The organism is Sphingorhabdus sp. (genome assembly GCF_044239045.1).
Taxonomy (GTDB): domain Bacteria; phylum Pseudomonadota; class Alphaproteobacteria; order Sphingomonadales; family Sphingomonadaceae; genus Sphingorhabdus_B.
In genome coordinates this window covers 57,672-115,342 of sequence record NZ_JBIICD010000003.1, presented here as the reverse complement: position 1 = coordinate 115,342, position 57,671 = coordinate 57,672, and the positions used below count along the sequence as shown (strand labels likewise).

At 55.3% G+C, this 57,671-nt stretch carries 51 protein-coding genes and 1 riboswitch (2 of these 52 cut by a window edge); of the genes, 16 read left to right on the top strand and 35 right to left on the bottom strand.

The genetic code is table 11. The features are described 5' to 3' along the window. The 3 genes from ACILP4_RS02235 to ACILP4_RS02225 all read right to left on the bottom strand — a co-directional run. Positions 1–1,262, bottom strand: the 5' end (the start) of a protein-coding gene (locus ACILP4_RS02235; protein ID WP_395619124.1) for an efflux RND transporter permease subunit. It extends 1,801 nt beyond the left edge of the window; the window shows 1,262 of its 3,063 coding nt (coding positions 1–1,262); its start codon is at positions 1,260–1,262; its stop codon lies off the left edge, out of view. A 3-nt stretch (positions 1,263–1,265) separates the two neighbouring features. After that, positions 1,266–2,321: an efflux RND transporter periplasmic adaptor subunit gene (locus ACILP4_RS02230; RefSeq protein ID WP_395619123.1), complete on the bottom strand. Its 1,056-nt coding sequence runs from the start codon at positions 2,319–2,321 to the stop codon at positions 1,266–1,268. Positions 2,322–2,454: 133 nt separating this feature from the next. Then, a complete protein-coding gene (locus ACILP4_RS02225) occupies positions 2,455–3,411 on the bottom strand; it encodes an L-threonylcarbamoyladenylate synthase (protein WP_395619122.1) in 957 nt (318 codons plus the stop codon). A 51-nt stretch (positions 3,412–3,462) separates the two neighbouring features. On the opposite strand from ACILP4_RS02225, the gene ACILP4_RS02220 reads away from it, so the two are divergent. Further along, complete coding sequence (locus tag ACILP4_RS02220; protein ID WP_395619121.1) at positions 3,463–5,199, top strand: acyl-CoA dehydrogenase; 1,737 nt, start codon at positions 3,463–3,465, stop codon at positions 5,197–5,199. Then, positions 5,196–6,011, top strand: a complete 816-nt coding sequence (locus tag ACILP4_RS02215; protein ID WP_395619120.1) for an ATP-binding protein — start codon at positions 5,196–5,198, stop codon at positions 6,009–6,011. Before ACILP4_RS02220 ends, ACILP4_RS02215 begins: the two co-directional genes overlap by 4 nt. 10 nt (positions 6,012–6,021) lie before the next feature. Here ACILP4_RS02215 and ACILP4_RS02210 read toward each other — a convergent pair whose 3' ends face one another. The 4 genes from ACILP4_RS02210 to rpmB all read right to left on the bottom strand — a co-directional run bounded on the left by ACILP4_RS02210 (position 6,022) and on the right by rpmB (position 10,979). Further along, on the bottom strand, positions 6,022–7,344 hold the full coding sequence (locus tag ACILP4_RS02210; protein ID WP_395619119.1) for a PQQ-dependent sugar dehydrogenase: 1,323 nt from the start codon (positions 7,342–7,344) through the stop codon (positions 6,022–6,024). 13 nt (positions 7,345–7,357) lie between these two features. Continuing rightward, positions 7,358–7,540 carry a hypothetical protein gene (locus ACILP4_RS02205; protein WP_395619118.1) on the bottom strand — a complete coding sequence of 61 codons (183 nt, stop codon included), beginning with the start codon at positions 7,538–7,540 and terminating at the stop codon, positions 7,358–7,360. A gap of 58 nt (positions 7,541–7,598) precedes the next feature. Next, a complete protein-coding gene (locus ACILP4_RS02200) occupies positions 7,599–10,565 on the bottom strand; it encodes an L-glutamate gamma-semialdehyde dehydrogenase (RefSeq protein WP_395619117.1) in 2,967 nt (988 codons plus the stop codon). A gap of 123 nt (positions 10,566–10,688) precedes the next feature. Further along, positions 10,689–10,979 carry a 50S ribosomal protein L28 gene (gene rpmB, locus ACILP4_RS02195; RefSeq protein ID WP_125230549.1) on the bottom strand — a complete coding sequence of 97 codons (291 nt, stop codon included), beginning with the start codon at positions 10,977–10,979 and terminating at the stop codon, positions 10,689–10,691. Positions 10,980–11,110: 131 nt separating this feature from the next. Here rpmB and tadA point away from each other — a divergent pair, with 131 nt between their 5' ends. Beyond that, on the top strand, positions 11,111–11,566 hold the full coding sequence (gene tadA, locus ACILP4_RS02190) for a tRNA adenosine(34) deaminase TadA (protein WP_395619116.1): 456 nt from the start codon (positions 11,111–11,113) through the stop codon (positions 11,564–11,566). 91 nt (positions 11,567–11,657) lie between these two features. Here the strand turns inward: tadA and ACILP4_RS02185 are convergent, their stop codons facing one another. Then, on the bottom strand, positions 11,658–12,458 hold the full coding sequence (locus ACILP4_RS02185; protein ID WP_395619115.1) for a LytR/AlgR family response regulator transcription factor: 801 nt from the start codon (positions 12,456–12,458) through the stop codon (positions 11,658–11,660). Next, entirely contained in the window at positions 12,455–13,591 is a 1,137-nt protein-coding gene (locus tag ACILP4_RS02180; protein ID WP_395619114.1) for a sensor histidine kinase, read from the bottom strand. The genes ACILP4_RS02185 and ACILP4_RS02180 overlap by 4 nt, the downstream gene beginning before the upstream one ends. Before the next feature lie 89 nt (positions 13,592–13,680). Here ACILP4_RS02180 and ACILP4_RS02175 point away from each other — a divergent pair, with 89 nt between their 5' ends. Further along, complete coding sequence (locus ACILP4_RS02175) at positions 13,681–14,274, top strand: HD domain-containing protein (RefSeq protein ID WP_395619113.1); 594 nt, start codon at positions 13,681–13,683, stop codon at positions 14,272–14,274. Between the two features lie 138 nt (positions 14,275–14,412). Here ACILP4_RS02175 and ACILP4_RS02170 read toward each other — a convergent pair whose 3' ends face one another. Next, positions 14,413–19,062, bottom strand: coding sequence for an NAD-glutamate dehydrogenase (locus ACILP4_RS02170; protein WP_395619112.1), 4,650 nt, complete (start codon positions 19,060–19,062; stop codon positions 14,413–14,415). Positions 19,063–19,247: 185 nt separating this feature from the next. On the opposite strand from ACILP4_RS02170, the gene ACILP4_RS02165 reads away from it, so the two are divergent. Beyond that, on the top strand, positions 19,248–20,591 hold the full coding sequence (locus ACILP4_RS02165) for a dicarboxylate/amino acid:cation symporter (RefSeq protein ID WP_395619111.1): 1,344 nt from the start codon (positions 19,248–19,250) through the stop codon (positions 20,589–20,591). Here the strand turns inward: ACILP4_RS02165 and ACILP4_RS02160 are convergent. After that, positions 20,588–21,325 (bottom strand): class I SAM-dependent methyltransferase, encoded by a 738-nt coding sequence (locus tag ACILP4_RS02160; protein WP_395619110.1) that lies wholly within the window; start codon positions 21,323–21,325, stop codon positions 20,588–20,590. The genes ACILP4_RS02165 and ACILP4_RS02160 overlap by 4 nt on opposite strands. A 173-nt stretch (positions 21,326–21,498) precedes the next feature. On the opposite strand from ACILP4_RS02160, the gene ACILP4_RS02155 reads away from it, so the two are divergent. After that, positions 21,499–22,800 carry a spinster family MFS transporter gene (locus tag ACILP4_RS02155; protein ID WP_395619109.1) on the top strand — a complete coding sequence of 434 codons (1,302 nt, stop codon included), beginning with the start codon at positions 21,499–21,501 and terminating at the stop codon, positions 22,798–22,800. Here ACILP4_RS02155 and ACILP4_RS02150 read toward each other — a convergent pair. The 6 genes from ACILP4_RS02150 to ACILP4_RS02125 form a co-directional block, all read right to left on the bottom strand. Beyond that, positions 22,797–24,086 (bottom strand): adenylosuccinate synthase, encoded by a 1,290-nt coding sequence (locus ACILP4_RS02150; RefSeq protein WP_395619108.1) that lies wholly within the window; start codon positions 24,084–24,086, stop codon positions 22,797–22,799. The genes ACILP4_RS02155 and ACILP4_RS02150 overlap by 4 nt on opposite strands. Positions 24,087–24,224: 138 nt before the next feature. Next, on the bottom strand, positions 24,225–25,337 hold the full coding sequence (locus ACILP4_RS02145; protein WP_395619107.1) for an ATP phosphoribosyltransferase regulatory subunit: 1,113 nt from the start codon (positions 25,335–25,337) through the stop codon (positions 24,225–24,227). Between the two features lie 41 nt (positions 25,338–25,378). After that, positions 25,379–26,962 carry a phosphoglycerate dehydrogenase gene (gene serA / locus ACILP4_RS02140; protein WP_395619106.1) on the bottom strand — a complete coding sequence of 528 codons (1,584 nt, stop codon included), beginning with the start codon at positions 26,960–26,962 and terminating at the stop codon, positions 25,379–25,381. A 107-nt stretch (positions 26,963–27,069) separates the two neighbouring features. Beyond that, positions 27,070–28,194, bottom strand: coding sequence for a phosphoserine transaminase (locus ACILP4_RS02135; protein WP_395619105.1), 1,125 nt, complete (start codon positions 28,192–28,194; stop codon positions 27,070–27,072). Between the two features lie 103 nt (positions 28,195–28,297). Beyond that, positions 28,298–28,612 (bottom strand): PepSY domain-containing protein, encoded by a 315-nt coding sequence (locus tag ACILP4_RS02130; RefSeq protein ID WP_395619104.1) that lies wholly within the window; start codon positions 28,610–28,612, stop codon positions 28,298–28,300. A gap of 2 nt (positions 28,613–28,614) precedes the next feature. Then, the gene (locus ACILP4_RS02125) at positions 28,615–29,202 is read right to left on the bottom strand and encodes a sulfite oxidase heme-binding subunit YedZ (RefSeq protein ID WP_395619103.1); all 588 of its coding nucleotides are present in this window, start codon (positions 29,200–29,202) and stop codon (positions 28,615–28,617) included. 134 nt (positions 29,203–29,336) lie between these two features. Between ACILP4_RS02125 and ACILP4_RS02120 the strand changes: the two genes are divergently transcribed. Together ACILP4_RS02120 and ACILP4_RS02115 are read left to right on the top strand one after the other, a co-directional pair. Continuing rightward, positions 29,337–29,996 (top strand): extensin family protein, encoded by a 660-nt coding sequence (locus ACILP4_RS02120; protein WP_395619102.1) that lies wholly within the window; start codon positions 29,337–29,339, stop codon positions 29,994–29,996. Between the two features lie 39 nt (positions 29,997–30,035). Beyond that, positions 30,036–30,902 (top strand): LOG family protein, encoded by an 867-nt coding sequence (locus ACILP4_RS02115; protein ID WP_395619101.1) that lies wholly within the window; start codon positions 30,036–30,038, stop codon positions 30,900–30,902. 23 nt (positions 30,903–30,925) lie between these two features. Here ACILP4_RS02115 and ACILP4_RS02110 read toward each other — a convergent pair whose 3' ends face one another. Then, positions 30,926–31,552, bottom strand: a complete 627-nt coding sequence (locus tag ACILP4_RS02110) for a c-type cytochrome (protein WP_395619100.1) — start codon at positions 31,550–31,552, stop codon at positions 30,926–30,928. A 146-nt stretch (positions 31,553–31,698) separates the two neighbouring features. Between ACILP4_RS02110 and ACILP4_RS02105 the strand changes: the two genes are divergently transcribed. Further along, a complete protein-coding gene (locus ACILP4_RS02105) occupies positions 31,699–32,592 on the top strand; it encodes a prephenate dehydratase (protein ID WP_395619099.1) in 894 nt (297 codons plus the stop codon). Between the two features lie 11 nt (positions 32,593–32,603). Here ACILP4_RS02105 and polA read toward each other — a convergent pair whose 3' ends face one another. From polA to ACILP4_RS02085, 4 genes are all read right to left on the bottom strand, one after another. After that, on the bottom strand, positions 32,604–35,420 hold the full coding sequence (polA, locus tag ACILP4_RS02100; protein ID WP_395619098.1) for a DNA polymerase I: 2,817 nt from the start codon (positions 35,418–35,420) through the stop codon (positions 32,604–32,606). A 69-nt stretch (positions 35,421–35,489) separates the two neighbouring features. Then, on the bottom strand, positions 35,490–36,368 hold the full coding sequence (locus tag ACILP4_RS02095) for a DMT family transporter (RefSeq protein WP_395619097.1): 879 nt from the start codon (positions 36,366–36,368) through the stop codon (positions 35,490–35,492). A gap of 149 nt (positions 36,369–36,517) precedes the next feature. After that, complete coding sequence (locus tag ACILP4_RS02090; RefSeq protein ID WP_395619096.1) at positions 36,518–36,679, bottom strand: hypothetical protein; 162 nt, start codon at positions 36,677–36,679, stop codon at positions 36,518–36,520. Positions 36,680–36,757: 78 nt separating this feature from the next. Further along, positions 36,758–37,582 carry a carbon-nitrogen hydrolase family protein gene (locus ACILP4_RS02085; RefSeq protein WP_395619095.1) on the bottom strand — a complete coding sequence of 275 codons (825 nt, stop codon included), beginning with the start codon at positions 37,580–37,582 and terminating at the stop codon, positions 36,758–36,760. Positions 37,583–37,799: 217 nt separating this feature from the next. Between ACILP4_RS02085 and hslV the strand changes: the two genes are divergently transcribed. The 3 genes from hslV to ACILP4_RS02070 all read left to right on the top strand — a co-directional run bounded on the left by hslV (position 37,800) and on the right by ACILP4_RS02070 (position 40,204). After that, the gene (gene hslV / locus ACILP4_RS02080; protein ID WP_125230572.1) at positions 37,800–38,366 is read left to right on the top strand and encodes an ATP-dependent protease subunit HslV; all 567 of its coding nucleotides are present in this window, start codon (positions 37,800–37,802) and stop codon (positions 38,364–38,366) included. A gap of 59 nt (positions 38,367–38,425) precedes the next feature. Beyond that, a complete protein-coding gene (gene hslU / locus ACILP4_RS02075; RefSeq protein WP_395619094.1) occupies positions 38,426–39,730 on the top strand; it encodes an ATP-dependent protease ATPase subunit HslU in 1,305 nt (434 codons plus the stop codon). Between the two features lie 75 nt (positions 39,731–39,805). Further along, complete coding sequence (locus ACILP4_RS02070) at positions 39,806–40,204, top strand: GFA family protein (protein WP_395619093.1); 399 nt, start codon at positions 39,806–39,808, stop codon at positions 40,202–40,204. Between the two features lie 3 nt (positions 40,205–40,207). Here the strand turns inward: ACILP4_RS02070 and ACILP4_RS02065 are convergent, their stop codons facing one another. Then, positions 40,208–43,081 (bottom strand): M16 family metallopeptidase, encoded by a 2,874-nt coding sequence (locus tag ACILP4_RS02065; protein ID WP_395619092.1) that lies wholly within the window; start codon positions 43,079–43,081, stop codon positions 40,208–40,210. 175 nt (positions 43,082–43,256) lie between these two features. Beyond that, the gene (locus tag ACILP4_RS02060; RefSeq protein WP_395619091.1) at positions 43,257–44,015 is read right to left on the bottom strand and encodes a competence/damage-inducible protein A; all 759 of its coding nucleotides are present in this window, start codon (positions 44,013–44,015) and stop codon (positions 43,257–43,259) included. A 62-nt stretch (positions 44,016–44,077) separates the two neighbouring features. On the opposite strand from ACILP4_RS02060, the gene map reads away from it, so the two are divergent. Then, positions 44,078–44,905, top strand: a complete 828-nt coding sequence (gene map / locus ACILP4_RS02055; RefSeq protein WP_395619090.1) for a type I methionyl aminopeptidase — start codon at positions 44,078–44,080, stop codon at positions 44,903–44,905. Positions 44,906–44,954: 49 nt separating this feature from the next. On the opposite strand, the gene argC is transcribed toward map, so the two are convergent. The 4 genes from argC to ACILP4_RS02035 form a co-directional block, all read right to left on the bottom strand. Further along, entirely contained in the window at positions 44,955–45,890 is a 936-nt protein-coding gene (gene argC / locus ACILP4_RS02050; protein WP_395619089.1) for an N-acetyl-gamma-glutamyl-phosphate reductase, read from the bottom strand. Beyond that, on the bottom strand, positions 45,887–46,783 hold the full coding sequence (locus tag ACILP4_RS02045; protein WP_395619088.1) for an NlpC/P60 family protein: 897 nt from the start codon (positions 46,781–46,783) through the stop codon (positions 45,887–45,889). Before ACILP4_RS02045 ends, argC begins: the two co-directional genes overlap by 4 nt. Positions 46,784–46,909: 126 nt before the next feature. After that, the gene (locus ACILP4_RS02040) at positions 46,910–48,298 is read right to left on the bottom strand and encodes a leucyl aminopeptidase family protein (protein ID WP_395619087.1); all 1,389 of its coding nucleotides are present in this window, start codon (positions 48,296–48,298) and stop codon (positions 46,910–46,912) included. Positions 48,299–48,462: 164 nt separating this feature from the next. Continuing rightward, the gene (locus tag ACILP4_RS02035; protein ID WP_395619086.1) at positions 48,463–49,980 is read right to left on the bottom strand and encodes a flavin-containing monooxygenase; all 1,518 of its coding nucleotides are present in this window, start codon (positions 49,978–49,980) and stop codon (positions 48,463–48,465) included. Between the two features lie 114 nt (positions 49,981–50,094). Here ACILP4_RS02035 and ACILP4_RS02030 point away from each other — a divergent pair, with 114 nt between their 5' ends. Further along, a complete protein-coding gene (locus ACILP4_RS02030; protein ID WP_395619085.1) occupies positions 50,095–50,406 on the top strand; it encodes an alkylphosphonate utilization protein in 312 nt (103 codons plus the stop codon). Positions 50,407–50,537: 131 nt separating this feature from the next. Further along, a complete protein-coding gene (locus tag ACILP4_RS02025) occupies positions 50,538–50,849 on the top strand; it encodes a zf-TFIIB domain-containing protein (RefSeq protein ID WP_395619084.1) in 312 nt (103 codons plus the stop codon). A 65-nt stretch (positions 50,850–50,914) separates the two neighbouring features. On the opposite strand, the gene ACILP4_RS02020 is transcribed toward ACILP4_RS02025, so the two are convergent. Beyond that, the gene (locus ACILP4_RS02020; protein WP_185739799.1) at positions 50,915–51,124 is read right to left on the bottom strand and encodes a cold-shock protein; all 210 of its coding nucleotides are present in this window, start codon (positions 51,122–51,124) and stop codon (positions 50,915–50,917) included. Positions 51,125–51,321: 197 nt separating this feature from the next. Then, complete coding sequence (locus ACILP4_RS02015) at positions 51,322–51,657, bottom strand: hypothetical protein (RefSeq protein ID WP_395619083.1); 336 nt, start codon at positions 51,655–51,657, stop codon at positions 51,322–51,324. 310 nt (positions 51,658–51,967) lie between these two features. Here ACILP4_RS02015 and ACILP4_RS02010 point away from each other — a divergent pair, with 310 nt between their 5' ends. Further along, the gene (locus tag ACILP4_RS02010) at positions 51,968–52,936 is read left to right on the top strand and encodes a Stealth CR1 domain-containing protein (protein ID WP_395619082.1); all 969 of its coding nucleotides are present in this window, start codon (positions 51,968–51,970) and stop codon (positions 52,934–52,936) included. Between the two features lie 15 nt (positions 52,937–52,951). On the opposite strand, the gene thiC is transcribed toward ACILP4_RS02010, so the two are convergent. The 5 genes from thiC to ACILP4_RS01985 all read right to left on the bottom strand — a co-directional run. Further along, positions 52,952–54,811 (bottom strand): phosphomethylpyrimidine synthase ThiC, encoded by a 1,860-nt coding sequence (gene thiC / locus ACILP4_RS02005; RefSeq protein ID WP_395619081.1) that lies wholly within the window; start codon positions 54,809–54,811, stop codon positions 52,952–52,954. 73 nt (positions 54,812–54,884) lie between these two features. After that, positions 54,885–54,991, bottom strand: a riboswitch (TPP riboswitch). A gap of 81 nt (positions 54,992–55,072) precedes the next feature. Then, on the bottom strand, positions 55,073–55,942 hold the full coding sequence (locus tag ACILP4_RS02000) for a MipA/OmpV family protein (RefSeq protein WP_395619080.1): 870 nt from the start codon (positions 55,940–55,942) through the stop codon (positions 55,073–55,075). A 76-nt stretch (positions 55,943–56,018) separates the two neighbouring features. Further along, positions 56,019–56,447 carry a DUF2141 domain-containing protein gene (locus ACILP4_RS01995; RefSeq protein WP_395619079.1) on the bottom strand — a complete coding sequence of 143 codons (429 nt, stop codon included), beginning with the start codon at positions 56,445–56,447 and terminating at the stop codon, positions 56,019–56,021. Continuing rightward, positions 56,413–57,147, bottom strand: coding sequence for a sterol desaturase family protein (locus ACILP4_RS01990; RefSeq protein ID WP_395619078.1), 735 nt, complete (start codon positions 57,145–57,147; stop codon positions 56,413–56,415). Before ACILP4_RS01990 ends, ACILP4_RS01995 begins: the two co-directional genes overlap by 35 nt. Positions 57,148–57,171: 24 nt before the next feature. Beyond that, positions 57,172–57,671, bottom strand: the 3' portion of a protein-coding gene (locus ACILP4_RS01985) for an MBL fold metallo-hydrolase (RefSeq protein WP_395619077.1). The gene runs 559 nt beyond the window's last position; only the last 500 of its 1,059 coding nucleotides appear in the window; its start codon lies beyond the right edge, outside the window — the gene reads right to left on this strand; it ends in the stop codon at positions 57,172–57,174.

The window sequence follows — 57,671 nt, the reverse complement described above, 5'->3', positions numbered from 1 at the left end:
ATCGCCGCTTCGCTTCGGCTTTTCCCCATACGTAAATGCCGGGCGATATTTTCGACCACAACAATCGAGTCATCAACTAATAATCCCAATGTCAGGATGAAGCCCGCAACCACCAGCTGGCTTAGATTGAAACCATAAGCCGATATGGCGAGCAAACCCGATGCAATTGAGAGCGGGATAGAAATCATTACGATAATCGATGCCCGCCACCCCAAAGGCAGCAAAGTGATCAGCACGAGAAACAGTGCAATTGCAAAGTCGCGCGCAAGCTCGTTCAAGCGTTTCCGAATATCCTTGCTTTGGTCAAACTGGACGACAGCCTCTATGTCGGGCGGCAACAACTCCTGTTGTCTTGTAAGCTCTTCGACCAACTGGTTCCGCAATTTGGTCGCATCGGTACCCTGTTTCTGATTGGCGCTAATGAAGACAGCACGCTTGCCGTTGTGGCTGACCTTCGTGCGCTGTTCCGCCGCACTAATTTTCACATCGGCGACATCTCCGACACGGATTATCGACCCATCGTTGGTCCGGATTGGAAGATTGCGAATTTTATCAATATCGCGAAACGCACCGCCTGTTTCCACATTGAATCTGCGTGCGCCGCTGATGACGGCACCAGCAGGCACATCCGCGCCGCCAACACGGATCGCATCGACCACAACACTGGCGGGCAAACGCAATTCGGCTAACCTGCCCGAATTGATTGCAACGCTGATTTCCGTTTGTGGCAGTCCGTAAATTTCTGCCTGACGGACTTCCTTATACCGCCCCAAAGCCTCGCTGACATCGCGGGCATATTTCTCCATCCGGTACCAGCTCGCACTATCGCTTAGCAGTGCTATTTGGAGAATGGACGCATTTGTCGTTCGGATTTTTTCGAACTGCAGCGCCTGAATATCTGACGGAAGCTGGTTACGGATGGCCGTAACTTCGCGCACAGTGTCGTTGAAATATTGATCCGGATCGCCAGACCAATCAAACTCTGCCCGAATGACCGCATTACCGTCACTGCTAGAAGATACGACACTTTGGACGTCCTCAAGACCCTGAACCAATTCTTCAATCGGCTTGGTAATGGTTTGCTCAATCTCCGCCGCATCGGCGCCAGGTTGCGATGCCACAATTGACACGACAGGCATCGAAAAATGCGGGTCAACCGCCCGCGGAACTTGTTGAAATGCAGAAAAGCCCAACGCGCAGAGCAGCGTAAATAGCACAAGCGTAAGCTGCCATCTTCGAATTGCCAACTCCGCGATATGCATGGACTAACGCAATCCCTTAACGATACGAACAGCTGACCCGGTGCGCAGTTTTTCCAAACCGGACGTCACGATCTTGTCACCCGGTCGTATGCCGCCCGATACAAGCACAAATTTGTCGGTGACCCGCTGTATAATGACATTGCGGATTTCTACGCGGTTCTTGGTGTCTACGACATAGACAAGGCCTTCACCGGTGCGCACGCCGAACAAAGCACTTGCCGGAATTTGCAATTGATCGCCCATCTCCGACGCTGGCAAGGTGATGGTCGCTGTTCCGATTTGCCCCGACCGCAATGTCGATAGGTTGGGAAGCCGGAACTGCACGGAAAACGCGCCCGTTCCCGCATTAGCACGACCGTCAATTTCCGATATCGTCGCTGTCAGTGGTGCTTCACCTGCGGATTCAATCGAAATATCTGCGGTCATGCCCACGCGTAATTTCGAAGCGTCGCGGTCAACTATGGGAACGCGGAAGACAAAGCCGTCATCAGCCTCACCCAATATAAGCGCGGGCGTTCCGGCAGCGATGACTTGCCCCGCCTGCACATTACGCATCAGCACCACGCCGCTGGATGGGGCATAAAGCTGCGCGGTGTTGCTAGCAAAACCGGCCTGCCGCACGCGTGCCTCTGCACCCTTTAATGTCGCTTCAGCCGACTCAAACCGCGCTTTGGTTATCCAACCATCGGCGTAAAGCGCGCGGACACGGTCAAACTCCGCCCGAACGCGATCACGCTCGGCAGTCGCGACACTCATATCCGCGCCTACATTTGTCGTATCGAGCGCAGCCAACAACGCGCCGCGTTTTACAACGTCACCTTCTTCAAAACGTACCACAGCGACCTTGCCTGCGGTTGTAAAACCTAAAGGCGTTTCGCGGCGATAGCGTACCGTGCCAACGGCATTGATTTCCCGTTGCAGGCTCTGTGCGCTTACGGTGAATATCTCGACGGGTAAGGCAGACTTAGGCGCGACCTTGCTCTCACTTGCACTGTCGCTGCAGCCAGCAAGCGCAATGAGCAACGATAGGCCGGTCAGAAATTTTGAAGATACTGGCAAACGGCCCTCCCCTGCGCGGTTCCACTGCACCTGATAGTTGAATAATCCACAGGATGAAATAGCGTTTTAATATGCAACTTATTTTACAGTTTGATTGGTTCAAAAATCGGTGGTGCCGACACAGCAATCCCCATCAAGCAGCTGCTCTCGATAGCCGGTCATTAATAGCAATGCCTATGCCCTCATCCGGAATGGGCGCGACGGCAATTGCACGGGCCAAACTGGCATCCGCGTTATGAAGCGCCTCAAACAAATGTGCGGCGGCCTGCGCCAAATCGCCCGTTGCCGACAGATTGTCGTCGCCCGAAATTGCACCAAAACCAATAAGATATTCGCCCTTTTCTGGGACCGTGACGTTCAGGCGGACGGGCTTGGATGGCGCATAATGGCTAGCCATTTGCCCCGGTGCCTCAATTGACGCAGTGGGTAAGGACAATGGCGGGCATCCGAGCGTCTGCTCAATTTCCCGGGAAGTGACTGGCCCCGGACGTAACACCTGCCAACCGTCATCGCGCACAGCAACAATCGTCGATTCCAAACCTGCCGAGCAAGGCCCCCCGTCTAAAATCATCGGTACAGCCCCGCCAAGCCCTTTTAAGACATGATCCGCCCGCGTCGGGCTGATTGCCCCACTCCGGTTTGCAGAGGGCGCAGCGAGGCTTAAATCGCTTTTTAGGAGCAATGCCTGCATCACCGGATGGTTCGGGCAGCGAATGGCTATGGTGGGCAGACCCGCCGTTACCGCGCGGGCGACAGGAGCGCCCTGTTTTAGCGGCAAAACCAGCGTCAACGGCCCCGGCCAGAACGCCTCCGCCAGTGCCTGCGCAGTAGCGTTGAACAGGCCAAGCTTTTCTGCGGCTTTCCGATCACGAACATGTACGATAAGGGGATTAAAATCCGGTCGCCCCTTTGCCGCATAAATATGCGCAACCGCTTCTGCATTTTGCGCGTCTGCCGCAAGGCCGTATACCGTCTCTGTGGGAATCGCTACAATCTGTCCGGCGTGAAGCAGCTGCGCCGCCGCCGCAATCGAAGCATCATCAGCGGGTACAACCCAGCCATTCCCCAAGGTATTTGAGCCAAACATCATTAACGGCTATAGGCGGATGCAGACCCGCTTTAACAGGAATATTTATTCAACATGGCGTTTTCAGCACCCGTCGCAGAACAGAACTTTGTCCTCAAGCATATCGTCGGCATTGATGCATTGGCGCAGCATGCGCGTTTCGCCGATGCGACGCCCGATATGGCACAGGCCATAATCGAGGGCATTGGCGCCTTTGCCGAAGGGGAATTTGCCCCGCTTAATCGGATTGGCGACACCGTTGGTGCGCGGCTTGTGAATGGCAAAGTGGTGATGCCCGAGGGTTTTGTCGCGGCGTATAAATCTTATGTGGCCAATGGCTGGGGTTCGATCAACGCGCCTGCGGAATTTGGCGGTCAAGGTTTGCCTTTCTCACTGGCGACAGTCGCGCTGGATTCGCTTGGCGGGGCGAATATGGCCTTTGCGCTTTGCCCCATTTTGTCGGTGGGCGCGATTGAAGCGATCAACCATCATGGCACCGACCGGCAGAAAGAATTGTTTCTGCCGAAGCTTTCAACGGGCGCCTATTCAGGCACAATGAACCTGACCGAACCGCAGGCCGGTTCCGACGTCGGCGCACTAAAGTCCACCGCCACCCCCCGCGGCGATGGCACATACCAGATCAAAGGTACGAAAATTTACATCAGCTTTGGCGACCATGACATGGCAGAAAACATTGTCCATTTGGTCCTCGCCCGCACCCCCGATGGCCCTGCCGGGACAAAGGGCATTTCGCTGTTTCTGGTGCCCAAATATCAAGTTCATGCAGATGGCAGCATCGGCAACGCTAATGATATCAAGGTCGTATCGATCGAACATAAGATGGGTATTAACGCCTCGCCCACCTGCGTCTTGGCCTTTGGCGAAGAAGGCGAATGTATTGGCGAACTCATTGGCCCTGAATTTGGCGGCATGCGGGCGATGTTCACGATGATGAATAACGCGCGGCTTAATGTCGGCCTGCAAGGTGTACAAATTGCCGAGGCCGCCACGCAAAAGGCAATCTGGTTCGCACGCGAGCGGGTGCAATCGGCCAAAGCAAGCGGACCATCGCGCGCGCCTGTCGCGATTGTCGAACATCCTGATGTACGCCGCATGTTGATGCGGATGAAAGCAGGCACGCAGGCAATCCGCGCCTTATTGTATCTCGCCTCCGGCTATGTGGATCGCGCCACAATTGGTGAGGCAGGCGCGAAAGAGATGGTCGATTTGTTGACGCCGCTGGCCAAAACCTACGGCACCGACATGGGTAGCGAAATTGCTTCGCTTGGCATTCAAGTGCATGGCGGCATGGGCTTTGTCGAGGAAACAGGGGCCGCCCAATATTATCGCGATATTCGCATTGCAGCGATTTACGAAGGCACCAATGGTATTCAGGCGGCAGACTTGGTTGGCCGCAAGCTGGCGATGCAAGGCGGCGATTTCATTCGCAATCATCTTGCCGCCATTGCTGCGGACGCGGCGGATCATTCCGGCCTGTCTACGCTGTGCGCGGCAACCGCTGAAGTGACCGAATATATGCTGGATGCGCAGGTTGATGATCGTTTGGCAGGCAGCTACGCCTATACCAATATGATGGCGGTAGTCACATCAGGTTGGTTGATGTTGAAGCAACTGCGCGCCGCGCAAGCCGAGATCGCCAATGGTGACACCAGTGCATTTTTGCGCAGTAAGGTCGCGGCCTGCCGTTATTATCTGGACGTCATGGTACCAGAGGCTTTGGCCTATAAAGGGACCGCAATATCGGGATCAGAATTACTCTACACCCTTGATGCGGAGGAGATGGCTGCTTGAACGAGCAGACGCTCAAACGGATCGCCGAAGCGCTGGAGCGGCTGTCACCGCTACCAGCGCCGCCAATCGATCTGTCGTCGTCGCCCGCTTATCATTGGAACAGTGCGACCTTGGCAGCGGTGCAAGGTTTCAAACCACTGCCCATTGACCTGATCGTCGGGGTCGACCGGCAAAAGGCCGATCTGTACGAAAATTGCCGGCGACACGCCTCGGGTGCAGCGGCGCATGATGTCCTGTTATGGGGCGCACGCGGCATGGGGAAATCTGCCTTGGTCAAATCTGTGGTGGCCGCCCTGCAGGAAGATGGTTTCTTCATTGCTTTGGTCGAAGCGGCCTCAAGTCATTTGACCAGCCTGCCAGCCTTGTTTGAGGAGCTTGGGGCGTCAGGTCGGCGTTATCTATTGTTCATCGACGATATCTCGTTCGAGCCGCACGACCAAAATGCGCGCCTGTTGCGGTCATTGCTAGAGGGAGGGGTCGAGGCGCGTCCGAACAATGTCCGGCTTTGCGTTACCTCAAACCGCCGGAACATCGTTGAGCGCGACAATAATGAGCAGGCAGACGCCATGAACGCGCGCGATGCAATCGACGATAGTCTTGCCTTGGCCGACCGATTTGGCCTGAAATTGGGCTTTCAATATCCTGATCAGGATGCGTATTTGCGCATGGTCAGCAGCTATGCCAGCCATTTCGACTTGGACTGGGACGAAGCCGACGCGCTGGGTTTTGCCCAAGGACGCGGCGGTCGTTCAGGTCGGATTGCGTGGCATTATACCGTGGAGCTTGCTGGCCGCGCGGGACGGAAAATTTAGAGCAAGAACACTATTTCTTCGCCCGCACACGCCAAATGATGTTGCCGACGTCATCGCTGACCAACAAGGATCCATCCTTTGCCATCGCAAGCATCGTTGGGCGTCCTTGTGCATTACCGTCCTTGTCCAAAAAGCCTGTTAGGACATTGATGGGCTTGCCAGAGGGTTCGCCCTTGGCAAAGGGTACGAAGATCACATCATAGCCCGACACAGGCTTGCGGTTCCAAGAACCATGACGCGCAACAAACGCCCCTTCGCTTAGGCCTGCCCCCAATTTACCATTATAGCCAAAGGCAAGGCCCAGCGGCGCTGTATGCGCGCCCAAGGCGTAATCGGGACGGCGCTCATATTCACGCTTTGCGGGCTTTGGCGGTGAAACACGGGCGTCGGTAAACCCACCCCAATAATGTTGCGGCCAACCATAATCGGCGCCAAATTCCACAAGCGCCAGATAATCCGGCACCATATCGGAACCCAGCATGTCGCGTTCGTTCACGACAGTCCACAAACGACCCTTTTTGTCCCAATCAAGACCGACGGGATTGCGCATGCCAATGGCGTAAGGAATTTTCTTGTCCTTCGCGATGTCATATTCCAACACCATGGCACGACCATTTTCGGTCTCCATTCCATGCTCGCCAATGTTGCTATTTGAACCCACGGCGATGTAAATTTTCTTGCCATCTGGCGACGCCGCAAGGTTGCGCGTCCAATGATTATTAGGGGCCATGGCGTTGAACTTTGTCAGCTCCTTACCTTTGGCGGTGATTTTCGTATCGCCCTTTTTATATGGGAAAACGACCAAACCATCGGTGTTGGCGACATAGAGCTTCTCGCCAATCAAGACCATGCCGAACGGCGAATTCAGTCCTGTCAGAAATGGCGTTTTGAGTTCCGCCTTTCCATCACCATCGGCATCACGCAACAAGGTGATGCGGTTAGCCGAAGGGACACCGGCACCCGCCTTGCCCATCAGCCATTTCATCACGAAGCCTTCAACGCCGCCAAGGTCGCGCGGCGGCGAGTTTGTTTCGGCGACCAAAATGTCGCCATTGGGCAGCATATATAAATTACGGGGATGGTCGAGCCCTTCGGCAAAGCGTTCGACAATCAGGCCGGGCGCAGCAATGGGCGCCTCACCAGCTTGCCAGCGATCTACGTCCGCCACTTTTATGGTCGGGAAAATCTCCGGGCGGGGCGCGGTAATCTCAGGCGAAGCGCCGGTAACTGCATCAAGCGGAAGCTTAGCAACATCCGGCCGGGTGATGTACCAAATGCCAGCAAGCGCCAGAACAATGACGATCAAAACGATATTGCGCACATGCTTCCACATTTTACTCGCTCCCTTAACGACGCTTGCGATCCACGATCCAGATCACCACCGCAATAACGGTGCCGATGGCCATGCCTATAACTGTTCCCGCAGACGGTTGATCCATAGCAATGCCAATTATGGCACCGATTAAAAGCCCAAAGGCAATGAAGATGCCGCCGGCAAGGCGGGGCGGGCTGTTTTCTGTTTCCGACATATTGCCCCTTTGCCACCAACTGTAACGCCCAAGCAAGCGCGATGTTTAAGGTCAGGACCTAACTGTCATCCAATGACAGTAAGGAGGCATTGCCGCCTGCGCTTGTCGTATCGGTGCTTGTCGTACGTTCTGCGCAGAAACGATACAGATAATGCGGCCCGCCGGCCTTGGGACCTGTGCCGGACAGACCCTCGCCACCAAATGGCTGGCTGCCAACGACTGCGCCAATCATGGATCGGTTGATATACAGGTTGCCGACGCGCACCAATTGTTCGACCAATAGGCTGCTGCCTGCAATACGGCTGTGTAGTCCCATGGTTAAGCCAAAACCCTTATCGTTAACTTGGGCAATGGTTGCTTCCAACCTGCCCGCTTTCCAGGTTGCCACATGAACCAATGGACCGAAAAATTCCCGGTTTAACGCGCTTATATCGTCTAATTGGATGACTGTCGGTGGCACGAACAGGCCATTTTTTGGAACAGCTGTTTCGTGGATGATCCGGTCTTTCACGCTGGCACGATATGCCATCAATTCATCATATGCCGCCTGATCAATCACCGGACCAATATCCGTGGCCGGATCCGCAGGGTCGCCCACTTGGAGCACATCCATCGCCCCGCGCAGCATTTCCAGCGTATGCTCCGCAATATCTTCTTGCAGCAGCAACAATCGCAAGGCCGAACAACGTTGGCCAGCGGATTGAAAGCCCGACACGATAACATCGCGCACAACTTGTTCGGACAAGGCCGTTGAATCGACAATCATCGCGTTCAATCCGCCCGTTTCAGCGATCAAAGGCACCAAGGGCCGGTCATCGTCGGCCAGCAAATTGCGCGCAATCGCCTTTGCGGTCGGCACGGATCCGGTAAACACCACGCCCGCTATGCGGGTATCCGCAGTAAGCGCCGCGCCCACATCGCCTGCGCCCGTGACAATCTGCAACGCGCCCTTTGGCACGCCAGCCTTATGGGCCAATGCCACCGCGAACATGCCGATTGCGGGCGTTTGCGGGGCGGGTTTAGCTACCACCGTATTGCCAGCAACCAACGCGGCCGCGACCTGACCAAGGAAAATGGCGAGTGGGAAATTCCACGGGGCAATCGCAATCCACACGCCCCGGCCCTCATGGCGCAGGACATTGCGTTCACCTGTTGGCCCCGGCAATTCCATCGGGATCAAGTCGGAGCGTGCGCGCGCGGCGTAATAGCGACAAAAATCAATTGCCTCACGGACTTCGGAAAGCGCGTCGGGTATCGTTTTGCGCGCCTCTTGCACCGCAATGGCCATCAACTGGCTGCAGTTTTCCTCCAATAAATCTGCAAGCCGATCCAGGCAATCGGCGCGGGCCTCAACGGAGGTTCCGGACCATTCAGGATAAGCCGCAAGCGCGACTGTCACAGCCTCTGCCGCACCAACGCGCGCATCATCCTGCAAGTTCAATGGCTTTGCGATTTCGGCAGCGGTTTCTTGCAATATAACGGCGTCATCCAGATCAAGGCCGCTGCTGTTCAGCCGCTCTGGCTGATAAAGATCCGCCGGCGCGGCAATTGCGGGATGGCGCGTGCCACCAACCGACATGATTTTTTCCACCGGATCCGCCAGCAATTCGTCTTCGCTGATCGATTGATCCGCCAATTGATGTACAAAGCTGCTGTTCGCGCCATTTTCCAACAAGCGGCGGACAAGATAGGCCAACAAGTCGCGGTGTCCGCCAACCGGCGCATATGTGCGGCAATTATAGCCGTCCTCGCGCACAAGGCGGTCAAACAGCCCCTCCCCCATACCGTGAAGCCGCTGAAATTCAAAATCGCGCTGCTTGTCGGTCCATTGGAGGATAGTCGCGACCGTTAAGGCATTGTGCGTCGCGAATGCCGGACGGATATTGGGTGCGGTGAGCATATCCTTAGCGCAAGCAAGATAGGACACATCGGTTGCAGCCTTGCGCGTGAACAATGGAAAGTCACTCAGGCCGCGCTCCTGCGCATGTTTGATTTCGCTGTCCCAATAAGCGCCCTTTACCAAGCGCACTTGCAGGATGCGCGATGTGTCGCGACCCAGGGCATCGGCCCAGGCGAGAACGGGACGGGCCCGTTTGGAATAAGCTTGCACCGCCATACCAAGCCCATCCCAGCCCGATAAGGCCGGATCACGCGCGACCCTTTCAATGATGTCGAGGCTCATCTCCAGCCGTGCAGCCTCCTCGGCATCGATCGTCAATTGGACACCCAATGACGCCGCAGAACGCGCCAGTTCGCGGACCATAGCGGCCAGTTCCGGCACGCAATTAGCGCTTTGCGCGGTTTCGTAGCGCGGGTGGAGGGCGGATAATTTGACCGAAACGCTATGCCCACGAGCGGGGTTGCGGCCCACAGCATCGACCGCGGCGGCATAGGATTGAAAATAGCGTTCGGCATCCGATTTGGTCCGCGCCGCCTCGCCCAGCATGTCGAAGCTCGCGGTAAAGCCGCGATTGTCTTTCGTCTCCATGCGCTTCATCGCTTCGTCAATGTCTCGGCCCATGACAAAGACTTGACCCATTAATCGCATTGCCGCGCCCACTGCCTGACGGACAAAAGGTTCGCCTGCTTTTGCAATCAGGCGTTTCAATGTGCTCGTGCTGTCGCCCAGAACGGCCTTACCAAGCACTAAGCCCCAAGTGGCGCTGTTGACCAGCATGCTGGAGGATTGCCCCTTGTGATCGCTCCAATCGGCGTCTGTCAGCTTGTCTGCTATCAATAAATCCGCCGTCTGCGGGTCGGGCACCCGCAAAAACGCCTCGGCCAGCGATAGTAACGCCGTGCCCTCTTCGGTGCCAAGCCGGTATTGCTGCAAAAACGAGTTTACCCAGCCATCGGCCTGCGCGTCCCGCAAATCATCGAGCAGGCTGCGCGCGCTGCGTACAATATCGCCCCGCATTGCCCCATCGACCGTGGCAGATACGACCAGTGGTGCCAGCACTTCTGGTTCTGACTTCCGATGATATGGCCGGATGGACGCGCGCGCGGATTCGAGAGATGCATTCATGCGGGTGCCTTGCCGGATAAAGCCAGAACAGACAAGTTTCAGTTGTAACGAAAAAGCCGGAGGCATTACTGCCCCCGGCTTATGATTCGCTTTAGCAAGAGGCTGCGTCAGCAGCCTAAAGCATTACGCCGCAGCTTTTTGCTTCTTGGCGATTTCTTTTTTAACTTTGCGCGCATTGGTCGAAAGTTTCTCGTCCGAAGTCTTCAACAACCAATTGTCGAGACCACCAACATGCTCAACCGAACGCAGACCGTGGGTCGAAACGCGGAACTTGTAGCCTTGCTCAAGTGCGTCCGACAACAACGTGACATTCTGCAGATTTGGCAGGAATGTGCGCTTTGTCTTGTTGTTGGCGTGGCTCACATTGTTGCCGACCAGACGGCCTTTACCGGTGAGTTCGCAGATGCGCGCCATGATATATGTCCTGTATAAAATAAGTGTATGCGGAATCACTGACCCGCGAAAGTCGCTGCCCCTAACCCTCCACGCCGAAAAGGTCAAGCCGATGTGTGGCCAAAAGCGGGAAACTGCGCTAGCAAAATGCTATGTCCCTGACCAAAGCCCGCGAAATGATGCATGAAGCGCTCAATCTGGCGCGGACGGCGGCCGTGCAAGGCGAAGTGCCCGTTGGCGCGATCGTCGTCAAGGACGGGGTCATTATCGGGCGCGGTGCCAACCGCCCGATGGAAAGCCATGACCCCACCGCGCATGCCGAAATCATCGCCATTCGAGAGGCAGCAGCGTTTCTAGGCAATGACCGCCTGACCGGATGCGATCTTTGGGTAACGCTGGAGCCCTGTGCGATGTGTGCAGGCGCAATTGCCCATGCCCGCATCGCGCGCCTTTATTATGGCGCTGACGATGCCAAAGGCGGCGCTGTGGCGCATGGCCCCCGTTTATTTGAACAATCGACCCTGCACCACAGGCCGGAGGTATATGCCGGTATCGCCGCAGAGGAATCTGCCGCCTTGCTCAAAAATTTCTTTGCCGAGCGCCGTTAACGCAGGTTTTCGTCAATAAATGCCAGCGTTCGAGCCCAAGACAGATCTGCCCCCGCTACTTGTCTAATTGGCTGGCTTCATGCCTATTTCCTTAATGGACGAAACGGGCAACGACGTCACGATAGGACCGGCTGACTTTTACCTGAGCGCCCGATTCCAGCACCAAAAAGCATTCGCCATTGGTATGGGGTTTCACTTGGCGTACCTGATCCAAATTGACAATCGTTGAACGATGCACACGTTGGAAGGTGCGGGGATCGAGCCGTTTTTCTAGATCTTTCATAGTCTCGCGCAGGATCAGCGAGTTGTCGGCGGTGTAAATACACATATAATCACCCGCCGCATCAATGCGTTCAATGCTCGCAACCTCGACGCGGAAAATCTGGCCGCGATCCTTGACGTTAATTAGCTTTTCAAAGCGGGTGGATGCCAAATCATCCTCCACGGAACCCAAATTGTCCGCCGCATCTGGCGCAACTTCGTTGATGACGGTACGCAGCCGGTCGAGTTCTTCCGATGCCCGCTTTTCGGACAGCCGGCTCCGCACGCGGTCCATTGTATCGGCAAGCCGCTCCGGCTCCACTGGTTTCATCAAATAATCGATAGCCTGCGCCTCAAATGCCTTAATGGCATGTTCGGAATAAGCGGTCACAAAAACGAACAAAGGCGGGTCAATGTCCATCACGCCTTGCACAACCGAAAAGCCGTCAAATCCCGGCATTTGAATATCGAGGAAGACCAAGTCCGGCTTTAATGTCTTGATCTTGCGAATGGCCTCACGCCCATTGTGGCAAGTGGCCACAATTTCGATATCATCAAAAGGTTGAAGGCGTAGTTCGAGACCTTGAATAGCCAGCTTTTCATCGTCGACCAATATTGTACGAATACTCATGCGGATATTTTTCCTTGCTGTTGCGCCCCCGCTTGATTGTCTTCCCCTGCGATAATCCGGCTTTGATAAGGTATTTCCAACAACACCTCAAATCCTCCGTCAGCTTTGACATAATGTTCAAAGCGTTGGTCCTCGCCATAAGCTTGCGACAAACGCTCCCGCGTGTTCGCCATGCCAACACCTGTAGAGAGGCTTTGGTCTTGCTGCCCCGGCTGCAAGCCCGGGCCGGTATCCGAAACGATGATCCGCACCCTTTGGCCGACAAGTTGCGCGGTCACAGAAATATCGGCGCCCTCTTCTTTGGGCGTCACTGCGTATTTGATCGCATTTTCCACCAAAGGCTGAAGCAACAAAGATGGAACCAAAGCGTTTTCGACCGAGGATTCGATGGTGAAATATGTCCGCAACCGTTCTTCAAACCGCATTTTTTCAATATCGAGATACAATTTTAATGTCTCAATTTCCTGTGTCAGCGGTACTTTTGCAGCCGCTTCGTTGATCAGCGTAAAGCGCAGGAAAGACGATAGCCGTGAAAGCATGGCATTAGCTTGTTCCGTCTGTTTCAACAGAACTAAAGTCGAAATGCTATTCAATGTATTGAAAAGGAAATGGGGGTTTAGCTGATAACGCAGCATCGTAAGTTGCGCGCTGGTCGCTTGTGCCTCCAGCCGCATCATCTGGTCCGCTTGCTCTTCTGCGCGGACAAAATAATTGATTGCGTAATATAATGCGGACCACGCCGCGAGCAGCACCGAGTTAATGTAAATCGCGGCCAGCCATAACTGCGCAAAGGGCGTTTCATCGACGCCATCACGAATGGTTTGCAGCACCCAGACGTCCAAATAGGCATAGCCAAGCGTCGCGAGCGACACAGACACGAAGGTCAGGCTCCATGTGATAACCGGCCGTTGATCAATCAAGAACCGGTATATCACCGACAAAAGCAGCGTGATCGAATAGCCCGTCACCGCAGAAATCAGGATTGGCACCAAGAAGCTGACAGGCTGCCCCTGCGCGATGCCGGATGCGGCGCGCAATATGACCGCGCCTGCCCAACCGGCCGAGTGCAAGTTCCAAAAAGCGCGGTTCTTGTCCGCAAAGAAAGGTTTATCTGTAAGCTCTAATACCGCCATATTTTTGGTCTAGCCGTATTTCGCGCGCGCATGAAGCCCTTGTTTCGTGTGCCAACAATGTTAAGCATCATAGCGGAGAGGATAGGCCAATGGACAACCACGAAGATCGCGCCAATTTTCATGATATGGCACAAAGCACGCAAGAGGATTGGCAGATCATCATGCGGCACAATATCCCGTTTTCGCAAGATGGCGGACGCCGGATTTTGGACCATCTGAAATTGCTTGATGGAGATTTTGGCGGCTTTGCCGTCGACCGGCTGACGCATTCCTTACAAACCGCGACGCGCGCACATCGCGATGGCCGGGATGAGGAATATGTGGTGATGGCGTTGTTGCACGATATTGGTGATACGCTGGGCGCCGCCAACCATCCTGACATTGCTGCGGCCATATTGAAACCGTTCGTGTCGGAAAAAATTCTTTGGATTGTGCAGAATCATGGCATTTTTCAGGGGCATAATTTCTTCCACCATCTGGGCCTTGACCGCGACATGCGCGAGCAGTTTCGTGGGCATGAGTGGTTTGCCGATACCGAAGAGTTTATCGACAAATATGACTGCCCATCCTTTGATCCGAATTATGACACGCTCCCGCTCTCATTTTTCGAACCGATGGTGATGAAGCTTTTCCGCAGCCCGCTGAATAGCATCTACAAGCGCGCGGCAGAGGCAGTCGCTTAAACGCTGCGAAAGCCCCTACGCCAACCCCGTCGCCCCAGCGCAGGCTGGGGCCCATTACGTGCCTCAGTCTTGCACGATAGGCGCGATAGGCTCCAGCCTCCGCTGGAGCGACAAAGTTTTTTGATTAGGTGCTTTGCGTTAACGCCCTAGCAATACGCGTGCCTGCCCCGCGACTTGTGCCAACATGGCGGGGGTCGGCGCACCTGCCATACGGGCACGGTCAACCATCGCCTTGAATGCCCGCACACGCACGGCGTTTGTCGCCAGCCAGTCTTGCGTATCCTCAAGCGGTTTCTTCGCAGCCCGACGCCGCAAAAAGTCAAGACGCATGGTTTGGAAGTCGCGTGCCAATCCGGCGACCAACAACCGCTCCCACGGATCCTGCGGGTCAACCTGCATGGCGGTTCCCTGTGCCCAGCTTAAACCCAGCGCCTCACCTAGCGCGGTGAAGGCCCGCGTTAGCGCGGTTACATCGCCCTTTTGCGTGGATGAAAGCGCCGCCAGACCGATAGCGCCGTCCAACTGCGCCAATTGCACCAGACGGTCCGCAATTTTGCGTGGCGCGCCATTTTCGGTCAACCGCGCGCCAAAGCGTTCGGTCTGAAGCCGGACGTCATGGGGCACAAGCCCGTCCAATGCCGCCGTTAGCTTTTGCACCACTGGCGCGTACACCGCCGTCGCGGCCGCGACATCTCGACCTTCATGGGCATTGCGGATGATATCGGCCATTTGCGCGCGCACTTCTAGGGCTGCTTGATTGAATAGCATCAGCCGCGTCGATTCCGACATCGCTGTTGTATCCATCGCATGCCACAAAGCCGGCAGATCATAAATGCTCTCAGCTATGGCAAAGGCCGCCGCAACATCGCCAAGACTGCAGCCTTCTTCCTCCGCCAATTCAAATGGGTGCAACATGCCCAGCCGGTTGATCATGCGGTTGGCCAATTTTGTGGCAATGATTTCCTTGCGCAGCCGGTGTGCCAAAATCGCCGATTTATGCGATTTGACCATCGCGTTCGGGAATGCCGCCAGAAGCTCACCGTCCATCGACCGGTCCTGCGCCAAAGGTGCTTCCTCAACCCCATCCTGCGCTGCAAGCTTCGCTGTGGAGAGCAATATCGCCAATTCAGGCCGCGTGAGTCCGCGCCCTTCGCTGGCACGCCGGAACAGTTCCTCATTGGGCGCAAGGCCCTCGACCACACGGTCCAATCGACCAGCACCTTCAAAAATCTCGATAAGCCGCACATAGGCTGGCAAATCCCCTGCGCCGCCGGTTTCCGCGATCGACAAGGCCAGCGTCTGCAGACGGTTATCCTCCAACACCAAATGCGCCACAGCGTCGGTCATCTCCGCCAGCAGGACATTACGGGCGGGCTCCTTCAACTTGCCTGCACGCATCTGCGCATTCAGGGCGATTTTGATGTTCACTTCATTGTCGGAACAATCGACACCTGCGCTGTTGTCAATGAAGTCTGTATTGATGCGGCCACCGCGCAAGGCAAAGCCAATGCGCCCCGCCTGCGTCACGCCAAGGTTTGCACCCTCGCCAATGACTTGGGCCTGCACGTCTGCGCCGTTGACACGAATGAAATCATTGCCGGGGTCGCCGACGTCCAAATGGCTTTCGCTCCGGTCCTTGATATAAGTCCCTATGCCGCCGAACCACATCAATTGGACCGGCGCTTTTAATATCGCGGTCATCAGTGCAGATGGTTCAATTTCCTTCGCATCAATGCCAAGCAAGCTTCTGATTTCAGATGTTGTTTTGATGATTTTATCCGTACGGGCAAACACGCCGCCGCCCTTTGAAATCAGCTTCGCATCATAATCGAGCCAGCTGGAACGCGGCAGGTTGAACAAACGTTGACGTTCTTTCCAGCTGGTCGCGGGGTCGGGATTGGGATCGAGGAAGATGTGACGATGGTCGAACGCAGCAACAATCTTCAGCGTCTTTGAAAGCAACATGCCATTGCCGAAAACGTCGCCCGACATGTCGCCAACGCCCGCAACCGTGACCGGTTCCTTTTGGACGTCAATGCCCATTTCGGCAAAATGGCGCTGCACTGATAGCCAGCCGCCCTTTGCGGTGATGCCCATCGCCTTATGGTCATAACCAACCGAACCACCGCTCGCAAACGCATCACCAAGCCAGAAATTGCGCTCCAGCGCGATGGCGTTCGCAGTGTCGGAAAATGTCGCCGTGCCCTTGTCAGCCGCGACAACGAAATAGGGGTCCTCACCGTCGTGAATGACAACATTATCGGGATGCACGATCCGGTCATTCACGATGTTATCAGTGATCGACAGCAACGTCCGGATGAAGATTTTATACGCCTCTGTGCCTTCGGCAAACCATGCATCCCGGTCAATCCGCATATCGGGCAGGCGCTTGGGGTAGAAGCCGCCTTTGGCACCTGTCGGAACGATTACCGCATTTTTAACGCGTTGCGCCTTCATCAGGCCCAAAACCTCGGTCCGGAAGTCATCGCGTCGGTCGGACCAGCGCAGGCCACCACGCGCGACAGGTCCGGCACGTAAGTGAATGCCCTCCACGCGGGGTGAATAGACGAACACCTCCCGCCACGGCAAAGGCGCAGGCAGGCCGGGGACTTTCGCGCAATCCAGTTTGAATGCCAATGCTTCCCCCGCCGCTGCGGAAAACGCGTTTGTACGCAACGTTGCAAGGACCACCGCCAAAAACCTGCGCAATATGCGATCTTCGTCAATCGCCGAAACCGCCGCCAAATCTAAGGTAATCGCCTTTTCAAATTTGACGGCTTCCTTGTCCCGATTTCCGTCATTTGCGGGATTATGCAAGGCATCGAACAAGGCAATGATGGACCGCGTCACATTGGCGTTTTTGGCCAAGGCTGACACCACTGTTGGCATGCCATAAGTCACGCCCGTTTGACGCAAATAGCGGTAATATGCGCGCAACCAGATGACCGATTGCGGCGCGAGCCCGCCAATGGTGACGAGTTGGTTGAACACATCATTTTCAAAACTGCCATCCAATACTTGGCTCAACGCAGCTTCAACGACCTGCCGCTTTTCTAACAAGGCTGCAATATTGCCGCCACGCAGGGCCAGATGAAAATCATGGATATAATGACCATCCGCCAATGCAGTCGGCGATTCCTCCAGAACATCAAAACCGAAATTCTCGAGCGCGGGCACGACATCGCTCAACGGTAAAGCACCGCCATAACTGTAGATTTTCAGCCGAAGTTTGCCATCTTCCTCGAACAATCGCGTAATCTTACTATGGTCACGCTCCATGGCGAGCAAACCAATCATATCCCGCGCAGCTTCATCAGTCGAATAACTACTGCGGTAATTGGCTGGGAAGCCAGCACCGTAGCGCACAAGCATGGCAGCCGCACGCTTTTCATCGGTCAGTTGCGCCAATGCCGCCTCAACTGCGGGCTCCCACCCACGGACCATCAGCTCAAGCTTTGCATCCAGGCTGGCTTCGTCCACTTTCTGTGCGCGGTCTGGCAAATCTAGCGTATATCGCAGCAAGGCTACGCCGCCGTCTTCCAAACCGATGGTCCAGCCCAGTAAGGAACCGCCGGTGGCATCCATCAGCATCGCCTGAATCTGCTTACGGATGCCCGTCGATACGTCATCGCGTGGCAACCATACAAAGATATACAAATGACGCCCCAGTGGCGACCGGAGCGCAATCAGTTTCGGCCGCGGTCGGTCGGTCAGCGACATGGCGGTCAGCGTAACGCGTTCCAGATCATCGAGCGTGAGCGCCACCAAAAGATCATGCGGTAGCGCCGTGAGCGCGTGGGCCATCGCCTTGCCCGCATGCCCCGATGACTCAAAGCCATAACGCGCCATCAGCGTCGCCAGATGCGTTCTAAGCACAGGTATGGCTTCCGGAGCAGTGGCAAGCGCCGCACTGGTCCAAAGCCCTGCAGAGACAGATAAACCCGTTACCCTATCGCCCGTTTTTACCGGAATGACGATCAGGTCCAATTGCACATTGCGGTGCACCGTTGAAACACGGTTGGATTTCAGCACCAAAGGCGCAACGCCCCCTGTTTCAAACCAGTTTATGGCAAGGCTGACGCTATCTTCCGAAAGCACAAGTGCGTCGCTGACCCGCGACAATCCCAAGCGGCTGGCACGTGTGCCATCGCTGCTGATCCGTTCATGCGCCAAAATCGTCATGTTGTTCTGATGGAACCAGCGGATAAGCGCGGTGCCTTCGCTATCCGGCAGACTGTCAGCGTCTGCGGACAAAGCCGAAAGCATGTCTTGCCAATCGGTCACCGCACCGCGAACATCAGCGAGAACAGCCGCCAAATGCGCCTCAAGCAGACGGCGCTCCTTGGCATCGACGCGCGCTGTTTCGAGGTAAATGAAAGATTCGCGCGGCAACCCATCGCGCCGTTTCCGGCTGATGGATGAAAGCATATTAGCGTCATCACGGGCTACACTCATTACTGGGTGAATGATGCGATTCACAGATATGCCGTAGGCGGCGACTGCCGCTGAGACCGAATCCACCAAAAAGGGCATGTCGTCATTGTTCAGCGATATGCGCATCATCAAGCGACCATGTGCATCGGTAAAGCTATCCAGTGCAATGGCCGCACTGCCCGCCTTGCGATGCAGGCCGGTTTCGATGGTGAAGCGCGCGGCATCCTCCGCCGCTTTGCTATCGAAACCTTCATTTTCGCCCGGCAAAGCACTCTCGGCAAAGGCCGAGACCATATCCTTCAAAAGGGTTTTGTCGATTTTTCCGCTATTTTTAACAAGTTTGGCGGCTGCCATGAAATGATCTCCCGAGCGCGCAAGCATCTGGTTATGTGCCATCTTCAACGACAAAGTGCGTTGTAATTTTATTACAAGACTTATGGCGTGCTTCTCACGTTTAAACAAGTCACGTCTGTAACTTGTTGCGACAGCAACTGCTCCTGTGTAGCGTCATGCGAAACAAAGCATATTCGGAGGGTTGCGTGGATAAACGGCTTACATTGTGGATACTGGCAGGAATGATCTTGGGCGTGGCAGTCGGCTACGCAGTCCATGTTAATTTCGCGCAGGACAGCACGCAGTTTGCGTATATAACAAAGACGTTCAAACTCCTTTCTGATATATTTCTGAACCTAATCAAATTGTTGGTTGCACCCCTTATTCTGTCAACCATCGTCGTTGGCATAGCGCATATGGGCGATAGCTCTGCGCTCGGTCGCATCGGTTTCCGCGCCATTACATGGTTTATCATCGCCAGCTTCATCTCGATCGGCCTTGGCTTGTTGATGGTGAACTTTTTTCAACCAGGAATCGGTGCGCCAGTTGACATGGTCGCCAATGCGGCATCAACGATTGGCGAGGTCAAGAAGCTAGACTTTTGGGAATTCATTCTTTCGATTTTCCCCAAAAACGCTTTTGAAGCGATGGCGACCAATAACATCTTGCAGATTTTGGTGTTCTCTTTGTTCGCAGGCATTGCGCTTTCGGCCTTAGGTGAAAAGGGCGCGCCTTTGGTGCGGGGCGCAGAGTCTCTTGCCGAAATGATGCTGCAGATCACGCATTATGTCATGCGTTATGCGCCTGTTGCCGTTTTCGGTGCCTTAGCCGCCGTAGTTTCAAAAAGCGGCCTCGCAATTCTTGCAACCTATTTGGAATTGGTGACGGAGTTTTATTTGTCGCTGGCGTTATTGTGGACCATTCTCTTATCCATCGGCGCGATCTTTCTAGGTCGACGGATTTGGACGCTCATCCGTTACATTCGCGAACCAATGCTCATCGCTTTCTCGACCGCATCCAGCGAAGCGGCCCTGCCAAAATTGTTTGAACAGCTAGATCGTTTTGGTGTCCCACGCCGTATTTCGGGCTTCATGCTGCCATTAGGCTACAGCTTCAACCTAGATGGTTCGATGATGTATATGAGCTTCGCGACCATCTTTATCGCGCAAGCTTATGGCATTGACCTATCCATCGGCACGCAGATCCTTATCCTGCTTACCCTTATGATTTCCTCCAAGGGCGTGGCCGCTGTACCGCGGGCTTCGTTGGTGGTCATCACGGGTACATTGGCGATGTTCGACCTGCCGGTCGAGGGCGTCGCGCTGATCCTGGCGATTGACCAATTCCTCGATATGGGCCGCACCGCAACGAACGTTGTTGGCAATGCAGTTGCAACGTCTGTCATCACCAAATGGGAGGGGATGCTTGAGGTGGAGCAGCCGGAATATACCGAAGCACCCCATGCCCCTGCGCATACAGCAGCAGGTGGAAAGGCCGGCCTCGATCTCGCTGAGAACAAGGTAGCCAAAAAGCCTTCGAGCAAAGTTTAGGTAGTGTTTTTGTATCCAACCAAGGTGCCTTTGGCACCTTGGTTGTCGAGCTTGAATTCCATATTCTTATGCTCTTTGCGCCAGCGCCACGCCACAACACGCTCGCCGGGCCGTGCGGCGTCATCCATCAGCACCTTGCCGCCGGGACGGATAAGCTGGAACAGGCTTGCAGCCGCACCGCGCACATGTGGATGGATAGCCCAAGGCGGGCCATCCACGATAAGCAAGTCGATCTCTTTGGGAACATCAGACAGTTGATACCAGTGCCCCGGCCAGCCAGATGGCGGCGCGCCTAATGGGGCGTGCCGGATGTCTGCGTCCATATCATTGTCATGGACCCAGTCTTGAGTCGTTTCCACGAACGCAGCATGTTGGTCAAAGCTGACAATTTTTCCGCCACCAAAAAGCTGCAATGCGCGGGCAGCGACAAAAGTGGAAGCCCCGCAGCCAAGTTCAACAACCTGTGCCGGACGCATTTCTTCGATTGTTGATACTATATGCCACAAAAAATGAGTGTCGGCTTTCCAACTGCCCAAATTAGGTAAGGAATCCAGCGGTAGGCCGAGATAGGCAAGCAGATCAGCCTTGTCTTTTTTGCGCCCGCCATCGAGGCTACGCAGCAACCAAGGCCATTGAATGGCGCCATAGGCCATGACCATGAAACGATCGCCCAACGACAGTTTAAGGTCCAAATCATGGAGAGGCATATACGCCGTCGTTTCGCGTGTTGTCATCTCGCCCCAAGACCCGTGAAGCGGACAACAGTCAATCAAAGAGTGACCGGCTTATCTGATTATCTCCTCTCATGGCGCGACGCCCCGTTTACAAGGCGCGTCGAACGCATGTTTCAAGGCTTTGACAATACCGAAAAACATCCCATAACATTTTGCAGGAAGAGGAGATATTCATGGACAATGGCCAAGCTGCAACGGCTGCAAAACCTTCGATCACAAATCCCAAATTGCTGTTGTGGATATTGATGATTGTCTATGTATTGAACTTCCTCGACCGACAGATTGTCAACATTTTGGCTGAACCAATCAGCAGGGATCTCAACCTTTCAGATACCCAAATTGGCTTGCTTACGGGCCTTGCCTTTGCGCTTTTCTATACATTGTTGGGCATCCCCATCGCGCGTTATGCAGATAACAGCAGCACCAACCGCGTTGGCCTGATTTCGATATCCTTAGCGGTCTGGTCCGCCATGACGGCCTTATGCGGGTTGGCGCAGAATTTCGCACAACTCGCACTCGCCCGTGTGGGCGTTGGCGTAGGTGAAGCTGGCTGCACACCTGCCGCCCACTCGCTCATTACCGACAGCGTTCCGGCGGAAAAAAGATCATCGGCCATTGCTTTTTACGGCCTTGGCATTCCGATTGGCAGCTTGTTAGGCCTTGTTATCGGCGGCGCATTGAACGACATATATGGCTGGCGCGTGGCCTTCATGGCCGTCGCTATTCCTGGTTTGATATTGGCCGCTTTTCTGCCCTTCATATTGCGCGAGCCACGCAAGGCTGAGGCCGCCGCGCGCGCATTATCAGGCGAAAAGGCACGTGACGTTCTTTCCACCAAGGACGCGCTCAAAGAAGTGTTTAGCTCGCGCGCTTTTGTGCTGCTGGCCATTGCGGCATCGTTCACGGCATTTCTGTCCTACGGCAAAAGCGTTTGGGCGGTCATCTTATTCATCCGCTCACATGGCCTGAGCCCTGGCGAAACCGGCCTTTTGCTGGGCCTTGTCTTGGGTGTGGCAGGTATGGCCGGCACATGGCTCGGCGGCATGATGGCCGACAAGTTCGGCAAGATTGATAAACGTCATTTGTTGACCACCCCAGCCTTGGGCATGGTCATTGCCACCCCCATTTTATTCTTGGGCTATTTCGCCACCGACTGGCGCGTGGCGATTATCTTATTATTTGTGCCATCGGCATTGAACGCGGCTTATTACGGCCCGACTTATGCTTGTGTGCAAGGCTTGGTAAAGCCGGAGGCCCGCGCCGTCGCCGCCGCCTTCATGCTGTTCGCGCAAAACCTGATCGGTCTTGGTCTTGGACCATTGTTGTTCGGCATGATGTCAGACGCGTTCAAACCGCTTGCAGGCGATGAAAGCGTCCGATGGGTGCTCTATGGCGCCGCGTGGCTTGGCCTCATCCCCGCCTTCTTCTTCTGGCGCGCGAGCTTGCGGCTGAAGGCCGAACTCAAAACAGGTTAATCGGCAAAGGGATCGCGCACCAAGATCGTATCCTCGCGCTGCGGCGATGTGGATACCAAGGCAACGGGCGTTTCGATCAATTCCTGCACACGCGTGATATATTTGATCGCTTGTGCCGGAAGGTCGGCCCAGCTGCGCGCGCCGGCGGTTGTTTCCTGCCAACCCGGCATTTCTTCGTAGATGGGTTCCACGGCGGCTTGCTCTGCCGCATGCGCGGGCAGATAATCATAGACCTTGCCGTTCAAACGATACCCAGTGCAGATCTTGATCGTGTCAAAGCCGTCAAGCACATCGAGCTTGGTCAGCGCAATGCCGGTCACGCCGGACACGGCGCAGCTTTGGCGCACGATGACGGCGTCAAACCATCCACAGCGGCGTTTGCGTCCCGTTACGGTGCCAAATTCATGGCCGCGTTCGCCCAATCTTTGGCCGGTTTCATCCTCAAGCTCGGTCGGGAAAGGCCCTGACCCAACCCGCGTGGTGTAAGCCTTGACGATACCCAAGACAAAGCCCGCCGCACTTGGCCCAAGGCCGGAACCGGAGGCGGCTGTACCTGAGACCGTGTTGGACGAGGTTACGAATGGATAAGTGCCATGATCAACGTCGAGCAATACGCCCTGCGCACCTTCAAACAAGATCCGCGCGCCTGCCTTGCGGACATTGTTCAAACGCTTCCACACTGGCTGCGCATATTCGAGGACGAAGGGTGCGATTTCTTTCAGATCAGATATCAAGCGCGCACGATCAACCGGCGGCTCGCCAAATCCGGCGCGCAAGGCATCATGATGCGCGCAGAGGCGGTCAAGCTGCGCATCCAATGCATCAAGATGCGCCAGATCACACACACGGATTGCACGGCGGCCCACCTTGTCTTCATAGGCAGGGCCAATGCCGCGGCCTGTGGTGCCGATTTTGCCTGAACCCGCCGCAGCTTCACGCAAACCATCCAAGTCGCGATGAATCGGCAAGATCAAGGCGCAGTTATCGGCCAACGCAAAATTTTCAGTCGTAATACTAACGCCCTGCCCGCGCAGCTTCGCCATTTCGTCGCGCAACGCCCATGGGTCAAGAACCACACCATTGCCGATAATCGACAAAGTGCCCGTGACAATGCCCGACGGCAGCAACGATAATTTATAGACATTGTCGCCAACGACCAATGTGTGACCAGCATTATGCCCGCCTTGAAAGCGGACGACGGCGTCGGCGCGTTCCGCCAGCCAGTCGACAATCTTGCCTTTACCTTCGTCGCCCCATTGTGCGCCAATTACGGTTACATTCGCCATCAGATATTCCCTGTCAAAGCCAGATAGCTCTGGGGCCTTTTTCTGCGCAGGAGGTTTTTCCTGCGAAGGGATTCGCCGTAGGCTCCGTTATGATTATGCGAGGCTGGCGTCCACCCAAAAGCTACGTACGAGACGATTTCAGACGGGAACGGCTTGTCCGTTTACCCAAATATGGGTGCAGCCCAGCACAGCGGCGCTGTCATTTTCATCCAATGCCGCTACTGTCACCCAACCCTCATGGCGCAGTTTTGCGCCCGTCGCTGCATCGGTGCCAAGTGGCAAGAAGAGCCGCCGGACGATGCTTTCGTCCGCCAGATCAATCAATGGGTCGGGGTACAGCGAGAAGCCAGTTGCCGGTTCCGGTGGCCCATCGGCACGGTCAATATAATAAGTCCCACCGCGCCCAAGTGCCGCACTGTAACCCTTGGCAAAAATCGTGAAGCCGAACCAGCTTTGATATTCAAAGCCATGCCGCTCGGTGGGGTCAAGCGTCACATTGGCACGGCCCGCAACGGTGCTGGCAATGGCTTCCAAGGCACGAATGCGCGATGCCAACGCCCCGCCAGCATCAATCGCGCGCAATTTTTCCACCGCTTCGGCAAATGGGCCGGTCGCCGCCAGCAAAGGCAAATAGGCGTCGGCACCCAGCGCGCTAAGCCCGCCTGCATCCTTCATATCCAGCTCGGACCGAACGGCATCAATCTTGTCCGCCGCCAAAGGCAGCGCCTTTTCCGCCAGCTGTTCCACAAGATCAGGTAAGGTGAAGTCGATGGTGATGTCTTTAACACCCGCCGCCTCAAGCGCATCAATGGCCACGCCAACAATTTCGCATGCGGCCGCAACGCTGTCATTGCCGACCAATTCTGCGCCCAATTGGGTCAATTCTCGTTCAGGGCGTAATTGCTTGGCGCGCAGTCGCAACACTTGTCCATGATAGGCCAAACGCAGTGGTCGCGGCGCGTCCTTTAGGCGTGTCGTCGCAATCCGTCCGACCTGCACAGTGATATCACCGCGTAGCGCCAGCGTATGGCCCGACACAGGGTCGGTGAAGCGCAAATGCTGATTACGGTTGGCATCGCCACTATGCTTAGCAAGCACCGATTCAAATTCCGCCATCGCCGGTGCGACGCGCGCATAGCCATAGCTTGCCAGCACGTCGATCATCGCCCGTGATACCCGCGCCGCAACCTCCGCTTGGGGAGGAAGGCGGTCGCGATACCCTTCGGGCAGCAAATCAGGTGGAATATTCATGCGCACTCTTTACGCGAAAACTTCTCGCGGGGAAGCCCCGCTTAAAACTTCAGCGCCTTCACGGTTTTTACGCCGGGAAGCGTACCAAGCTGTTTCAGGACAGATTCAGGAATCGCCGCGTCCATTGAAAGCAACAAGACGGCCTCACCACCGGCACTGCGACGGCCCAGATGGAATGTGCCGATGTTCAATCCGGCCTCACCTAAGGTCGTGCCAACACGGCCGATAAAGCCGGGCGCATCTTCATTGACGATATAGAGCATATTGCCTTCAAGTTCCGCCTCAAGGCTGATGCCGAAAATCTCGACAAGCCGCGCTTCGCTATTGGCAAACAATGTACCTGCAACCGAACGTGGGCCTTGGGCAGTATTGACCGTCACGCGCACCAATGTGTGATAAGCGCCTGTCTTATCATGGCGGACTTCGCGAATGTCGAAACCGCGCTCTTTCGCCAAGAACGGGGCGTTAACCATATTCACCGCATCGGAAAAACGTCGCATGAAGCCAGCGAGAACCGCAGCAGTAATCGGCTTGATGTTCAGCTCTGCCGCAGCGCCTTCAACCTCAATCGCGATATTGTCGAGATTGTCATGCGCCAATTGGCCAACAAGCGAACCCAATTTTTGCGCAAGGGTCGTATATGGCTTCAGCTTCGGCGCTTCTTCCGCGGAGAGGCTTGGCATATTCAGCGCATTGGTAACGCCGCCATTCACCAAATAATCCGCCATTTGTTCGGCAACCTGCAGCGCGACATTCACCTGTGCCTCATTGGTCGAGGCGCCCAGATGCGGCGTGCAGATGAAGTTTGGCGTACCGAACAAGGGCGATTCCTTCGCTGGCTCGGTCGCAAAAACGTCCAAAGCAGCCCCGGCGACTTGGCCGCTGTCCAACGCCTCTTTCAGCGCCTCTTCGTCGATCAACCCACCCCGTGCACAGTTGATGATGCGGACACCTTTTTTGGTCTTTGCAAGATTTTCTCTCGATAGGACGTTACGCGTCTGATCGGTTAGCGGCGTGTGCAAGGTGATAAAATCTGCCTTGGCGAGCAACGTATCCAAATCGGCTTTTTCAACGCCCATCTCAATCGCACGATCGGCGGTGAGGAAGGGGTCAAAGGCCACGACTTTCATCCGCAACCCAAGCGCGCGACTCGCGACAATCGATCCGATATTGCCCGCGCCGATCAAGCCAAGCGTCTTGCCGGTAACTTCAACGCCCATGAAATCGTTTTTCGGCCAGTGCCCAGCTTGCGTTTGCGCATTCGCCTCTGGCAATTGACGCGCAAGCGCGAACATCAAGGCGATGGCATGTTCGGCCGTGGTGATGGAATTGCCAAAAGGCGTGTTCATGACGACAACACCCTTGGCCGAGGCATTCGGGATATCGACATTGTCCACGCCAATGCCGGCGCGGCCAATAACCTTCAGGTTCGTCGCGGCGTCCAAAATCTGTTTCGTCACCTTTGTCGACGAACGGATGGCAAGGCCATCATAATCGCCAATGATCGCAGCCAGTTCATCAGGCGTTTTGTCGGTGATGACATCCACATCACAACCGCGTTCAGCGAAAATCTTGGCGGCGTTGGGATCCATTTTGTCGGAAATAAGTACGCGTGGTTTGGTCATTGTTTTATCCTTTTGGGTCCTCGCCCTAGCGAAGGCTGGTGCCTATCTCGCCTGTCCATGACAAACGAGAGACGTGATGGGCGCCAGCCTGTGCTGGCGCGACGGTGTTATGGTTTTGCGCTGTGGTAAGCCCAATCGAGCCAAGGCCCGAGCGCCTGAATATCTGCGGTGTCCACGGTTGCGCCGCACCAAATGCGCAGGCCCGGTGGCGCGTCGCGATATCCGGCGATGTCATAGGCGGCATCCTCTGCCTCAAGCAAAGATACCATTTTCTTGATCATCGCTTCGTCCGCACCCTTTACCGTCAAACAAACCGAAGTTTTCGACCGGATAGCAGGGTCAGTAGCCAGAAATCCAAGATAGTCGCTTGCCGCAACGATATCGCCAAGCGCCGCCGCATTGGCGTTGCTGCGTGCCATCAGGCCCTGCAATCCACCAACGGTCTTTGCCCACTCCAGCGCAAATATCACGTCCTCAACGGCGAGCATTGACGGCGTGTTGATCGTCTCCCCCTTGAAGATACCTTCGGCGAGCGCGCCTTTGGACATCAAACGGAACACTTTTGGCAGTGGCCAAGCTGGAGTGTAGCTTTCCAACCGCGCAACAGCACGCGGCCCTAGAATAAGCACGCCATGCGCGCCTTCGCCGCCTAACACCTTCTGCCAGCTAAATGTTGTTACATCGAGCTTGTCCCAAGGCATATCATAAGCAAATACCGCTGATGTGGCGTCGTTGAAGGTCAGGCCTTCGCGGTCATCGGCGATCCAATCACCATTGGGAACGCGCGCGCCAGAGGTTGTGCCATTCCATGTGAAGACCACATCATGGGTAAAATCGACCGCGCTCAAATCCGGAATTTCGCCATAAGGCGCGTTCATGACATTGGCGCTCAGCTTCAACTGCTTGTTTACATCCGTGACCCAGCCTTCGCCGAAGCTTTCCCACGCCATCATCGTGACGGGGCGCGCGCCGAGCATGGTCCACATCGCCATTTCAATCGCGCCAGTGTCGGAACCGGGGACAATGCCAATGCGATGGGTATCAGGAACCTGAAGCACTTCGCGCATCAAATCGATGGCCAACTGCAGGCGTGATTTACCGATTTTCGCGCGATGCGATCGGCCAAGCGATTCGGTTTGAAGTTTTTCGGGGCTCCAGCCTGGCGGTTTCGCACAAGGACCGGATGAAAAAAATGGACGCGCCGCTTTAACGGCGGGGGGTACTATAGTCATGTAAGCTTCTCCTTGCAGAGAGCAGCGCGGCGTTGGGACCGCGTGGCCCGAGGCCGCATTTAGGCGCAGCCCCGGTTTTGTCAATGACTATTATAAAAAGTTATCAATAACCCACCTTGCGAAACAATATTTCACCGCGGCGGCTGACATATAATTTTTCGAGGGTTACGGGATGGAAATAAGCTTCCACACGGTCGCCTTCAGGCGTGGTGCCATACACTTCATAGCAGCCGCCATCGACTTTCGACTTACGCACCGTCCAGCCGTCTTTAGTGAGCTTGTCGGTCAGCGCCTTTTGACTTTTCCAGCCGGATACTGGTCCTGACTTGCAGGTGATTGCGCCCGTGGCCGAAGCCGGAACCGATGCAAAGGCGATAGCGGCCACAGCGGCCAGTGAAAGAGGTGTCCATAAACGCATATTCATGCTCCTTTAAAATTGGGTCTGTTGGTGCGGAAATATCGTGCTGCAACGAGAAGCACGAGTGGGATGAAGTGGACGAGCGCTGGTCCTAAATTATTGTGGATGAATATCCAATGGACAAGAACAAGCACAGCCGCGGGATAAACCAAGCGCTGAAGACGTTTCCAGCCAGCCTTTAGCATTCGCATGGACGCATCATTGCTGGTCACAGCCAACGGCACAAACAGCAGCATCGCAGCCCAACCAGTCCAGATACCAAGCGCCAAAAACTCAGCGAGCATATCATCAAGGTTTCCCATATCGATGATGTAGAAAATGAGATGCAAAATAGCATAGCCAAAGGCCGCAACGCCCAATGCCCGGCGGCGCTGGATGAGCCAGCTCAACCATGGCCGCGGTCCAATGAGCGACAATAAGGGACTAAGCACCATCGCGGCAATCATCAAGCGGGCCGACCATTCACCCGTTGGGTGCAACATATCCATCGCGATCACATCGCCGAAAACATAAGGGCGCATCATCAATATCGCTGGCAAGCACAAAAGCGCCCAGAATGTTGGCTTCTTATTAAGAATGATTCGCAACATGCATGCGGGATAAGCGTCTGACGCCCGCTATGCAACGCGCAATTTTTATCTGAACCCTTCAAATTTCTATGGATTTAGGGGATGTGGAGATATTTTATGCCTGCGCAGACTATATTTTACGTTAAGACGCTTTCATGTCGTTGGCCTTGCTTCAAAGATTTCTGCTGATCGCTGGCGTCTTTGCGCTAGCGTCGTGCGGTGGACGGGAAAAGCCGCAATCGTCGCGTTCCGGCGACAACATGACATCGCAAAGCGCGCGCCAGTGCCTGGCTGGCCTCAAGTCCAAATCGGTGCGATTTGCAGGATTACCTAGCAAAAGCTTTGACGGCGGATGCCGCATGATCGACACCATCAAGTTGATGGACTTTGGCACGCCCACAACAAATTTGGGGGCAATGACCTGCCCTCTTGCCTCAAGCTTTACCGATTGGGCGCGTTATGGCGTTGCGCCCGCGGCCAAGCTCTATCTGGGCAGTGAGGTTGTGAAGATTGAAACTATGGGCACATTCAACTGCCGTGCTGTCAACGGCAGCAGGTCTGGCAAATTGTCCGAACATGCATTTGCGAATGCCGTTGATGTATCCGCCTTTGTTCTGCGCGATGGACGGCGTGTCTCCGTGCTGAACGGTTGGCGCGGATCATCAGAAGAACGGGCATTTTTACGCCGCTTACACCAATCCGCATGCAAGCGCTTTGGCACTGTTCTTGGTCCCGATTATAACGCCGCGCATGCAAACCATTTCCATTTCGACATGGCCAAGTCGACGAGCAATGGCACTGCTTATTGCCGATAAAGTTGGCAAAAGCGATGTTTACTCCCTACATGCAGGATAATGACAGACACAAAAATTAACGATCGCCGCTTCTACAAAGCACAGCAAGAAGCGGATTTTGCCGAACAGCAACTCTCCACTCCGCAAACGCAAAGCAAGTCGTATCGACTGGCCTTTCAGGATACGGACTTCCTGCTGCGCGAAGACCTGCGCCCTGTTCGTTTTCAGCTCGAACTGCTTAAAACCGAAATGTTGCTTGATGAGGCGAATATCGGTTCCATGTTGGTCATCTATGGCTCCGCGCGTATTCCAGAACCAGATGCCGCCGACGCGATACTCGCCGCTGCCGAAGGGGAGCGCGCAACGATCATCGCCGAGCGTTTGCAGGAAAAGTCACGTTTCTACGCCGAAGCGCGCCATTTGGCGCAATTGGCCGGAAAAGCCAATGTTACCGATGAAGAAGGTCGTCGCCACTTTGTCGTTTGCTCCGGCGGTGGTCCATCGATCATGGAGGCGGCTAATCGCGGCGCACATGATGTGGGCGCAGAATCGGTTGGCCTGAACATCGTACTTCCGCATGAGCAAGCCCCGAACCTGTTCGTGACACCGCGGTTGAGTTTTCAATTCCATTATTTCGCGTTGCGCAAAATGCACTTCTTGTTGCGCGCACGCGCCGTCGCGGTGTTCCCCGGTGGTTTTGGCACATTTGATGAATTTTTTGAGCTGCTGACGCTCATACAGACCGGCAAGATCAAGAAGATGCCGATCCTTTTATTCGGGCGCGAATTTTGGAACCGCGTCGTGAATTTTGAGGAGCTTATGCTCGAGGGCGTTATCAGCCCGCGTGATCTGGAGCTATTCCAGTTCGTAGAAACCGCAGAAGAGGCATGGGGTGCCATCTGCGATTTCTACGAAGTGTCACATTGAACTAGGCCGAAGGCCTAACTGGATTATTTCGCAGCTGCTGGTGCTGCTGCAGCATCGGTTGCTGGCGCTGCGCCAGCTTCACCCGTTGCGGCGTCGGCTGCCGCATCAGCGGCAGGGACTTCTGCCGCAGGCGGCGTTGGCAATGGCAAGTTTGAACCCTGGGCGTTCAGATACAAGATCAGGTTAGCGCGTTCTTCTGGGTTACCCAAACCAGCGAAAGTCATCTTGGTGCCCGGCGCATATTTCTTAGGGTTGGCCAACCATTTGTCCATGCCTTCCCAATCCCAGTTACCTGGAATGCTTTTCAGCGCGTCGGAATAAGCAAAGCCAGCCACATGGCCATGCGCCTTACCCATTGATGCCCAAAGATTAGGACCGATCCCGTTTGCGCCGCCTTGTGCAATGGTGTGACATGCCGCACATTTTTTGAACGCAGCTTCGCCTTTGGCAATATCAGCTGTCGCAAGCAACGTCGCGATTGGCACCGCAGCGGCGCCGCCCGCTTCGCCCGCCGCCTCAGCCACAACGGCAAAGCCCTCTTTCTCGGGTGCCTCTGGGTGGAAATACATTCCCGTGACGATGCTTAGCCCCAGCGCAACGATGCCGCCTGCTAAAACCCAGCCTGCAATTGTGTTACTACGATCATCCATTGTTTATCAGCCTTGAAAGTGCGTTAAAACACCGGCGTAGAATGACGGCCGGTCTGATTGGCCCCTCTAATGGCGAGTGCAACGCCGTGCAAGTGCCCAAATCCACACTTGCTCGATAAGTCTGCCTATCCTATCGCGATTGGCGCATGAACAGTTATCCCGCGCCCGCACTGGCAATCGTCAAAGACATGACGCTTGCTGCACATAAACATCCTGCAAAAGCGATTGCCTTTCAAGGCGCGCCTGGGGCGAACTCGCATTTGGCGGCGCTGGAATATGACGCCGATTGCTTACCGCTGCCCTGTTTCTCGTTCGAAGACGCCATTGATGCGGTCAAGGACGGAAAGGCCGCGTGCGCGATTATACCTATCGAAAATTCGCTACATGGCCGCGTTGCAGACATCCACTTTCTGCTACCAGAATCAGGCCTCAGCATCATTGCCGAGCATTTTATGAAGATCCGCCATTGCCTTATGGCAAAATCGGCAGATGCCGCGCTCAAAACCGCCATGAGCCATCCGCAAGCGCTTGGTCAATGCCGGCATTTTTTACGCGCAAATGGGATTATCCCTGTCGCATATGCAGATACCGCGGCGGCAGCGGCATTTGTCGCTGCCAATGACGACCCGTCGGCTGCGGCCATTGCGCCACCGATTGCTGCTGATTTATATGGCCTTGTCGCAATTAACAGCGCCGTGCAGGACGATGACAGCAACACCACTCGCTTCGTTGTCCTTTCGCGCGCCCCGGCCGAGCGAAGCAGCCTGACCGGCACGTTAATGACCACGCTCATTTTTGAGGTGAAGAACATCCCTGCGGCTTTGTACAAGGCGATGGGTGGCTTTGCGACCAATGGCGTCAATATGACAAAATTGGAAAGCTATCAAAATGGCGCAAGCTTCGCCGCGACCGAATTCTTCGCCGATATCGAAGGCGCACCCGGTGACCCTGCCGTGGACCGCGCATTGGAGGAACTACGCTTCCACTGCAACTCGGTCCGCTTACTCGGGACCTATATGCAAACCCGCGAACGGGGTTAAGGCAGCCTTACTTAGTGCGCCGCCCCCCAGCTTACACCCGTGCCGATTTCAATGCCCAGGGGAACCGTGAGCTTTACCAGCGGTTCCGCTGCATTGGCCATGACGTTGCGAATGACCTCGCTGGCAGCGGCGACGTCCGCCTCTGGCAATTCGAACACCAGTTCATCGTGCACCTGCAGCAGCATCTTCACATGGCCCAGCCCAGCGGCGCCCAACGCTGGCCCCATTTGCACCATCGCGCGCTTAATGATGTCGGCACTCGTTCCTTGGATCGGCGCGTTGATCGCGGCGCGTTCGCTGCCCTGTCGTTCGGCTTGATTGGGTGATGTAATCCGCGGAAACCATGTTTTGCGGCCAAAGAGGGTGGTCGAATGACCACATTCGCGCACGGTTGCCATCGTTTCCTGAATATAATTGGAAATGCCGGGGAAGCGTTTGAAGTAAGCGTCGATGAGCGACTGCGCCTCTTCTGGGGAGGATTCCAACCGTTTAGAAAGGCCCCAGCGCGAAATGCCATAGAGGATGGAGAAGTTGATCGTTTTGGCGCGTCCGCGTGTGTCGCGATTGACTTCACCAAATAGCTCAAGCGCCGTGCGGGCGTGGATATCCTCGCCCTTTTCAAAGGCGTCCCGCAACGGTTCGACATCGGCAAAATGCGCCGCCAAACGCAGTTCGATCTGGCTATAGTCAGCGGACAAAATGACGTTGCCGGGTTCCGCGACAAATGCGTCCCTGATTTGACGCCCCGTTTCGGTGCGGATCGGGATGTTCTGCAAATTGGGGTCGGTCGACGACAATCGCCCGGTTTGTGCGCCAACAAGGCTGTAGCTTGTGTGCACACGCCCGGTTTTGGGGTCAATCTGCTGTTGCAGGCTGTCGGTGTAGGTGGATTTTAGCTTCGCCAATTGCCGCCACTCGAGCACTTTGTGCGCGATCTCGATGCCCTGCCCCGCAAGATCCTCCAACACCGTCACATCGGTTGAATACTGCCCCGACTTGCCCTTTTTTCCGCCCTTATAACCCATTTTACCAAACAGAATTTCGCCCAATTGCTGTGGACTGCCAATTGTAAAAGCTTGCCCCGCAAGGCCGTGAATTTCCTTTTCGAGCAATTCCATTTGACCGGCAAACTCAGACGACAGGCGCGCTAGCGCGGCGCGGTCCACCTTGATGCCCAGACATTCCATTTTGGAAAGCACGGGCACCAAGGGACGGTCTACGAGTTCATAGACGCTGGTCGCTTTTTCGGGGCTTAGGCGCAATTTCAGATGGTGCCATAGACGCAACGTCACATCGGCGTCCTCCGCTGCATAACGTGTCGCGTCGGACAGAGGCACGGCGGCAAAACCAATCTGGCTTTTGCCCGTGCCCGTCACGCTTTTGTACGATATGCATTCATGCCCCAGATGGGTCTTGGATAACTCATCCATACCATGCGCCTGACGCCCTGCGTCCAAGGCAAAGCTCATCACCATCGTGTCGTCATATGGCGTGATGGGGACATTGTGCCGGGCAAGCACTGACATGTCATATTTCAAATTCTGGCCGATTTTGAGGACGCTTGGGTCACAGAGCAAAGGGCGTAACTTGGCCAGCGCGGCGTCCATTGGAATTTGCGTAGGGCGTTCCGCAAACATGTCGGTGCCGCCATGCGTCAACGGCACATAGCATGCCTCACCGGGGGCGACCGCAAGGCTGAAGCCCACAAGGTTTGCGCTCGCGGCCTGCAGACTGTCGGTTTCGGTGTCAAAACCCAAGGTACCGGTTTCGCGCGCGCGCGCAATCCAATGGTCCAACCGGGCGATGTCCGTGACACATTCATAACTGGAGGTATCAATTTTCGGCATTGGCGCTGGGGCGGCGGACGCCCCAGATACCGGCGCGCGTTCTGCTCCGTCGCCTGCGTGCATGGCCTTGGGGTTGCCCGCAATCGCCTTATTGGCAGCCGCGGTGTCAGCGACATGCCCAATACGCTTCAACAGCGAATTAAAACCGTGATGCTGCAGAAATTCGGTCAAAGGTTCTTCGGGGATAGCACCGAGCACCATGTCTTCCATGGCAATTGGCAACGGGCAATCTTCCTTTAACGTTACCAGCACCTTCGACAATCGTGCCTTATCCGCATGCTCGATCAAATTGTCGCGCATTTTTGATGGCTTCATATCGGGCGCCGCCGCCAATACGCTTTCAAGGTCGCCAAATTCTTGGATCAGCTTGGTTGCGGTCTTTGGGCCGACGCCCGGAACACCGGGGACATTGTCGACGCTGTCGCCCATCAAGGCGAGCACATCGCCGACTTTGTCAGGACCGACACCAAATTTCTCGAATACTTCTTCTGAACGGATGCGTTCGTTTTTCATCGTGTCGAACATGTCGATAGACGGTTCGACAAGCTGCATCAGGTCCTTGTCGCTGCTGACGATGGTGACATGCCAACCAGCCGCGCTAGCCGCCTTGGCATAGCTTGCGATCATGTCGTCGGCTTCGACATCTTCTTCTTCAATCAATGGCAGCGAAAATGCGCGCGTCGCATCGCGGATCATCGGAAATTGGGGCCTCAGGTCTTCGGGCGGGTCGGGGCGATGCGCCTTATATTGGTCATAAATCCGGTTGCGGAATGTCTGACTGGACTTATCCAACACCACGGCCATATGCGTCGGGCCATCGGCCTGATTCAAATCGTCCGCCAGCTTCCACAGCATCGTTGTATAACCATAGACAGCGCCAACCGGTTCGCCATGCTTGTTAGTAAGCGGCGGCAGCCGGTGATAGGCCCGAAAAATATAAGCGGAGCCGTCAACGAGGTAGAGATGCTTTTGGTCAGACATAATGCAGCGATAGCAGCCCGTTTTGGCCAAGTCTTTTGCTAATTTACCGCTGTAGCATTGTACCAAATTTTATCGGGACCCGCGCCACAAAATTAACCCGCTTGCCACGATGATACCCGCCCCCGCGAGTGACGTCAGGTCAGGCCAGTCGCCAAATAATAGAATCCCCAACCCGACGGCTATCAACAGTTGAACATATGTCATGGGCGCAATTTCTGCGGCGGATGCGCGCGTCGTGGCCATGTATATCAACCAATGTCCAAAACTTGCGGTGACGGCAACCAACGTGCAGCGCGCGATAATTGTCCAATCGGGAACACCGACATGCAGCGCCTCGACGCCAGAAAAATGGCCAATAAAGGCAGCGCTGAGGATGAAGGGCACCGCAAGTGACGCCACCAAAAATTGCATGAGCAATGGCGAACCAGTCCCAGCCACGGCGCGGTTGCCGATCATCATGAACGCCATGCTCATTGCAGCTACTAGCGGCAGTAATGCGACCCAGCCCAGCTCTGTCACATTAGGACGCATGATCAACAGCACGCCGCCAAAGGCCACAAAAATGGCAACCCATTTCGTGGCGTGGATACGTTCGTGGAGGAAGATTGCGCTAAAAATCGCTGTTATCATGGGGCTGGTAAAGCCGATGGCTGTCGCGTCAGCCAAAGGCATTAGGAAAATCGACGAGAAGAAACAGATGGTCGCCACAGCCACCGAAAATCCGCGTAACCACTGCAATTTGGGCATGGGCATTGCAAAGCCCCGCCACCCTTCCTTCAGGAACAACAAAGTGCCAAGCCCTATGGCACCAATCGAATAGCGCAGCGAAGCCACAGCGGTGCCTGGCCAAGCCCCTGCGATAGATTTAATGACCGCATCGCCAATCGACAAAAGTGCAAAGCCGCACAAGGCGTATAACAGGCCCGACCGGACCGAGGATGATGTCACAAAATTTCCCCAATAGATGTGCCGCCTTAATCCGCTTTATTCGGAATGGAAAGCAACGCAATCGTCGCGCAATATCTGTTCAAAATGACGCAAATTTCTCGCCTTGATCAGCGGCTTTTGCAAAACCGTTGGGTAAGGCTAAAGGCCAGTTAAAGGCCTTTAATCGCCAGCGCCGCAGACAAAACGGTCGCGAGTACCGAAAACACGGTAATGGCCGTCCATGGCATGAACCCCACATCGTCAATATTGGCACGATTATGACGGCGGCGATCCGCCAGACTGCTGACCAACACCACGAAAGCAGACATCACAGATGAAACCGCCCACAGATGATCTTGCCAAATAAATTGCTCAAACGCATGCATAGGATTGCCCTTAATCCAGCTTTATCAGGCAATAAAGGGTGAAGGAATGTTCCGCCGGTTTGCGTGAACGGGAATCTGTTTTCGCACCTGCATTATGGTGTCGAGATCGAGATCGACGTAGGCAAGTCCCGGCAAGCTGCCCATATCGAGCAATATTGTGCCCCAGGGATCAACAACAAGCGAGTGCCCATAGGTCTGCCGGCCATCTTCATGAACACCGCATTGCGCCGCAGCAATTACGAATGCCGCGCTTTCAATCGCCCGTGCGCGCAAAAGCGTGTGCCAATGCGCCTCACCTGTTGGAACCGTAAAGGCAGACGGCAGCGTAATGATATCAACGCCCGATTTGGCATAAGCGCTGAACATATCGGGAAAGCGCATATCATAGCAAATCGCGAGGCCCATCAGGCCCAGGGGCGTTTGAACCACCACTGGCTGCTCTCCGCCGACATAAGCCGATGACTCACGCCAAGTTTCACCCGACGCCAAATCAACATCAAAGAGATGCATTTTGTCGTAACGGGCGGCAATTGCGCCGTTTGGAGAGATTATGATACTGCGATTGGCTAACTTCTCCGCGCCGTCCTCCAGTATGGGCATGGAGCCGATATGCACCCACATCCCATGTCGGGCCGCCGCAGCGATCAGCCTTTGCAGCGCAATGCTGTGGGATTCGCCCACCATATGTTTGCGGGCGCGGGCCCGGTCACGATCAACTATTAGCGCCATTTCTGGCGCAAAATACATCAACGCGCCGTTTTCGGCGGCTTTGGCAATAGCGCCTTCCATGTCCGAAGCGTTGCGCATCGGATCAATGCAACTGGTCATCTGATGCAAGGCTATGCGCATAAAAACCTGATAGATATTCACTAAGTGGAAAACAACGTTGCTAGCTGGCATTCATTTCACTGCGCAAACAACATTGCAAGATATATGCAACGCTCCGAAAATCGTTGATCAAGCGAAAACAATATGACGCAGCAGCTCAACGTACGCGTGACTGACAATATTCAGGGCAAATAATCGCTGACTTGCGCTTTCGGCGGATGTTTCCCATATCTGCGGCATGGAAACACAATCGCACGCAAATCCGGTGACATGGTACGGCACCACCATTTTATCCGTCCGCAAAAATGGCAAAGTGGTGATCGCTGGCGATGGCCAAGTGTCGATGGGCCAGACAGTGATGAAGCCCAATGCGAAGAAAGTGCGGCAATTGCATGATGGTTCCGTCATTGGCGGGTTCGCAGGGGCAACCGCCGATGCATTCACCCTTTTCGAAAGGTTAGAGCGTAAGCTTGAGCAACATCGCGGGCAATTGATGCGCGCGGCGGTCGAATTGGCCAAAGATTGGCGGACCGACAAATATCTGCGTAATTTGGAAGCGATGATGATTGTCGCGGATAAGGATGTAACCTTAATCCTGACGGGAAATGGTGATGTGCTGGAGCCGAATGACGGCATTGCGGCAATTGGCTCAGGCGGGAATTACGCTTTATCGGCGGCCCGTGCGCTTGCCGATTATGAGACGGACGCTGAAAAAATGGCGCGACATGCCATGAAAATTGCCGCCGAAATCTGCGTTTATACCAATGATCATCTAACGGTCGAAACCTTGGATAGCGCCCAGTAAACAACCGTCGCTGGCCCGCTTCACTTGAACGCCGTTCGCAACTTCCCATGTAGGTCGTAATGAAAAACGCACTGACCCCAAAAGCCATTGTGGCTGCTCTCGACGAACATATCATTGGCCAAGCCGATGCAAAGCGGGCCGTGGCCGTTGCCTTGCGCAACCGTTGGCGTCGTCAGCGCCTCGGCGCAGATTTACGCGACGAGGTGACGCCCAAAAACATATTGATGATTGGCCCGACGGGTTGCGGCAAGACCGAGATTTCACGCCGCTTGGCCAAGTTAGCCGATGCGCCGTTCATCAAGGTTGAGGCCACCAAATTCACTGAAGTTGGCTATGTCGGTCGCGACGTAGAACAAATTGCCCGCGATTTGGCTGAGGAAGCCGTACGTCTGGAAAAAGAGCGCCGCCGCGAACATGTGCGCGAAGCTGCGGAGACAGCCGCAATGGAGCGGATATTGAAAACGCTGGCTGGCGACACGGCAAGCGAAGCCACGCGCGAAGCATTCCGCCAGCGCATTCGCGAGCGGCATATGGACGACGTTGAAATTGAAATCGAAGTGTCCGACAATCCGACGATGCCGATGGAAATACCGGGCATGGGCGGCAATGTCGGGATGATTAATCTTGGCGATATGATGGGCAAGGCCTTTGGCAAGGAGAATCTGAAACGGCGCAAGATGAAAGTCCCCGACGCCTGGAAAAAGCTGGTCGAGGAAGAATCTGAAAAGCGCCTAGACCAAGATGATGTGAACCGGGTCGCGTTGGCCGATGCCGAGGCCAATGGCATCGTATTCTTAGACGAAATCGACAAGATTGCAGTGTCGGACACGCGGGGCGGGGGCTCGGTCAGTCGCGAAGGTGTTCAGCGCGACCTACTGCCATTGATTGAAGGCACTACCGTCGCGACCAAATATGGGCCGATGAAAACCGACCATGTTTTGTTCATTGCGTCGGGTGCTTTCCACATTTCCAAGCCAAGCGACATGTTGCCCGAATTACAGGGCCGCTTGCCCATCCGCGTCGAACTGCGCGCGTTGGAGCATGCCGACTTTGTTCGGATCCTATCCGAAACCCGCGCCAATCTGCCGATGCAATATCGGGCATTGCTGGCGACCGAAGAAGTTACGCTCGAATTCAGCGATGACGCAATTGATGCCATTGCGCGCATCGCCGTGGATGTGAATTCTTCGGTCGAAAATATCGGCGCACGTCGCTTGCAGACCGTCATGGAAAAGCTTCTTGAAGATATTAGTTATGATGCCGAGGACCGCAAAGGCGAAACCTTGAAGATTGACGCCGCTTATGTCAGCAAACAACTTTCGGGCATCGCCAAGGACACCGACCTGTCTAAATATGTGCTTTGACGGAGTACTAACTTTTGATATGATTCCAAGTTCTTAACTTTGATATGATTCCAAGTTCTTAACTGGAGTCGGAACATGTCACAGCAAGGTGGGTGCCAATGCGGTGCCGTGCGGTATGAAGTCAGAGGAACGCCCCAGCATGTGGCCTTATGCCATTGCGAAGGATGCCGGAAAAGCGCAGGTGCACCTGCCGTCGCTTGGGCTGCCTTTTCCGAGAACGCATTTCAACTTCTGCAGGGTGATCTGACCGAATTCAATTCATCAGGCATGGCGATACGCAGTTTTTGCCCAAGTTGCGGCACGGGTATCGCCTATCGCAACGCCGAAATGTTGCCTGGCATCGTCGATATTCAATCGGCTACGCTTGATGATCCTTCGGTGTTCCCGTTGCAGTGCCATATCCAGACAGCCGAACGGATTGATTGGATGGCGAACGCACACACCCTTCCTGCATTTGAACGCTTCCCGGGATAAGGTTCAGCGCGCAGCCGTTGCCGTTCCATCGTCCGAATGCGGCGCAACGACGAGCTTCCACGCCTTGTCTTTGATAAAATAGCGCTGTGCCAATGACTGCAAAATTGGGGGCGTTACATCGTTGAAATCGCTGTACAGCCTGCCCAATGCAACAAAGCGTTCAGGGTGATAGCTTGCCCCTTTCAGTTGGTTCAGCCAGAATGTGTTGCCCGAGGCCGCACGCTCAATGGCTTGCTTGGTCGGTTCCACAGCGCGCTGCAGTTCGTCGGCACTAACGGGGTTGGCAATTAAGTCCGCCGCAACGTCGTCTGCAAAAGCAAAGAAACGGTCCACATCCGCAGGATTAACCTGTGCATAGGCCATCAGATATCCGCCGCTGTTAAAGTTGATTGGCCAGTTGGCGGCCATGTCGGGGCTGTAACTCGCGGCTTGTTCGGCGCGGAATTTTTCGAACAAACGATCACGGAAGATTGCCGCCAATGTTTCCAGCTGTCGCCCCTCGGTAATGCCGCTGATGCCACCGCCGGTTGGCCAAGCCATGACGGCTGCCGCTTGATCACTGGCACCGCGGTGCGTCAAACGAAGCGGCGCGGCCGTTGGCGCGGGGAAACGCAGTTCGCTTGCCGCTGTTGATACCGGCAATGGCGCACGCGGTGCCATTGCGCCAAAGCTTTTTTCCAGCGCCTTGACCGCTTCCGATTTATCAAAATCGCCAAAAAGCAGAACTTCGACAGGGCCCTGCGCCATCAAAGGCTGCCAATAAGCTTCAAACTGCGCAGCATCAATTTTTGCCACTTCTGCAGGCGTCGCCGATTTCCAACGCGCGTCCTTATTGCGCAGCAGATATTCCAGATCACGTTGCAACACAGACATCGCCGACATTTCAAAGCTAGCATAGCCTGACGTGGCCAACGCCTTGGCACGTTCCACAGGTGCGGGGTCCCAACCGGGATGCTCCAACTTCGTCGCAATCAAGATAAGCTGATCCGCAAGATCATCGGGCCGGGTGTTGGCGCCAAATTGGAAGGCGTCATCATCGACCGAAAAGTTGAGTTCAATACGCCGTCCGTTGACCATCTGATCAATTTCGGTGCGTTTGATATTGCCGATGCCATTTTCAGACAGAACTAATGGCCCTGCCCATAACAGACCGCCTTGGTCTGGGTTTACGGCCTGATATCCACGACCAAAACGGACCAGCAGCCGGATCTGACCGCTTTCGGCTTTATTTGGATAGAGCAAGGCGCGCACGCCATTGGACAGTTCCAGCCGATTAATGTCCCATCGCGATAAAATGTCCTCGGCCACCAGCGTTCCCGGCGGACCCAATTGAGGCAATGCCGCAAAGCCAAGCGTATTTTCGGACAGGCGAGCCGATGTGTTCGCTGCCACGGGTGCATTTAAAGCCGCGAGAGCGCGATTATCCGCATCGGGTATCGAGGTCGGCGAAGAGACCAACAACCGGATCACATCGGCGCTAAAAAGCTTCTGTGTGGACTCCAAAAGTCGTTCGGGGGTGAAGTTGTCCTTCAGGCCTTCATACACTTGGACAACGGTTTTTGGGGCAGCCACCGTTTCGCGTATATCCACGGCGCTGACGATATCATCCGCCTGCTTGGCAGCGGCTTCGAACGGATAGCTGTCCAGCATCGTACGCAGCGCGTTGCCGAACAAAGTCCTTTCCCGATCAATGTCCGCAACCGAAGGCGCCGTCGCAACTGCATCGGCAATTATGGCACGGACGTCGCGCGTTGCGGCTTCCCATTGGTCACCGACGGGCGTCAGCGAAACCAATGTCGCATCGGCGGTGCGCGAAATATCCTCCTGCGCAACCTGCGCAAATAGATAGTTGCCGCCATTGCGCGCCTGCACCTCAAGCCTGCGGTTAATGATTTGCATCGCCAAGGCATCGATCAACAATTGTTCATTATAGGCAATCGTGTCGTTCACTTTGCGCCAGGGCCGCAGATAGGAAATGTTGACCATATGTGGCAATGTCGGCTCAATCAGCACACGCGCAGGTGTTCCTTGCGGGCTGGGGTCGCCAAAATCTGGTTCCGGCGCGCGTGCGCCTTTACCTTTCCAGTCGTTGAAATATCGTTGGACCAGATTGGCAAGTTGCGCTGGTTCCATATCGCCAGCCATCACAACAACAGTATTTTCGGGGCGGTACCAGCGGTCATGAAAGGCGCTGAGGTGAATGGCATCTGCCGCCTGCAGCGTTTCCGGCGTTCCAATGGTCGATCGGCTTGCAAGGCGCTGCCCCTGAAATGCATGTTGGCGCAGGGCATCGCTATAGATCATCTGCGCGCCACTATTCTCGCGCAATTCGGCCAAAACAATCGCACGTTCTGCATTTAACGCGGTTGGCGAAATCCGCGGGTTACGGATCATGCCGGAAATGATTTTTACAGACTCATCCAGCTTTTCCTGCGTCGCATTGGGCAAATCGAGTTTATAGACGGTCTGCGTAGGCGTTGTTTGGGCGTTGCTATCGCTGCCGAATGTTACGCCAAACCTTTGCCAGATGCGCTTCGCTTCCCCATCCGGAACAAAAGTTGATCCACGAAAGGACAGATGCTCGATGAGATGGGCAAAGCCTTGCTCATCATTATTCTCATGCAATGCGCCCGCATCAATCCGCACGCGAATGGAAACCTGCCCCGCTGGAACGTCGTTTTTCTTAACCGCATAGCGCAGACCATTGGGCAAAACGCCAAATGTCCATGTGTCATCCACAGGGACGTCGCTGCCTTCATACAACCAAGGTTGCGCACCCGTCTTCGCCGACGCGGTCGTGACGGACGCGGTTTGGGCGTAAGTATTGGTGGAGAGCAGCAACGCTGCCAAAGCGAGAGCATAAGAAAATTTGCGCATTACACTCCTCATAACGGGCGTGCAGCTTGACCGCACATGAACGATCCGAAAAAAGCGGCGACTTCTTTCAATCACTTGCTCGTCATCCCGAACTTGTTTCGGGATGACGCACAACCGCCTGCCTGTTATCCCGAAACAAGTTCGGGATGACGAGGGGTTTCTCGGGACATTGTAACTAAATTCCCCCGTCGACGGTGTCATAACCCAAACCGCGCAGGCCAAGTTGCAACGCCTCAACGCATTCCGCCAATTTATGCGCATCGGTGGTGCGGACAACGAAGTTTGCACCGACCTTGCCCTCGCGGAAAAACGGGTAGCTGCCGATCTGGCATCCTTCATGATGCTTTTCCGTATCGCCCAGCAGCTTGGCCACTTCGCTTTCGGCGACCCAGCATCCGATTTGTTGGGATAATAAGGGCGCGCCGCCCTCAAGCGTACCTGTGAGTGCGTCCAACATACCTGCGGTAATGTGCGGAACACCGGCCATGATAAAGATATTGCCATGCCGGATACCCGGCGCGCCCGACATTTTGTTGGGGATCAGGTCCGCGCCGTCAGGCACCCGCGCCATGCGCAAACGGCCCGGATTGATGCCGCCGCGTGTTTCATAATATGCGTGAAGCACAGCGCTCGCTTCGGGATGGATAACTACCTCAACACCCAAAGCAGCCGCTATTGCATCGACCGTAATATCATCATGCGTTGGGCCAATGCCGCCGGTTGTGAACAGATAATCATTGCGTGCACGCAAGAGGTTTACCGCCTCAATTATCGCATCCATGTCATCGGCAACCACGCGCACTTCGCGCAGGCGAATGCCCTGAATATTGAGCCAAAGGGCAATTTGGCTTACATTTTTGTCCTGTGTGCGGCCAGAAAGGATTTCATCGCCAATAATCACAAGGGCAGCGGTGTAGATGCGAGATTCTGTCATGAGGACTCGATAGCATAAATCACCCCCTCGCAAAGTGCGGATTATTGCCTTATATCGCTTGCATGGAACAATATGTAAGCGTGACGCCGCAAGAGGCGATGCAGGCCCGCGACGGGACGATCAAATTGCATGGTGCAGAAGGCTTTGACGGCATGCGCAAGGCCGGACGCCTAGCCGCAGAAATCCTCGATGCTTTGGTGCCGCATGTCGTGCCCGGCGTGACAACCGAAGAACTCGACGACATTGTCCGCGAGATGACGATGCGCGGCGGCGCGGTGCCGGCTACCCTTGGCTATCGCGGGTACACGCACAGCTGCTGCATTTCGATCAACCACGTAATCTGCCACGGCATTCCATCGGACAAGAAATTGAAGGATGGCGACATCGTCAACATCGACGTCACGCCGCAACTGGATGGCTGGCACGGCGACACCAGCCGCATGTTCTTGGTCGGCGACGTGCCGGTGAAGGCCAAGCGTTTGGTCGATGTGACTTATGAATGCCTCATGCTCGGCATCGAGGCCGCAAAGCCCGGCAATCGTGTCGGCGACATTGGCTATGCGATCCAAACCCACGCCGAAAAGCACCGCTATGGCGTGGTCCGCGATTTCTGCGGCCATGGCTTGGGCCAGTTGTTCCACGATGCCCCCGAAATCGTCCATGTCGGCCGCCCCGGCACGGGGCCAGAGCTACGGCCCGGCATGATCTTCACCATCGAGCCAATGATCAACATCGGCAAGGCCGCAGGCAAGGTCCTCGACGATGGCTGGACGGCAGTAACCCGGGACCGTTCATTAAGCGCGCAATTCGAACACAGTATCGGCATTACTGACGATGGCTGCGAAATATTTACGGCAAGCCCCAGAGGTTTTGATAAGCCACCTTATTGAGGGCTGTTGCCAAGTTCAGGGTCACGACGTATTTTGGTCGAAATTACGATTACAACCGCAACCCAATCGTCTCATCCAAGCCGGCCATGATGTTTAGGTTTTGCACCGCCGCTCCACTCGCGCCTTTGCCGAGATTGTCAAGCATTGCCAACAGGCGCACTTGCAAGCCGTCGGGCGAAGCCAGCACATAAAGATCAAGCCGGTCGGATGGCGCTTGGTCGGCGTGCATCAATAATTCGCTTGGCGCAGCTTCGCTGTGCACCGTCACAAGCATTGACCCCGCATAATGCGTTTCGAGCGCGGCGCGCAACGCATCGGCACGACCTGCCCCCGTCATCGCCGAGAGCGGCAACGGCACTTCAACCACCATCCCGCGAAAGGAGCGGACGACGGCGGGGGCGAATATGGGCGGGTGGATCAGGCCTGCATGGGCCTGCATTTCGGGCACATGCTTGTGCGCCAGATCAAGGCCGTAGCTGCGATAGCCGATATCCGCGCCATCGCCTTCGAACCTTTGTATCAATGCCTTGCCACCGCCCGAATATCCGGACACGGCGTTAACGGTGTATGGCCAATCGGCTGGGAGCAAACCAGCGGCGACCAAAGGCGCGATAAGGCCCAAAAATCCGGTGGGGTAGCAGCCGGGGTTGCTCACCAACCGCGCGGAAGCAATACGTTCGCGTTGGCCGGCGCGATATTCGGCAAAGCCATAGGCCCAATTTGGGTCGACGCGATAGGCCGTGGACGCGTCAATGATGCGTGTCGTGGCGGATGTCGTCATCGCCACCGCCTCTTTCGCGGCGTCGTCTGGTAGGCAGAGGATAACAAAGTCGGCATCATTCAACGCTTCGCGTTTCGCGGCCATGTCTTTGCGTTTGGCATCATCCAAGGTGATCAACGAGAACTCGGCGCGGCCTGCCAGCCGGTCAGCGATCTCAAGCCCAGTGGTGCCCGCGGCGCCATCGATGAAAATGGTTTTAGTCAAAGCGCGACCCGCTTACGTGCCAAAATTGCGACCTCATGCTCGGCAAAGCGCGCAGCCACGTCCGTCAGAGGTTCCACGCTTACTGCCATTGCCGCGCCATTGGCGTGGATGATGTTGTCAGCATCGGCCATGATGCCGACATGGCCGGGAAAGAAAACCAAATCGCCACGTTCCAGCGGAGCGCCTTCGGGCAATGCCGTACCGAAATCGGCCATTTGCATATCGGCGTCGCGCGGAGCCATGATGCCTTTTAGGCCAAAGACCAATTGCAAAAGGCCCGAGCAATCAAGCGCATCGCCGCTGCGTCCACCCCAGCTATAGGGCGTGCCGATAAGCTGCTCAGCGAGATCAGTGGGCGACGCATTGACGCACCCGATGTCAGACACATGCGTGCGCGGCACAAAACCATTTTCGCACGCCAGATATGTACCACATGCGCTCAAATCACCGCAGAGCAAACGCGCGCCCATAGGATAACGCGCCAGCACGGGTGCTTTTGTCGACGGTGCCGCTACGAGCAATGTCGCCGGCGCCGTAACAATATGCGTCGCGGCAAAATCATCACCCAGTTCGGCAAAGCGCAGATAACCCAAATAATTATCGTGCAGGCAATATCCCCAAGCCCATTCACCTGCGACATCCAACACGGCAAATTCTTCGCCATGCATCAACGCGCTGACCGGCATCGATGTCGCATGGGCCTCTGCGTGGATTTCCGTAACGGGCGCGATACCGGTGCGCAGCATCGGCACGGCATAATGCGGCGCGAAGAGCTTTCCAGCCAGGCTGATATCGGCAAGGTCGCCACGGATAGGCGTTGTCCTTTTGTCGCCGACAAGGCTGTGTCCCGTCAGCTTGTGAATAGGCCTACCAATTGGCTTATTGATACCCAATTACTCATTCCCCCAACACCCGTCGCCCCAGCGTAGGCTGGGGCCCATTACGTCTCTCGGCTTTGAACGACAGGCGAGATAGGCACCAGCCTGCGCTGGTGCGACGAAAAATTTCTTCTAAAGCCCTTAGCCGACCGGATAAGTTTCCGTCAAATAACGAAAGACAGCCCGCAATCCAAGCGCCTCTCCGCCCTTTGGCCTGCCGGGCTTGCTGGTGGGCCGCCAGGCGAAGGTGTCCAGATGCACCCAAGGCACATCATCGGGGACGAATTTCTGGAGGAACAACGCCGCCGTAACCGCGCCTGCAAAGGCACCGCCGCTGTTCGATATGTCGGCGATATCGCTGTCGAGCATTTCCATATATGGCGCCCATAAGGGCATGCGCCAGAGCGGGTCCGAAGCTGCCTTTGATGCCGCTAGCATGTCATTTGCAATCCGTTCGTCGTTGCTGAACATAGCTGGCAAATCAGGGCCAAGCGCTACGCGTGCCGCACCGGTCAGCGTAGCAAAATCAATGATCAACTCCGCCTTATCCTCTATCGCCTTGGTAAGCGCATCTGCCAACACCAAACGTCCTTCGGCATCGGTATTGTCGATTTCTACGCTAATTCCCTTGCGGCTTTTGACGATGTCGCCTGGCCGCATCGCGTCACCTGCGATGCTGTTTTCCGCTGCCGCCACCAACATGTGCAGCCGCACGGGTAAATGCGCCGCCATAATCAGCTCTGCCAATGCCAAGGCATGAGCTGCGCCGCCCATATCTTTCTTCATTAGCCGCATGCCGGAGGCAGGTTTGATATCCAGCCCGCCACTGTCAAACGTAATGCCCTTGCCCACAATCGCGATACGCGGGTGGCGTGGGTCGCCCCATTCCATTTCAATCAGACGCGGCGCATGCGCACGGGCGGCGGCTTTGCCGACCGCGTGGATGAGCGGATAGCCCGTTTCGAGAGCCTCACCAGTGGTGACGGTGACGTCCGCTTTATATGACTTTGCGATGCGCTTTGCCTCAGTCTCCAACGCGTGTGGGCCAAGGTCGCTCGCTGGCCGGTTGACAAGATCGCGGACCAAAGCGGTTGCAGCGGCCTGCATTTCTGCCACGGGGATGCGGGCAGGCTCTCGCACCAACAAGACCCTTGGGCCGACAAGTTTCGGATCGCTCAGATATTCATGATAGCGATATTGCCCCAATATCCACCCGAGCATCGCATCGCCCGCATCATAATCGACAAGGCGATAGGTGCCTTCAGGAAGGCTATCTGCTGCTTTAGCCAAATGCCACACACCCGGGACGGCCGCATCCGATACGCCGGCAACGACAAACCATTCCCCGGGTTTATCTCCGGGCAATATGGCTATATCGTTTGCGTTTCCTTCAAATTTTTGTGCCTTGATAGCCGTTCGGGCGGCATCAGATTGCAGCGCAAGCCAGGCTTCAAAACGACCTTTGTCGGTGACATGAATAAGGGTGGCGGCCTGCGCATTATCAGGCTGGATCAGATTATCGTAACGCATAAACACTGCGATAGCCGCAATAGCAGGCGAACGGGAGAAATTTCAGAAAGGATGCACATTTTTCTTATCTGCATGCGATATCACTACCACCCCGCGCGCCGCACAGCCGCGACAATTCGAAATCAGATAAGCTGACGGGCGCCATCGACGCCCGTCCATAAACATCATTCCGCGGCGATAAGCGTTTCTGTTTTTTCTTTATGCGTCCTCGTATATTGCGGCGCTGAAAACACCATGACGCCATCATCGACAGGGTCCTGTGTCAGGATTTTCTTCTCTGCCGTGTAGTTTTGCAGAACACGCCATGGGTGACGGTCGCCATTTTTGGGCAGCGTGTCAAAACTGCGCGCGAAATAGCCGGAGCTGAAATCAGTCACAAATGGCAGCTTCGGCATGTCAGGATCATCCAGAACTGGCGTTGCCACCAGTGCGTTTTTGTCATCCATTTTCCACAATAAGCGACACACATAATCCGCCACAATATCGGTCTTTAGCGTCCAAGATGCGTTGATATAACCAAATACGCTGGCGAAATTCGGAATGTCGTTGAACATCACACCTTTATAATTGAAATGCTCGCCAAAATTGACGGCTTTCCCGTCGACGCTGATCGCGGTCTTGCCCATCGTGACGAGGTTCAGGCCCGTCGCGGTGATGATGATATCAGATGCGATATGCTTGCCCGACTTCAACTGGATGCCTGTCTTGGTAAAATGATCGATATGATCGGTTACAACTTCGGCCTTGCCCTCGGTAATCGCCGTGAACATGTTGCTATCGGGGATGAGGCACAGGCGTTGTTCCCACGGGCCATATTTAGGCACGAAATGGGTGTCGACATCCACCGACGCGGGCAAAGCCTCCCGCGCCATATTGACCAGCCTTTCGCCTAGCTTTGCCGGGTTCCGGCGCGCATACCAATATGTGAAACGCTGCATGTTGATATTGCGCCACCGCGTCAACGCATAGGCCAGCTTTTCCGGCATGATTTTGCGCACAAATTTCGAAAACGGGTCAATGGCAGGACGCGAAACCATGTAGGTGGGCGACCGTTGTAGCATCGTCACTTGTGCGCCTTGCTGCGCCATAACTGGGACAATCGTCACCGCCGTAGCGCCTGAACCAATGACCGTTACCTTCTTACCCGCATAATCCAAATCCTTGGGCCAATGCTGCGGATGGATGATTTGACCGCCAAAGTCGGCTTCGCCCGCAAAATCGGGTTTATAGCCTTGATCATAGTCATAATAGCCAGCGCACATGAACAAGAACCGCGCGGCAAAATGCCGTTCCGCGCCGCCGTCCACAGCCTTGGCCGTTATGTGCCAACGCGCATCGGGGCTCGACCAATTAGCTGAGATAACCTTGTGACCAAAATGAATATGCGGTGAAATGCCATATTCGTCGGCGGTTTCATGGACATATTCGTGAATGGACGGGCCATCTGCGATCGTTTTTTCATGCAACCATGGTTTGAAACGATAGCCCAAAGTGTGCATGTCGGAGTCCGACCGAATACCGGGATAGCGAAACAGATCCCAAGTCCCGCCCATATCGGCGCGTTGTTCCACAATTGCGTAGCTTTTGTTCGGGCATTGCATGGTGAGATGCGCCGCAGCGCCAATACCGGACAGGCCTGCACCCACAATCAATACATCTACTGTCGTCTCAGCCTGCGCCATATGCCTCTCCATTTTACAAGAAAATCTTACTGACATCGTTGCAAATTGCAACTGGCTTTCGTGCGCACAAAAATGCCGCTACGGCGGTGGCTAACATAAAGGAAATTGGGTCTCATGAGCGACAATATGGACGAAGATTATGTTTATGACGAAGTGTCGGGCGAATGGGTTAGCGCCGCCGAAGCAAAAGCCGCGACCGCGCAGAAGGACACTGTCGAAGTCCGCGACGCAGTCGGCAATTTGCTTGCGGACGGCGACCAAGTAACGTTGATTAAGGACCTAACGGTCAAGGGCGCTGGCCAGACGTTGAAACGCGGCACGTTGATTAAATCCATTCGGCTGACCGGCGACGCCCAAGAAATTGACTGCCGCTTTGATGGAATCAAAGGCCTAGTGCTGCGCGCCGAGTTCGTCCGGAAGCGCTGATGCACGTAAGCGTGTAGCCATCTTGAAATCCGGCGGCGCAATGCCCAGTTCGGAAAATGCGGGCCGGGCCCCTCTGGTCGTCATGTGACGGCGATGTCGGACCGCTTTATGAGTTCAAGAGGAGACCCGAAATGAATGCAGCCGTTGGAATGCCTTGCCCTGTATGCAAGGTACCGTTGGTCATGAGTGATCGCCAAGGTGTCGAAATTGATTATTGCCCGCAATGTCGCGGCGTATGGCTGGATCGCGGTGAGCTGGATAAGATTATCGAACGCAGCGCCGCTGCGGAAATGCCCACGCAACCCGCGCCTGCCCCACAAGCACCACCGCCACCCCAAGGCGGCTTTGCCCCACAAGGCTATCCTATGCCGCACCAAGGCTATGGTCACGGCTACCCGTATAAGAAACGCAGAAAGTCGTTTCTGGAAGAATTGTTCGACTAAACATCAGCGCGCGACACAAAAAAAGGGCCGCCTCTCGGCAGCCCTTTTTTTAATTTTTCGGCTGATTAATCAGCTGCGGACAGGTTGATGGCCGAAGCCTTACCGTTACGGCCGATTTCGACTTCGAAATTCACGCGCTGCTCTTTATCCAGCGTGTGCATGCCGGCTGCTTGAACAGCCGAGATGTGTACGAAGCTGTCATCACCACCGCCATCCGGCGCGATAAAGCCATAGCCTTTGTCTGCATTGAAAAATTTTACGGTGCCTACTGGCATAATATGTTCCTTTCACGAAACAGGTGACCACCGGACAACAGCGCCAAGTGGGTAGCCAAGTCGTGGTAGGAAAAACGTTGCCCGTTCCGATCTTATGATCAGCGACGCGCCTCAAAAATCCGTCGCGGTCGACGATAGCGTTCGACCTGTATACACCTGATTTATATAATGTGCAAACTAGAAGCGAAAATAACGACTTATTCCCGCTCACCGCCACTTTCGGGCACCTGCGCAGCAAGCGTGTTGCTTAGTCGTTTCCGGTTGGCGACCACGCTTTTGGCATAATGCGCGATGCTGGCGCTGACAATCGCCTCTGGGCTGCTCCCCAACTTTCCAGTCATCAGGTCGCAGCAGAGCGCCACGTTCGCCGTGACCTTCTCCGACACCATCCGCCCCGCCTCTTGTGCCGCCGCCGGCCCGCCTTGCGCCAAGCTGCCGATGCGCATCGCGATCACCAGATTCGATTCCGCGGCCAGAGCCCAAGCGTCCATGCCGATGTCGAACCAGTTGGGCTTTTTCGATGTCTCGGTCATGCCTCAACCCTAACCCGCGCCGCCAAAATGTCACGCAGGAATAACGCGGTGCGGTTGAAAAGAAAGCACCGTGCAAGGCAACTATTGGCTATGCACCGCATACCGCGCCGTCATGCTGAGAACTCATCCTTCGTCAGCCTGATAACGCATCTTCTCGTCATCCTGAAACAAGTTCAGGATGACGAGAAGATGCGCGCTGCTTTAAATTGAAACTACCGCGACGAGGACATCGCCCCTGCCCCACTTTCCATTTCACAAAACCGTCACACACTCCTAAGGCGCGTCACCTTATATGTGCAGAGTGCCTTATATGTTTGAAGTTGATGCGGTTATCACCTGGGTAGACGGGGCGGACCCAGCGCTGAAGTTGAACCGTGATTATTACCTCGAAAAGGCCAATGCGCTGGCTTTGGCGGGTGCCAAAGCACCGTTGCACGACAATGGCACCAACCCCCATCGATGGCTGTGCAGTGATGAGCTGAATTATTGCGTGCGCTCCATTGCAAACCATGCGCCTTGGGTACGGCGGATCTGGATTGTGACCGATAAGCAGACCCCCGAAATCATGCAGCTTTCCACCGAAATCTCCGCGAAGATCAGCATTGTTGACCATGAAGAGATTTTTGCAGGATATGAGGATGTGTTGCCGACGTTCAATTCGCTGTCCATCGAAACGATGCTGTGGCGCATAAAGGGGTTGGCCGAACATTTCCTCTATTTCAACGATGACGTATTTTTAACCGCGCCAGTGACTCCGTCGGATTTCTTTGCCGCCGATGGCCCGGTGCTGCGTGGCAAATGGACCGATCATAAAGACCTTGCCGCAAGCGGCGCAGCCCGTGATGAAGCAAGCTTGCTGAACCATTTTAACCAGATTAGCGCCGCGCAGATGATTGGCTATACCGCCGATCAGGTGTTCGAAAGCGCGCATGTCGTGCACCCGATGCTGCGTTCGGTGATGGCGGAATTGTTCGACACGTTCCACGACGCGTTTATCGCCAACGCAAGCTATCGCTTTCGCGATGCAGGGCAGTTTCTACCGCAAAGCCTGCATAACCATGCCTGCTTGGCCGACGGCAGCGCCGCGATTTTGGACACGCGCGATTATCTGCACATCGCGGTCGGCGCGACCGATGCGTGGTCGGCCGAAGATGTCAGCGGCTATTTACGCGGCAGTGAATGGGACGCGATCAAATTCCTCTGCGTCAACGATTTGCCCGAAGTAGAACGCAGCTTCCCCGATGCACGTTTGTGGATCGAGGAAGCGATTGCCCGTTAGGCGGGGTGTGCGCGCTCAATCATGCTCCCGATCACCCGCGCCCATATATAGCTCACGGCCGGTTTCGTCATAGACCTTGCTCATATGCGCCATGCCGGCTTCGGCTTCTTCGGCGGCGACAAAGCTATCTGCTGGCTGGTTTTGCAGCTTGGCAAATTCGCGCACCTCTTGGCTGATTTTCATTGAGCAAAACTTAGGCCCGCACATCGAACAGAAATGCGCGGACTTTGCGCCTTCGGCGGGAAGCGTCTGGTCATGATATTGCTCGGCCGTATCGGGGTCGAGGCTGAGGTTGAATTGGTCGCGCCAGCGGAATTCGAAACGCGCCTTGCTGAGCGCATCGTCGCGCACTTGCGCGGCCGGGTGGCCCTTGGCCAAATCGGCAGCATGGGCGGCGAGCTTGTAAGTGACAACGCCGACCTTCACATCGTCGCGGTCGGGCAAGCCCAAATGCTCCTTTGGCGTGACGTAGCAAAGCATTGCCGTGCCATACCAACCGATCTGCGCCGCGCCGATGCCGCTGGTGATATGGTCATATCCCGGCGCGATGTCGGTGGTGAGCGGTCCAAGCGTGTAGAAAGGTGCCTCGCCGCACGCCTCCAACTGCTTTTCCATATTCTCTTTGATCTTGTGCATCGGCACATGGCCGGGCCCTTCGATCATCACCTGCACATCTTGTGCCCAGGCGCGCTTGGTCAGCTCGCCCAGCGTGTAGAGTTCGGCAAATTGCGCTTCGTCATTGGCGTCGTAAATGCTGCCGGGGCGAAGGCCGTCACCAAGGCTGTAGGCGACGTCATAGGCCTTCATAATCTCGGTGATTTCGTCGAAGCGTTCGTACAAGAAACTTTCCTTGTGATGCGCAAGGCACCATTTCGCCATGATGCTGCCGCCGCGGGACACGATGCCGGTCATGCGCTTGGCCGCCAAGGGGACATAAGGCAGGCGGACGCCCGCGTGGATCGTGAAATAATCGACGCCCTGTTCGGCTTGTTCAATCAACGTATCGGCGAAGATTTCCCATGTCAGGTCCTCGGCCACGCCGCCGACCTTTTCCAACGCCTGATAGATGGGCACGGTGCCAATGGGCACGGGGGAGTTGCGGATGATCCATTCGCGGGTGTCGTGGATGTTGCGGCCGGTGGACAAATCCATAACGGTGTCCGCGCCCCAACGGATCGACCAGACCATCTTGTCGACCTCGGTCGCGACATCGGACGCAACCGCGCTGTTGCCGATATTGGCGTTGATCTTCACGAGGAAATTGCGACCAATCGCCATCGGCTCGGATTCAGGGTGGTTGATATTGTTGGGAATGATCGCGCGACCACGAGCCACTTCGTCGCGGACAAATTCGGGCGTGACATAATCGGGGATCGACGCGCCAAAGCTTTCGCCATCGCGCTTATATTCCGCAAGCCGTGCGCGGCCGAGATTTTCGCGCTCCGCGACATATTCCATTTCAGGGGTGATGATACCCTTGCGCGCATAATGCATCTGGCTGACGTTCATGCCGGGCTTGGCGCGGAGGACTTTTTGGCGGACATTGGGGAAAGGCGCGACGCCGCCGCTGCGGTCGGGACCAAGCTGGCCATTGTCCTCAGGCTTTACTTCGCGCTGCGTGACCTCCATCACATCGCCGCGCGTCATGATCCATGGACGGCGGATTTCATTGAGGCCAACGCTGATGTCGATGCGGGCATCGCTATCGGTATAGGGGCCGCTGGTGTCATAGACGCGCACGGGTGGTTCGCCCGACGATGGCTCCAAATGGATTTCGCGCATGGCGACATTCAACGGGCCAACGTGGATTTTCTTGCTGCCGCGAATGGGGCCAGTGGTTACGCCGATTTCTGTGCGTGCTTGGACGTCTGCCATTTAGTCTCTCCAAAATATCATAAGGAGAGCGATAGGCTTGAAGACCGGGGTTGGTCCTCACCAGTCCACCCGACTGGCTGCGGTCTCACCTCCCTACGCCCGTGCAAACGGGATCAGGTTCAGCGGGTCGCGGGCATTGCAGCACCGCCTCTCAGTCATACGACTCCCCGGGGATGCATTGGGAATAGACGAGGTGTTGCAGTCAGTCCAGCAGATTGCCCATAAACGCGATTTAGTGCGGCGTTGTGTTCGCCGATCTGGTCAAAAGGTATAGCTGATCCCGCCCGCCATAAACCATTGGCTTGCGTCGCCACGCAGCGACGTGACGGGTGATCGTGCAGCATCGTTGATGAGCCGCGAATAGTTTACGAAAGCATAGATCCCCCAGCCGCCATCGCGCGCGTCACCCGATAAATCGACCGCGCCGAGCAGGCTTGCGCCATAGCTTTTCCAACCGCCATTGGCGTCGAACACCGGCAGGCCGCTCGCAATGCTGCCCGCCTGATCGATGCTGAAATAGGTGTCGGCGTAATGGCTGTCGACATGCGTGGCCGACAGGCTAAAGCTTGTGAATATCGCCATCGACAATGGCGTTGAATACGCGATGCTTGGGCTGATGATGCGGCCCTTATGTGCGCCCGCGATATCCCATTGAATGTCATTGGAAATGGTCACGCTATCGAAGGGATGCAAGATTTTGGATAAAGACACCCCAATGGTGCCACCAAGCTCAATCGCAACATCTTCCTTGCCCAGCAAACCGACCACGGGGTCCTTTATATCATTGTTGCGGTCCATGCGGAAACGTAACAGCGGACCTGCGAGGAATTTCACATCCTTATTACTGTTGCCGTCGGCGATAAGGTCAACATATAGGCCTGGCCCACGCGCACCAAAGTCGATGCCTTTAACGCTGCCTTGAACAAGCGGCGCGGGGAAAAGGTCATATTGGTCGGAGCCATCATAGCTGGGGCTAAAGCCTACACCAAGGCCGACCGTCACCCAGTCGCCTGCAAATACGCTGCGATTGGGTCGTTCGGTGGCTGGCGCTTCGCTATCTTGGGCAAAGGCAGGTGCGCAAAGCGCGACACTGACACATAAGGCGGCAGCGCAGCTTTTAAAAATTCTCATGAAATGCCCCTGTTGAACCAGAAAGGGGAACGCCCCAGATGTTCAGTACGTTCCGTCTATATCACAGCAAAGCAGGTTAAAGCATATATTTCATTTTAATCCGCTGGCTGATTTCAGCAGCATCCATGGCAAACGCAGCAACTTTGAACTTCGGCGGTCCAGTGCGGATCGCGGGGTTGCGGGAAAAGCCGAAGCCTTCTTTTGGAATGAAAACAGCCATGTCCATTTTATCATTCCCATTTTCATCGTGGATCACGGCTATTGCATAAGTGCCTTGCGCAACGCCGCGGAAGGAAATCTGCGCAGAATCGCGCGCGGGTACAGTGGCGCGAAAGCTTTTCGGATCTTTGCTGCAGTCGGGAAAAAAGCGAGGATTTGCGGTAACGCAGACCAGAACATTGCCTTTCATGTTGCGCAGGCCAGAAATATTGACCTCAAGCTTTGCGGTGGGCGTCGTTGCCGAAGCCGCGCTAGTGAGGGCGGCGGCTCCAATCGCCGAGCCCAAGATCAGTGCCGCACATTTTGTCCCAAAACCTGAAATATAAACCATAATTTCCCCGATATGCCTCATGATGCTTTTGGTGATGCGTCGCCGTTATCAACCAACGCCCCAATCTGCCGTTTACTATGAACTTAGGAAAACATTCCCACCCCATATGGTTGGTCACGCCCATGATCGTCATGATAGCTAGCACAGTGCCCAATGCCCCGACATGAACGGGGATAAGAAAAACTAGCACGGGAATAACGAAAGCACCGGACAACGCCTCCCACGGATGAAACGACATTGCGGCCCATGCGGTAGGTGGGCGGCTTTCATGGTGGACGGCATGTGCGGCCTTAAACCAAAATGGTCGATGCATCAGGCGGTGCGTCCAATAAAACCAAGTGTCGTGCACAAACAAATAGAGGAAAACCGACACCGGCAGATACCACAAAGGAAAGGCGCTCACATCGGTGTAGATTAGCGTCCAGCCCAAGCTATCCCAGCCCCAAGCTACAATGCCCGCAGGAATTCCATAGATAGCAGCACTGGCGAGGCTCCAACCGATCTCACGCCGGATTTGGCGGTCGAGACCTTGGTACAGGCCTGGCGCATGGATTCTGGTTGCCCAAGCAAACGCCCCGCTGACAAGCAAATAGCGCGTTCCCACAATCGCCGTCATCGCTGCAGCAGACAACATCAAGACAAGCAAGCTATCCATGTGATGGTCCCTGCCTTTTAGCGATTACTTTAGCAAGTTGCGCGTTTTGAAGGCTTTCGGACCGGTTATACTGATAACGTCACCATCGTGCATTACCGATATTGGCCCGTCATAATGGTTACCCGCTTTACCCAATAAAGCAAATTCGAGCGGCTTGGGTACCGATGGCACAATATGCGTAAAGGCGAGCATGCCCACATCTGCTGACTTGGCAACATCGGCAGCCAATTCGGGGCTGATATGGTAGTTTTGAATATCATCAAAAATCTTCGCGCGGTTTGCCATGCCAGCCTTTTGCGCGCTGTTAGCAAGCGCGCCGACAATACGCGGGGATAGCAGCTCGCTTACCAACAGGTCCGATCCCTTGGCTGCAGCCGCAAGCTTTGGAGTAAACGCAGTGTCGCCGGTGATGGTGACGCTTTTGCCCTTAAAATCGACGCGATAGCCGAATGCAGGCGTAATCGGGTCATGGTCGACGGCAAACGCCGTTATGCGAACGCCATCGGCGTTATAAACGGTTCCCG

Excerpts from the sequence above, each read along its gene's own strand:
- ACILP4_RS02030 (WP_395619085.1), top strand. The coding sequence starts at position 50,095 with ATGAGCGACAATATGGACGAAGATTATGTTTATGACGAAGTGTCGGGC.
- ACILP4_RS02205 (WP_395619118.1), bottom strand. The coding sequence starts at position 7,540 with ATGTCGGAAACAGAAAACAGCCCGCCCCGCCTTGCCGGCGGCATCTTC.
- ACILP4_RS02115 (WP_395619101.1), top strand. The coding sequence starts at position 30,036 with ATGACAGACACAAAAATTAACGATCGCCGCTTCTACAAAGCACAGCAA.
- ACILP4_RS02175 (WP_395619113.1), top strand. The coding sequence starts at position 13,681 with ATGGACAACCACGAAGATCGCGCCAATTTTCATGATATGGCACAAAGC.
- ACILP4_RS02210 (WP_395619119.1), bottom strand. The coding sequence starts at position 7,344 with ATGTGGAAGCATGTGCGCAATATCGTTTTGATCGTCATTGTTCTGGCG.
- map (WP_395619090.1), top strand. The coding sequence starts at position 44,078 with ATGGAACAATATGTAAGCGTGACGCCGCAAGAGGCGATGCAGGCCCGC.
- ACILP4_RS02220 (WP_395619121.1), top strand. The coding sequence starts at position 3,463 with ATGGCGTTTTCAGCACCCGTCGCAGAACAGAACTTTGTCCTCAAGCAT.
- ACILP4_RS02145 (WP_395619107.1), bottom strand. The coding sequence starts at position 25,337 with ATGAATATTCCACCTGATTTGCTGCCCGAAGGGTATCGCGACCGCCTT.
- tadA (WP_395619116.1), top strand. The coding sequence starts at position 11,111 with ATGTCCCTGACCAAAGCCCGCGAAATGATGCATGAAGCGCTCAATCTG.
- ACILP4_RS02060 (WP_395619091.1), bottom strand. The coding sequence starts at position 44,015 with ATGACAGAATCTCGCATCTACACCGCTGCCCTTGTGATTATTGGCGAT.
- ACILP4_RS02015 (WP_395619083.1), bottom strand. The coding sequence starts at position 51,657 with ATGACCGAGACATCGAAAAAGCCCAACTGGTTCGACATCGGCATGGAC.
- ACILP4_RS02130 (WP_395619104.1), bottom strand. The coding sequence starts at position 28,612 with ATGCGTTTATGGACACCTCTTTCACTGGCCGCTGTGGCCGCTATCGCC.
- ACILP4_RS02120 (WP_395619102.1), top strand. The coding sequence starts at position 29,337 with ATGTCGTTGGCCTTGCTTCAAAGATTTCTGCTGATCGCTGGCGTCTTT.
- ACILP4_RS02070 (WP_395619093.1), top strand. The coding sequence starts at position 39,806 with ATGTCACAGCAAGGTGGGTGCCAATGCGGTGCCGTGCGGTATGAAGTC.
- ACILP4_RS02035 (WP_395619086.1), bottom strand. The coding sequence starts at position 49,980 with ATGGCGCAGGCTGAGACGACAGTAGATGTATTGATTGTGGGTGCAGGC.
- rpmB (WP_125230549.1), bottom strand. The coding sequence starts at position 10,979 with ATGGCGCGCATCTGCGAACTCACCGGTAAAGGCCGTCTGGTCGGCAAC.
- ACILP4_RS02185 (WP_395619115.1), bottom strand. The coding sequence starts at position 12,458 with ATGAGTATTCGTACAATATTGGTCGACGATGAAAAGCTGGCTATTCAA.
- ACILP4_RS02225 (WP_395619122.1), bottom strand. The coding sequence starts at position 3,411 with ATGATGTTTGGCTCAAATACCTTGGGGAATGGCTGGGTTGTACCCGCT.
- ACILP4_RS02065 (WP_395619092.1), bottom strand. The coding sequence starts at position 43,081 with ATGCGCAAATTTTCTTATGCTCTCGCTTTGGCAGCGTTGCTGCTCTCC.
- serA (WP_395619106.1), bottom strand. The coding sequence starts at position 26,962 with ATGACCAAACCACGCGTACTTATTTCCGACAAAATGGATCCCAACGCC.
- ACILP4_RS02135 (WP_395619105.1), bottom strand. The coding sequence starts at position 28,194 with ATGACTATAGTACCCCCCGCCGTTAAAGCGGCGCGTCCATTTTTTTCA.
- polA (WP_395619098.1), bottom strand. The coding sequence starts at position 35,420 with ATGTCTGACCAAAAGCATCTCTACCTCGTTGACGGCTCCGCTTATATT.
- ACILP4_RS02105 (WP_395619099.1), top strand. The coding sequence starts at position 31,699 with ATGAACAGTTATCCCGCGCCCGCACTGGCAATCGTCAAAGACATGACG.
- ACILP4_RS02200 (WP_395619117.1), bottom strand. The coding sequence starts at position 10,565 with ATGAATGCATCTCTCGAATCCGCGCGCGCGTCCATCCGGCCATATCAT.
- ACILP4_RS02150 (WP_395619108.1), bottom strand. The coding sequence starts at position 24,086 with ATGGCGAATGTAACCGTAATTGGCGCACAATGGGGCGACGAAGGTAAA.
- hslU (WP_395619094.1), top strand. The coding sequence starts at position 38,426 with ATGAAAAACGCACTGACCCCAAAAGCCATTGTGGCTGCTCTCGACGAA.
- hslV (WP_125230572.1), top strand. The coding sequence starts at position 37,800 with ATGGAAACACAATCGCACGCAAATCCGGTGACATGGTACGGCACCACC.
- ACILP4_RS01990 (WP_395619078.1), bottom strand. The coding sequence starts at position 57,147 with ATGGATAGCTTGCTTGTCTTGATGTTGTCTGCTGCAGCGATGACGGCG.
- thiC (WP_395619081.1), bottom strand. The coding sequence starts at position 54,811 with ATGGCAGACGTCCAAGCACGCACAGAAATCGGCGTAACCACTGGCCCC.
- ACILP4_RS02040 (WP_395619087.1), bottom strand. The coding sequence starts at position 48,298 with ATGCGTTACGATAATCTGATCCAGCCTGATAATGCGCAGGCCGCCACC.
- ACILP4_RS02155 (WP_395619109.1), top strand. The coding sequence starts at position 21,499 with ATGGACAATGGCCAAGCTGCAACGGCTGCAAAACCTTCGATCACAAAT.
- ACILP4_RS02180 (WP_395619114.1), bottom strand. The coding sequence starts at position 13,591 with ATGGCGGTATTAGAGCTTACAGATAAACCTTTCTTTGCGGACAAGAAC.
- ACILP4_RS02160 (WP_395619110.1), bottom strand. The coding sequence starts at position 21,325 with ATGACAACACGCGAAACGACGGCGTATATGCCTCTCCATGATTTGGAC.
- ACILP4_RS02025 (WP_395619084.1), top strand. The coding sequence starts at position 50,538 with ATGAATGCAGCCGTTGGAATGCCTTGCCCTGTATGCAAGGTACCGTTG.
- ACILP4_RS02085 (WP_395619095.1), bottom strand. The coding sequence starts at position 37,582 with ATGCGCATAGCCTTGCATCAGATGACCAGTTGCATTGATCCGATGCGC.
- ACILP4_RS02170 (WP_395619112.1), bottom strand. The coding sequence starts at position 19,062 with ATGGCAGCCGCCAAACTTGTTAAAAATAGCGGAAAAATCGACAAAACC.
- ACILP4_RS02010 (WP_395619082.1), top strand. The coding sequence starts at position 51,968 with ATGTTTGAAGTTGATGCGGTTATCACCTGGGTAGACGGGGCGGACCCA.
- ACILP4_RS02125 (WP_395619103.1), bottom strand. The coding sequence starts at position 29,202 with ATGTTGCGAATCATTCTTAATAAGAAGCCAACATTCTGGGCGCTTTTG.
- ACILP4_RS02020 (WP_185739799.1), bottom strand. The coding sequence starts at position 51,124 with ATGCCAGTAGGCACCGTAAAATTTTTCAATGCAGACAAAGGCTATGGC.
- ACILP4_RS02000 (WP_395619080.1), bottom strand. The coding sequence starts at position 55,942 with ATGAGAATTTTTAAAAGCTGCGCTGCCGCCTTATGTGTCAGTGTCGCG.
- ACILP4_RS02110 (WP_395619100.1), bottom strand. The coding sequence starts at position 31,552 with ATGGATGATCGTAGTAACACAATTGCAGGCTGGGTTTTAGCAGGCGGC.